The organism is Asticcacaulis taihuensis (assembly GCF_900100255.1).
Taxonomy (GTDB): Bacteria; Pseudomonadota; Alphaproteobacteria; order Caulobacterales; family Caulobacteraceae; genus Asticcacaulis; species Asticcacaulis taihuensis.
This window is the reverse complement of sequence record NZ_FMTS01000002.1, coordinates 250942-308612: the sequence shown is the minus strand read 5'-3', so window position 1 is coordinate 308612 and position 57671 is coordinate 250942. Positions and strand designations below refer to the sequence as shown.

Annotated in this window: 51 protein-coding genes (2 of these 51 only partly in view); 28 read left to right on the top strand and 23 right to left on the bottom strand. The window is 61.0% G+C overall.

Annotation, left to right across the window (positions count from 1 at the left end):
• The 5 genes in view from addB to BLO49_RS08200 are tightly spaced (each overlapping or abutting the next) and all read right to left on the bottom strand, a layout consistent with a single transcriptional unit that may run on beyond the window.
• A protein-coding gene (gene addB, locus BLO49_RS08220) for a double-strand break repair protein AddB (RefSeq protein ID WP_090646884.1) crosses the window boundary here: on the bottom strand, window positions 1–1462 show its beginning. The gene continues 1562 nt to the left of window position 1, outside the view; only the first 1462 of its 3024 coding nucleotides appear in the window; it begins with the start codon at window positions 1460–1462; its stop codon lies beyond the left edge, outside the window.
• Window positions 1459–2169 carry a nucleotidyltransferase family protein gene (locus BLO49_RS08215; protein ID WP_090646881.1) on the bottom strand — a complete coding sequence of 237 codons (711 nt, stop codon included), beginning with the start codon at window positions 2167–2169 and terminating at the stop codon, window positions 1459–1461. Before BLO49_RS08215 ends, addB begins: the two co-directional genes overlap by 4 nt.
• The gene (gene amgK, locus BLO49_RS08210; protein WP_090646879.1) at window positions 2166–3242 is read right to left on the bottom strand and encodes an N-acetylmuramate/N-acetylglucosamine kinase AmgK; all 1077 of its coding nucleotides are present in this window, start codon (window positions 3240–3242) and stop codon (window positions 2166–2168) included. Before amgK ends, BLO49_RS08215 begins: the two co-directional genes overlap by 4 nt.
• Entirely contained in the window at window positions 3239–3697 is a 459-nt protein-coding gene (tsaE, locus tag BLO49_RS08205; RefSeq protein WP_090646876.1) for a tRNA (adenosine(37)-N6)-threonylcarbamoyltransferase complex ATPase subunit type 1 TsaE, read from the bottom strand. The genes amgK and tsaE overlap by 4 nt, the downstream gene beginning before the upstream one ends.
• The gene (locus tag BLO49_RS08200) at window positions 3690–4511 is read right to left on the bottom strand and encodes a GNAT family N-acetyltransferase (protein ID WP_090646873.1); all 822 of its coding nucleotides are present in this window, start codon (window positions 4509–4511) and stop codon (window positions 3690–3692) included. Before BLO49_RS08200 ends, tsaE begins: the two co-directional genes overlap by 8 nt.
• Window positions 4512–4611: 100 nt before the next feature.
• Between BLO49_RS08200 and BLO49_RS18400 the strand changes: the two genes are divergently transcribed.
• Window positions 4612–4776 carry a hypothetical protein gene (locus BLO49_RS18400; protein ID WP_170828264.1) on the top strand — a complete coding sequence of 55 codons (165 nt, stop codon included), beginning with the start codon at window positions 4612–4614 and terminating at the stop codon, window positions 4774–4776.
• A gap of 142 nt (window positions 4777–4918) precedes the next feature.
• On the top strand, window positions 4919–5791 hold the full coding sequence (locus BLO49_RS08195) for a hypothetical protein (RefSeq protein ID WP_090646870.1): 873 nt from the start codon (window positions 4919–4921) through the stop codon (window positions 5789–5791).
• Between the two features lie 260 nt (window positions 5792–6051).
• Here the strand turns inward: BLO49_RS08195 and rplS are convergent, their stop codons facing one another.
• The 4 genes from rplS to BLO49_RS08175 all read right to left on the bottom strand — a co-directional run bounded on the left by rplS (window position 6052) and on the right by BLO49_RS08175 (window position 10106).
• Window positions 6052–6501 (bottom strand): 50S ribosomal protein L19, encoded by a 450-nt coding sequence (gene rplS / locus BLO49_RS08190; protein ID WP_090646868.1) that lies wholly within the window; start codon window positions 6499–6501, stop codon window positions 6052–6054.
• Between the two features lie 42 nt (window positions 6502–6543).
• A complete protein-coding gene (gene trmD, locus BLO49_RS08185; RefSeq protein WP_090646865.1) occupies window positions 6544–7269 on the bottom strand; it encodes a tRNA (guanosine(37)-N1)-methyltransferase TrmD in 726 nt (241 codons plus the stop codon).
• A 177-nt stretch (window positions 7270–7446) separates the two neighbouring features.
• Complete coding sequence (gene nrtS, locus BLO49_RS08180) at window positions 7447–7671, bottom strand: nitrate/nitrite transporter NrtS (protein WP_090646862.1); 225 nt, start codon at window positions 7669–7671, stop codon at window positions 7447–7449.
• Between the two features lie 86 nt (window positions 7672–7757).
• Entirely contained in the window at window positions 7758–10106 is a 2349-nt protein-coding gene (locus BLO49_RS08175; RefSeq protein WP_090646858.1) for a TonB-dependent receptor, read from the bottom strand.
• A gap of 279 nt (window positions 10107–10385) precedes the next feature.
• Between BLO49_RS08175 and BLO49_RS08170 the strand changes: the two genes are divergently transcribed.
• The 3 genes from BLO49_RS08170 (at window position 10386) to BLO49_RS08160 (ending at window position 13834) form a co-directional block, all read left to right on the top strand.
• A complete protein-coding gene (locus BLO49_RS08170; RefSeq protein ID WP_090646855.1) occupies window positions 10386–11528 on the top strand; it encodes a sterol desaturase family protein in 1143 nt (380 codons plus the stop codon).
• A gap of 102 nt (window positions 11529–11630) precedes the next feature.
• A complete protein-coding gene (gene mgrA, locus BLO49_RS08165) occupies window positions 11631–12671 on the top strand; it encodes an L-glyceraldehyde 3-phosphate reductase (RefSeq protein WP_090646852.1) in 1041 nt (346 codons plus the stop codon).
• Between the two features lie 23 nt (window positions 12672–12694).
• Window positions 12695–13834, top strand: coding sequence for an aminotransferase (locus BLO49_RS08160; RefSeq protein ID WP_090646849.1), 1140 nt, complete (start codon window positions 12695–12697; stop codon window positions 13832–13834).
• Between the two features lie 37 nt (window positions 13835–13871).
• Here BLO49_RS08160 and BLO49_RS08155 read toward each other — a convergent pair whose 3' ends face one another.
• Window positions 13872–14903 carry a cupin-like domain-containing protein gene (locus BLO49_RS08155; RefSeq protein ID WP_090646847.1) on the bottom strand — a complete coding sequence of 344 codons (1032 nt, stop codon included), beginning with the start codon at window positions 14901–14903 and terminating at the stop codon, window positions 13872–13874.
• A 680-nt stretch (window positions 14904–15583) separates the two neighbouring features.
• Between BLO49_RS08155 and BLO49_RS08150 the strand changes: the two genes are divergently transcribed.
• The 4 genes from BLO49_RS08150 (at window position 15584) to BLO49_RS08135 (ending at window position 23719) form a co-directional block, all read left to right on the top strand.
• Window positions 15584–18886, top strand: a complete 3303-nt coding sequence (locus BLO49_RS08150; protein WP_090646844.1) for a TonB-dependent receptor — start codon at window positions 15584–15586, stop codon at window positions 18884–18886.
• Between the two features lie 182 nt (window positions 18887–19068).
• Window positions 19069–20616, top strand: a complete 1548-nt coding sequence (locus tag BLO49_RS08145; protein ID WP_170828263.1) for a tryptophan halogenase family protein — start codon at window positions 19069–19071, stop codon at window positions 20614–20616.
• The gene (locus BLO49_RS08140) at window positions 20609–22111 is read left to right on the top strand and encodes a tryptophan halogenase family protein (RefSeq protein WP_090646842.1); all 1503 of its coding nucleotides are present in this window, start codon (window positions 20609–20611) and stop codon (window positions 22109–22111) included. Before BLO49_RS08145 ends, BLO49_RS08140 begins: the two co-directional genes overlap by 8 nt.
• A 75-nt stretch (window positions 22112–22186) precedes the next feature.
• Window positions 22187–23719 (top strand): tryptophan halogenase family protein, encoded by a 1533-nt coding sequence (locus tag BLO49_RS08135; protein ID WP_090646840.1) that lies wholly within the window; start codon window positions 22187–22189, stop codon window positions 23717–23719.
• On the opposite strand, the gene BLO49_RS08130 is transcribed toward BLO49_RS08135, so the two are convergent.
• Entirely contained in the window at window positions 23716–24432 is a 717-nt protein-coding gene (locus BLO49_RS08130; RefSeq protein WP_090646837.1) for a DUF6445 family protein, read from the bottom strand. The genes BLO49_RS08135 and BLO49_RS08130 overlap by 4 nt on opposite strands.
• Window positions 24433–24528: 96 nt before the next feature.
• Between BLO49_RS08130 and BLO49_RS08125 the strand changes: the two genes are divergently transcribed.
• Window positions 24529–25224, top strand: a complete 696-nt coding sequence (locus tag BLO49_RS08125; RefSeq protein WP_245678940.1) for a DUF6445 family protein — start codon at window positions 24529–24531, stop codon at window positions 25222–25224.
• On the opposite strand, the gene gabT is transcribed toward BLO49_RS08125, so the two are convergent.
• From gabT to secA, 7 genes are all read right to left on the bottom strand, one after another.
• Window positions 25221–26498, bottom strand: a complete 1278-nt coding sequence (gabT, locus tag BLO49_RS08120; RefSeq protein ID WP_090646832.1) for a 4-aminobutyrate--2-oxoglutarate transaminase — start codon at window positions 26496–26498, stop codon at window positions 25221–25223. The genes BLO49_RS08125 and gabT overlap by 4 nt on opposite strands.
• Window positions 26499–26565: 67 nt before the next feature.
• Complete coding sequence (locus BLO49_RS08115) at window positions 26566–28185, bottom strand: tetratricopeptide repeat-containing sulfotransferase family protein (RefSeq protein ID WP_090646829.1); 1620 nt, start codon at window positions 28183–28185, stop codon at window positions 26566–26568.
• Complete coding sequence (locus BLO49_RS08110) at window positions 28185–29318, bottom strand: succinylglutamate desuccinylase/aspartoacylase family protein (RefSeq protein WP_090646826.1); 1134 nt, start codon at window positions 29316–29318, stop codon at window positions 28185–28187. The genes BLO49_RS08115 and BLO49_RS08110 overlap by 1 nt, the downstream gene beginning before the upstream one ends.
• Window positions 29319–29384: 66 nt before the next feature.
• The gene (locus BLO49_RS08105) at window positions 29385–30368 is read right to left on the bottom strand and encodes a hypothetical protein (protein WP_090646824.1); all 984 of its coding nucleotides are present in this window, start codon (window positions 30366–30368) and stop codon (window positions 29385–29387) included.
• 42 nt (window positions 30369–30410) lie between these two features.
• Entirely contained in the window at window positions 30411–30956 is a 546-nt protein-coding gene (locus tag BLO49_RS08100; protein ID WP_245678939.1) for a hypothetical protein, read from the bottom strand.
• Between the two features lie 209 nt (window positions 30957–31165).
• Window positions 31166–31216 carry an SEC-C metal-binding domain-containing protein gene (locus BLO49_RS18720; protein ID WP_369682527.1) on the bottom strand — a complete coding sequence of 17 codons (51 nt, stop codon included), beginning with the start codon at window positions 31214–31216 and terminating at the stop codon, window positions 31166–31168.
• Between the two features lie 33 nt (window positions 31217–31249).
• Window positions 31250–34138 carry a preprotein translocase subunit SecA gene (secA, locus tag BLO49_RS08095; protein ID WP_090646820.1) on the bottom strand — a complete coding sequence of 963 codons (2889 nt, stop codon included), beginning with the start codon at window positions 34136–34138 and terminating at the stop codon, window positions 31250–31252.
• A 276-nt stretch (window positions 34139–34414) separates the two neighbouring features.
• On the opposite strand from secA, the gene BLO49_RS08090 reads away from it, so the two are divergent.
• The 7 genes from BLO49_RS08090 (at window position 34415) to BLO49_RS08060 (ending at window position 39350) form a co-directional block, all read left to right on the top strand.
• Complete coding sequence (locus tag BLO49_RS08090; RefSeq protein WP_090646817.1) at window positions 34415–35395, top strand: peptidylprolyl isomerase; 981 nt, start codon at window positions 34415–34417, stop codon at window positions 35393–35395.
• Between the two features lie 351 nt (window positions 35396–35746).
• Window positions 35747–37195 (top strand): bifunctional glutamate N-acetyltransferase/amino-acid acetyltransferase ArgJ, encoded by a 1449-nt coding sequence (argJ, locus tag BLO49_RS08085; protein WP_090646815.1) that lies wholly within the window; start codon window positions 35747–35749, stop codon window positions 37193–37195.
• 51 nt (window positions 37196–37246) lie between these two features.
• A complete protein-coding gene (locus tag BLO49_RS08080) occupies window positions 37247–37513 on the top strand; it encodes a type II toxin-antitoxin system Phd/YefM family antitoxin (RefSeq protein WP_170828262.1) in 267 nt (88 codons plus the stop codon).
• Entirely contained in the window at window positions 37510–37938 is a 429-nt protein-coding gene (locus BLO49_RS08075) for a type II toxin-antitoxin system PemK/MazF family toxin (RefSeq protein WP_090646809.1), read from the top strand. Before BLO49_RS08080 ends, BLO49_RS08075 begins: the two co-directional genes overlap by 4 nt.
• Window position 37939: 1 nt before the next feature.
• On the top strand, window positions 37940–38338 hold the full coding sequence (mutT, locus tag BLO49_RS08070) for an 8-oxo-dGTP diphosphatase MutT (RefSeq protein WP_090646807.1): 399 nt from the start codon (window positions 37940–37942) through the stop codon (window positions 38336–38338).
• A 69-nt stretch (window positions 38339–38407) separates the two neighbouring features.
• Window positions 38408–38743, top strand: a complete 336-nt coding sequence (locus BLO49_RS08065; protein ID WP_090646803.1) for an excalibur calcium-binding domain-containing protein — start codon at window positions 38408–38410, stop codon at window positions 38741–38743.
• Window positions 38744–38801: 58 nt separating this feature from the next.
• Window positions 38802–39350, top strand: a complete 549-nt coding sequence (locus BLO49_RS08060; RefSeq protein ID WP_090646800.1) for a DUF3828 domain-containing protein — start codon at window positions 38802–38804, stop codon at window positions 39348–39350.
• On the opposite strand, the gene BLO49_RS08055 is transcribed toward BLO49_RS08060, so the two are convergent.
• Window positions 39347–40246 (bottom strand): methyltransferase domain-containing protein, encoded by a 900-nt coding sequence (locus tag BLO49_RS08055; RefSeq protein ID WP_090646797.1) that lies wholly within the window; start codon window positions 40244–40246, stop codon window positions 39347–39349. The genes BLO49_RS08060 and BLO49_RS08055 overlap by 4 nt on opposite strands.
• A gap of 15 nt (window positions 40247–40261) precedes the next feature.
• Here BLO49_RS08055 and BLO49_RS08050 point away from each other — a divergent pair, with 15 nt between their 5' ends.
• The 4 genes from BLO49_RS08050 to BLO49_RS08035 all read left to right on the top strand — a co-directional run bounded on the left by BLO49_RS08050 (window position 40262) and on the right by BLO49_RS08035 (window position 42705).
• Window positions 40262–41077 carry a ComF family protein gene (locus BLO49_RS08050; protein WP_170828261.1) on the top strand — a complete coding sequence of 272 codons (816 nt, stop codon included), beginning with the start codon at window positions 40262–40264 and terminating at the stop codon, window positions 41075–41077.
• Window positions 41078–41142: 65 nt separating this feature from the next.
• Window positions 41143–41397 (top strand): glutaredoxin 3, encoded by a 255-nt coding sequence (grxC, locus tag BLO49_RS08045; RefSeq protein ID WP_090646792.1) that lies wholly within the window; start codon window positions 41143–41145, stop codon window positions 41395–41397.
• Window position 41398: 1 nt separating this feature from the next.
• The gene (locus tag BLO49_RS08040) at window positions 41399–42226 is read left to right on the top strand and encodes a carbon-nitrogen hydrolase family protein (RefSeq protein WP_090646789.1); all 828 of its coding nucleotides are present in this window, start codon (window positions 41399–41401) and stop codon (window positions 42224–42226) included.
• On the top strand, window positions 42223–42705 hold the full coding sequence (locus tag BLO49_RS08035) for a DUF1178 family protein (RefSeq protein WP_090646787.1): 483 nt from the start codon (window positions 42223–42225) through the stop codon (window positions 42703–42705). The genes BLO49_RS08040 and BLO49_RS08035 overlap by 4 nt, the downstream gene beginning before the upstream one ends.
• A gap of 170 nt (window positions 42706–42875) precedes the next feature.
• Here BLO49_RS08035 and BLO49_RS08030 read toward each other — a convergent pair whose 3' ends face one another.
• The 3 genes from BLO49_RS08030 to ubiG all read right to left on the bottom strand — a co-directional run bounded on the left by BLO49_RS08030 (window position 42876) and on the right by ubiG (window position 45999).
• Entirely contained in the window at window positions 42876–43880 is a 1005-nt protein-coding gene (locus BLO49_RS08030; RefSeq protein WP_090646784.1) for a DUF4167 domain-containing protein, read from the bottom strand.
• Window positions 43881–44167: 287 nt separating this feature from the next.
• On the bottom strand, window positions 44168–45028 hold the full coding sequence (gene prmC / locus BLO49_RS08025) for a peptide chain release factor N(5)-glutamine methyltransferase (protein WP_090646782.1): 861 nt from the start codon (window positions 45026–45028) through the stop codon (window positions 44168–44170).
• A 182-nt stretch (window positions 45029–45210) separates the two neighbouring features.
• Window positions 45211–45999, bottom strand: coding sequence for a bifunctional 2-polyprenyl-6-hydroxyphenol methylase/3-demethylubiquinol 3-O-methyltransferase UbiG (gene ubiG, locus BLO49_RS08020; RefSeq protein WP_090646779.1), 789 nt, complete (start codon window positions 45997–45999; stop codon window positions 45211–45213).
• 129 nt (window positions 46000–46128) lie between these two features.
• Here ubiG and BLO49_RS08015 point away from each other — a divergent pair, with 129 nt between their 5' ends.
• The 7 genes from BLO49_RS08015 to BLO49_RS07985 all read left to right on the top strand — a co-directional run bounded on the left by BLO49_RS08015 (window position 46129) and on the right by BLO49_RS07985 (window position 57367).
• Window positions 46129–47397, top strand: a complete 1269-nt coding sequence (locus BLO49_RS08015) for an aspartate kinase (protein ID WP_090647369.1) — start codon at window positions 46129–46131, stop codon at window positions 47395–47397.
• A 304-nt stretch (window positions 47398–47701) separates the two neighbouring features.
• Window positions 47702–49390 carry a methyl-accepting chemotaxis protein gene (locus BLO49_RS08010; protein WP_090647366.1) on the top strand — a complete coding sequence of 563 codons (1689 nt, stop codon included), beginning with the start codon at window positions 47702–47704 and terminating at the stop codon, window positions 49388–49390.
• Between the two features lie 167 nt (window positions 49391–49557).
• Entirely contained in the window at window positions 49558–51243 is a 1686-nt protein-coding gene (locus tag BLO49_RS08005; RefSeq protein ID WP_090647364.1) for a methyl-accepting chemotaxis protein, read from the top strand.
• A gap of 67 nt (window positions 51244–51310) precedes the next feature.
• Window positions 51311–51907, top strand: coding sequence for a hypothetical protein (locus BLO49_RS08000; protein ID WP_090646777.1), 597 nt, complete (start codon window positions 51311–51313; stop codon window positions 51905–51907).
• A gap of 200 nt (window positions 51908–52107) precedes the next feature.
• The gene (ptsP, locus tag BLO49_RS07995; protein WP_090647361.1) at window positions 52108–54357 is read left to right on the top strand and encodes a phosphoenolpyruvate--protein phosphotransferase; all 2250 of its coding nucleotides are present in this window, start codon (window positions 52108–52110) and stop codon (window positions 54355–54357) included.
• A gap of 80 nt (window positions 54358–54437) precedes the next feature.
• The gene (locus BLO49_RS07990; RefSeq protein ID WP_090647359.1) at window positions 54438–55112 is read left to right on the top strand and encodes a hypothetical protein; all 675 of its coding nucleotides are present in this window, start codon (window positions 54438–54440) and stop codon (window positions 55110–55112) included.
• A 179-nt stretch (window positions 55113–55291) separates the two neighbouring features.
• Window positions 55292–57367, top strand: a complete 2076-nt coding sequence (locus BLO49_RS07985) for a protein-disulfide reductase DsbD family protein (protein ID WP_090646774.1) — start codon at window positions 55292–55294, stop codon at window positions 57365–57367.
• Window positions 57368–57589: 222 nt separating this feature from the next.
• Here BLO49_RS07985 and BLO49_RS07980 read toward each other — a convergent pair whose 3' ends face one another.
• Window positions 57590–57671, bottom strand: partial view of a hypothetical protein gene (locus tag BLO49_RS07980; RefSeq protein WP_090646772.1) — the final stretch only. Its footprint extends 368 nt past the window's final position; only the last 82 of its 450 coding nucleotides appear in the window; the start codon falls outside the window, past its right edge; its stop codon occupies window positions 57590–57592.

Sequence of the window (57671 nt, the reverse complement as noted above, 5' to 3'; positions counted from 1 at the left end):
TGGCCGCCTCATCGACACGGCCCTCATGGTTTGGTGTCACCAGCCTGTGGGTAATACTGTCGATACTGGCCGGCGCCGCACCTCGCAAGGCGCCCTTTTCCAGCCCGTAACGGCCGAAATGATCGGCGAACCGGCACCACGGGTGACCCAACAGGCTGAGCAGGCGCACCGGATCGTGCGGCGTTTCCAGCAGGGCCAGCACATCGAGCAGAAACCGCCCGACCGGCGTATTGGCCAGCGGCTCGCCCGCCGAGGAATCCGGTTGCAGCCCCCAGCGCGACAGCCGCGCGGCCACCCGGCGTGATAGGGAAATATCCGGCGTGATCAGGGCCACGACCTTGCCGGGCGTTTCCAGGGCCTCGCGCATCAGCAGCGCAATGACCGAAGCCGCCTCTTCATCGCGCGCTGTCTTGATTTCGCTCAGGCCCTTCAGGCCCTCGGTGAGGGTATCGCCTTCCTCGGCCTTGAGCACGGCGATCTGGGCCAGCCAGTCCTTCGTGGCCTCGGCGGGGCGCAGGGCTTCATTGAGCAGGCGCCGGCGGGCATCACCCTTGCGGTCGGCCTCCATCGAAGCGGGCCAGGTCTGCACCTGATCGCGCGCAATTCCGTGGCGATCCAGTGTGCGCTTCATCGTGCCTTGCGGATGTGAGTCCTCGATCTGCGCCCAGACGGCTTCATCGAGATGCAGGTCGAGCCCCGGCAGCACCACGGCGCCTTGTTCGGCATTGGCCACGATATGCATCAGGTCGGCCATTGAAGGGGCGGAACCAGTGGTTCCCGCCACGATCAGCGGGGTGCGCGGCGGATGATCCGTCCACTGATCAACCAGGCGCCGGATCAGGGTGACCTGCCGCTGCGACGGGTCCATCAGCCCCAGTTCGGCCAGACGCTTCGGCCAGGCGCGCACGGCCACATTGAGGAATTTCGCCGATATCTGCCAATGCTCGGCCCAGCTTTCCAGCACATACTGGTCGCCACCCAGGCCGGAAACGAGGCTTTCCAGCCGGTCGGTGGCGTCTATCTCTTCCAGGGCGAGCGAATCGAAAAACCCGGCCAGGCTATCGGCCAGCTCGAGCGCCAGTTTGGTCGAAACATCGCGGCCTTCCAGTCCGTCATATTCTGCCGTGATCAGGCGCGCCAGTTCGAAGCGGCGGCGCAGGGGCGAAAGCGCCGGCGGCAGATCGAGCGCCAGGGCTTCAAGATCGAACGGCGGTTCGCCTTCATCGAGATCGCCGATAGCCCGTATCTGCGGCAGGAGCAGGGCGCCATTGCGCGCCTGTTGCGAGAAGGATCGCGCCATGGCCCGTGCGCCGCGTCGCGTCGGGGTCAGTATCTGCGCGGTCGAAAGCCGGTCGCCCAGGGCCTCGCAGATGCCGCGCGCCAGATCGTCCAGAAAACAGCGCCCGGACGGGACGGTGAACCAGCGCGGCCCCGGCTGGGCGAAGATGTCGGCCCCACTCATGCCTTGAGCCGTGCCTCGGCGAAATCGCGCGCCGCCGGATCGCCGACATGCATCCATTCACCGGTGAAAACCGTGCCGTGCAGCCGGCCTTCAGGCGCCAGGCGCCGCCAGATGCGCGACAGCGAAAACGCGCCGTCCGGTTCGGCATAGACGATCTGTGGCTTGGTGATATGCACGCCCATATAGTTCCACGGGGCCGAGGCTGCGTCATTGCGGAAGGCCAGCCGGCCATCGTTCAGAAAGAAATCGCCCGGTCCGTCGAAGCCGTGACTGGTTTCCATAGCCGTCACCAGAAGCGCGGCATCCATTTCATCCGTATTCCACTGATCGCACAGGGCCTTGAGCGCCGTACCGTCCGGATCACTTTCTATCCAGACGCTATCGATATTGGCCACCCAGATGGGGGCTTCACCCAGCAGAGGGCGCGCCTTTTTCAGCCCGCCGCCGGTTTCCAGCAGGGCGTCGCGTTCATCGGAGATAATGATGTCGAGATCGGTCCGCGCCTTCAGATGCGCCTCCAGCCGGTCGGCGAAATAGTGGACATTGATCACGAACCGCTTAGCCCCCGCCGCAACCAGGCGATCGAGCATATGATCGATCAGGCTGCGGCCGCCGACCTCGACCAGTGCCTTGGGACGGTTATCGGTCAACGGGCGCATACGGGTGCCAAGGCCGGCGGCCAGAATAAATGCGGTTTCGGGTATCATGTCAGCCGGTCTCCAAATCCATTGCGCAAAAACCAGCTTCGCAGGTCTTCCATGCCCTTGGTGGCGAGATTGCGTTTCAGATGGCCCCACGTGCGCGGGATAAAGGCTTCATATTTCGGCTTGTTATCGCGCGTCACCAGGCGGGAAAAAACGCCGAGAATGCGCGCGGCATTCAGCGTCGCCAAGGCGGTGTAGTCGCGCATGAAATCCGCCCGATCGACCTGCGGACGCAGGGCGAAATAATGATCGAGGCACTGGGCTTCCAGCGCCGGAGAGACATCGCGCCGGGCATCCTGCAACAATGACAACAGGTCCCAGGCGGGATGGGCGCGCAGGGCATCCTGGAAATCGATCAGACCGACACGGGCCACGCCCTCGCGTTCCGGCAGCCAGATCAGGTTTTCGGCATGGAAGTCACGATGGATAAACACGCTGGCCCCGGCCTCGGCCCGCTGGCGGCGCGGCGCCCAGAGGAATTCCCACTCGGTCAGGGCCTGCGCGGTCAACGCGATCGAACGATCATATTGCGGATACCATTCGGTAAAGACATCCGCGCCGGTTTTCAGCGCCAGATCGTCATAGACCAGCAGCGGCCAGCCACCCGCCAGAATATCGGGCGGGGCGGTCTCATGCAGCTTGGCCTGAACCTCGATGGCCGCGAGATAGAGCGGCGCCGCAGCCTCGCCCTTTTCGATCAGCGAGACAAACAGGCTGTCGCCCAGATCCTCGCTGATCAGCAGGCCATTGGCGGTATCGGCCGCAATGATTTCAGGCGCGGAAAGCCCTTGCGCCCGCAGATACTGCGCCACGGCTACAAAGGCTTCCAGACGCCCGCCCGACAGCCGGGCGAGAGCGAAATATCCCTTGGCGTACCGCTCATCCGGCGTATCTGCGGGCGCGCAAGGTAAGGCATCGTTCGGCGGCTGGTCCATCAGCATGAAGCGGCGGCCATCCGGGCAGGCCAGGCGTTCATAGCGACGCGTCGAGGCATCGCCCGGCAAGGCATGGCGCTCGGCATCAGCAAAGCCGTGGCTCGTCAGGAAGTTCTGTTTCAAGGCTTCGCGGTTGCTCATCGGAAACGCCCCCGCGGAGTCATGACAACCTGCCGGCCACCTGCCTCGCCCTCAGTCAGGTTAATATCGAAACGGTCATCAAAGCCCAAATGCCCCAGGCGCTGCGGCCATTCGATCAGCAGGACACTGTGCGGCACGGCGTCGTCGAGTGCCAGTTCGTAGGACTCTTCCGGCGATTTCAGACGGTAGAGATCGAGATGGGCGATTTCGAAACCGGGACCGTCATAGGTCTGCATCAGGGTAAAGGTGGGGGAGGGCACGTCCTGATCGGGATTTGTCAGGGCACGGACGATCGCGCGCGCCAGGGACGACTTGCCCATGCCGAGTTCGCCTTGCAGGTAGATGACATCACCGGCTTTCAGCAGCGGCGCGATGCGCGTCCCCAGTGCGGTCGTGGCGGCTTCATCGGGCAGGTACAGGGTATGCGGTCGGGAAAGGTCAATGGCTTCAGGCATGAAAAACCTTATCCGGCGTTTCCGGCAGTTGCAACTCGACATAGGCTTTCAGGCGCTCGGTTTCCAGTCCTTCCGCCTGCGGATCGATCAGCGGCCCGACAGTCAGGTCGAAGCGCTTGCCGGCCTTGTTCAGCAATTCGTGGAAGAGTGTGATGTCGCGCAGTTCCTGAGAAAAGCGGTTGAACAGGTGAAACCACACGCTGTCCGGTCCGGCCACATGCACCGGCACGATCGGCGCCGCATATTTCTGCGCCAACGAAACCGCCGTCGGCGCCCAGGGCGGATCGATCAACTGGCCCTTCGCGTTGCGCCGCGCCAGCCGTCCGGCCGGGAACATCACCACGCAGCGTTCACGTTCGAACGCGTCCTTCGCCCCTTGCAGGGTCAGGCGTGTCTTCTCGCGGGTGCGCTTGGCCTCGACCCATTCCACCGGGATCAGGGCCTCGGCAAAGCGCGGATTGACGCGCAGGGCGTCGGCATTGGCGAAGAAGATGGCATCCGGTCGCCGCCTCAGGATGGCGTCATAGACGGCGATGCCGTCGGCGATTCCGGTTGGGTGATTGCAGACCATGAGGCAGCGGCCGCTTGCAGGCAGCCGATCGAGATGAGGGGCTGCCACCTCAAGCGACAGCAGGTCGGAGACGTAATCGAGCGCCTCAGGCCCCGCCATGCCGGCAATGGCGTCGGCCATGCGCACGGCCTTGTTGCGCCCCAGAACCGTGTAGAGCACCGGCCTGACCACCGGCCAGGCCGGTGACCGCACCAGTTTCGGCGCGCGCTCATGGATCAGTTCATCGACAATATGCAGGGTCATGTGTGCTTTCCGTAACCCGCTTCGGTTCATTCCCGCAAGGCCGCGGTCGGTGCGCGTATAGCGCTTGGCAAACCGGGCGGGTCTCTGTATGACTCCCGCCATGCCCGACGCCTCGTCCCATTCGCTTCGTCAGGAAGCCGTATCTGCCGCGCCGGCCAGCGAAGACCGCCGGCGTCCAAAGGCCATTGTCCCCTATGCCGGCCTGTGGATCGCCACTGTTTTGTGTGTGGTTTTTGCACTCATCGCCATGTTCCTGCAGCGCTGACCCCTGTAAACCGCGCCCGCGGCGCGATTTTTAGCCCTTTTGCATGGATTTCTTATATTAACCATGATGGGTTTTCGGGACGTGCGTTAAGGATTATAGTCCATTCCGATCAAACGTCCTGGGGAGGCTTGCGGGGGTGATGATGAGCCGAAAAGTCCTGTTGTGGGCCATGGCCCTGGTGGTCATATTGCCGACTTTGTTCGGGCTGGGCTACTGGTTCTACTGGGACCAGTTCCAGCGCTATGCCCCCGTGACCATCACGGCGCCTGCCGATGTCGCTGCCATCCAGAGCCTGCTCGATCGCGCCGACTATGTCTCACCCGATTTTCAGAAGGCCGTCCTGACCACGGGACCGGCCTCCGGCGTCACCACCGCCGTCACCCAGCCGGTTTCAAAACGCTGGGTCTATCTCGTCACCTTCCGCAACTGCCAGCCGTGTCGCGCCTATGAGGAGATCGAGTTTCCGCGTCTTCAGGCCGGTGGTATAGAAACAAGGGTGGTCCCTTTCGCCCTGGCCGATAATGGCGCCACGAAACAATCGACGCCGGAAGAACGCTCCACCATCGCCGAACTGTGGCTGAACCGGAGCTGGCCGCTTTACCAGCAATGGCGCAATACGCCGGTCGAAAGCTGGAAGGCGGAAAATATTGACGTAGCCGATGACGACATGGCGCGGTCGGGCGTGGTGTGGGCGTCGCGTGAATTCATCACCGAACTGGCGCCGCTTTTGCGCAACAGCAAGGTCAATATCGCCTATCCGCTGATCATCTGGCGCAACAAGAACAATGAGCTGCGCGTCTGTAGCTGCACCAGCAACAAGGCGTATCATTTTATCCGCGAAGACCTGGGTCTGCCGGGCGATCTGGAAACCGATGTGCGTGACCTGCTCCACTTCCCCAAGCAGATCCTGCCTTCGGGCAGCGAAAGCTCGGCCTCATCCTCCAGCCTGGCGCCCGCGCCGGGATTGAATGCGGGTGGTAATTACGGACCGGATTCGGCACCGTCGAGTTTTTAGAACCACGAATGCACACGAATAGACATCAGATCGGCGCTCTAATTCTTTGCTTTGACGCACTTTTTAAACCGAAAAGTGCGTCACAATTTTCGGAAAGTGCTCTAAGTTTAAAACGTGCCGAACTGCAGTGATGGTTCTACCGTTTCCATTTCGTGTCTATTCGTGTGCATTCGTGGTTCTTCATTCACGACGGATATTCGAGCCAATAAAAAGCCCGCCCTGTTGCCAGGGCGGGCTTTCATTTTTCAGCTTAGCTAAACTTACGCTTCGGTACCGGCGTCGGCATTGCCCGACGATTCAGCGGCGGCCATAGCGGCGCGCAGTTCGGCGCCCTTGGAACCGCGCGTCGAGTTCATCGAACGCTCGACGATACGGGCCGACTTACCGCGGCGATCGCGCAGATAGTAGAGCTTGGCGCGACGGACGACACCGCGGCGCTTGACTTCGATGCCTTCGATCAGCGGCGACAGCAGCGGGAACTTGCGCTCGACGCCTTCGCCGAACGAGATCTTGCGGACCGTGAAGGTTTCGTTGATGCCGGCGCCGGCGCGGGCGATGCAGACGCCTTCGAAGGCCTGGACGCGCTCGCGCTCGCCTTCCTTGATCTTGACGCTGACGCGCAGGGTGTCGCCGGGCTGGAATTCGGGGAAGGTCTTGGAAGCGCGCATCTTTGCGACTTCTTCGGCCTCGATCTGTTGCAACAGGTTCATATGAACCCTCCATAATTATGGATGCTTAGCATCCGTTGAGGCTTATTTGCCCTTTAGCTGTGATTTGGAAAGATAAGCGGCCCAAAGATCAGGACGCCGTTCCTTCGTGGTTGCCTCTCGTTGTTCCTGTCGCCATTTGGCAGCCTTTTTATGGTCGCCATTCAACAACACTTCGGGAATGTCGAGGCCCTCGAACGTCCGCGGTCTTGTGAACTGCGGCTGCTCCAGGAGTCCATCCTCAAAGCTCTCATTATCAAGGCTTGCCTGTGCGCCGAGAACCCCCGGAATAAGCCGCACCACCGCCTCGATCGTCACCATCGCCGCCGCTTCCCCGCCCGCAAGGACAGCATCGCCGACGCTGATTTCCTCGAACCCGCGAGAGTCAAGCACCCGCTGGTCCACCCCTTCGAACCGGCCGCACAGGACAATCAGCCCTGGGCGGGTGGCCCATTCCTTGACCTTCGCCTGCGTCAGGGGCCTGCCGCGAGCGCTCATATAGACGAGAGGGCGATCATTAAGCTCCATCGAATCAAGAGCTTGCGCGATCACGTCCGCCTTGAGAACCTGTCCGGGGCCACCGCCCGCGGGGGTATCGTCAAGAAAGCCGCGCTTATCGCTTGAAAAATTGCGAATGTCCAGTGTTTCCAAGGCCCAGCGCTGAGATTCTTTCCACGCCGTGCCGATCAATGACACGCCAAGCGGCCCCGGAAAGGCTTCGGGGAACATGGTCAGGACGGTGACCTGGTAGGGATGCGGTGTATTGGACATATGGCAGCTTGCAAAAGGCCCCCCACCGTCAGCCCTCCGGGCTGCCACCTCCCCCACAGGCGGGGGAGTATAAGAAGGGAGCGAACCTCTCTTATACCTCCCCATTTATGGGGAGGGGGACCGCGCCGAAGGCGTGGTGGTGGGGGCCTTAGCACAATCATGACAAGGCGCAAAGCGTCACTTGTCTGTACGGCGGCTCAGTTCGTTTTTCGCAGCACTCCAGGTCGCCACGCAATAGGGCGTGAAATAGTTGAGAAAGACATGTGCCCAGGCGACGGGCAGGCCGTGCAGGATATTTTCACCCTGGTTGATAATGTTCAGTATGGTGCCGATCACCAGCGACACCTTCAGGGCATTGACCGCGATACGGCGGCTGAACGCCACCCGCCAGAATTCATGCATCCGTGTCCCCAAGCCAGAAGCCCCACCACCACGCCCTGCGGGCGCGGTCCCCCTCCCCGGCGTAGCCGGGGAGGTACAAAAAGGTATTACCGCTTCAGTCTCAAGGTCAAGCCCACCGTGCGCGGCTGGCCCATGAAGGCGTCGTAGGTGCCGCTCTGGAAGGGCGCCGCGAAGGCGACTTGGTAATAGGTCTCGTCCATCAAGTTCTGGCCCCAAATTTCCAGCGTCCAGCTCTCATTCGGCGCGCCGATGCTAAGGCGGCCGTTATAGAGGGTATAGGCCGGCTGCACCTTGATCGGCGACAGGTCTGATCCGGTATTATAGTCGCTGTTGTACTTGGCACTGAAAGTGGCGGCAAAGCGATAGCCGCCGATCTCGCGCGTATAGTCGAGGCCATAGATGCCCGACCAGCGCGGCGCGAAGGAGGCCGTACCATTGGCCAGCAGGGGCAGGCCGGGCACCGCTTCCGGGCCGAACTTCGCTTCGTCATAGGTGATGCCGCCATTGAACCGGAAATCGCCGATAGCATAACGGCTTTCGACCTCGATACCCTTTGAGCGCAGACGCGGCACAGAATCGACCACAAAGGTCGTGCCGAGGAAGGTGTTGAGCTGAAAGTTGCGGAAGGCTTCATCAAACGCCGCCACATCAACGGCCAGGCGCCTGTCGAGGAAACGGCCCTTGAGGCCGACCTCGTAAGACCGCGAGGTTTCCGCCTTGAAGGACGAATCCGTATCCACCGTGTAATCGGTCTTTTGTTCGCGGTCGAGATTGAAGCCCGCGCCCTTCCAGCCGGTGGCGTAGGTGGCGTAGGTCATGAGGTTCGGCGTCGCCTGCCATTTCAGCCGGAGCGAGCCGGTGGTGGCGTCTTCGGCATCCTTCTGCGACAGGGTCAGATCGTTGAAGGCCGGATTGGACCACGGCAGGCACAGAACCCCCAGCGAGCCGGTCGCGTTGGCGCAGGCAATGCCGCCGTCACTGTTGGTGAAAGCCGAGGTCAGGCTTTTGGTCTGGTGGTTATAGCGCAGGCCGCCCAGCAGGGAGACGGTGTCGCTGAGGAACCATTCGGCATGACCGAAGACCGCCAGGTTGCGTTCATGCTGGCGATAGGTGTCGTGATTGCCCTGGCCCGCCACGAAGGACTGACCCACGGGCAGGCCGGTCAGTTCCGATACGCGGTTGATATTGGCGCCGCCGCTGAGCAGCAGGCCGAGATAGGATTCATAATCAGCGCCATAGAGCGTTTCGTCATGGCGCGTCAGGTCTTCCGAATTGGCATAGAGGCCCGCCATCCACTCGAAGCGCGCGCTTTTGCCATTGAGGCGGAGTTCCTGCGACCAGGTGTCGATGCGGTTGCCGAAACCTCCGTTCGGATCACGATAATAGATATCGGCGCTGGAAAAATCGGCATCGTAGCCATTGGTGTGATCCCAGTGGCGATAGGCGGTAATGGAGGTAAGCTGGACGTTGTTGGCCAGACGCAGATCCCACTGGGCCGACAGCCCGGAATCGACCAGCTTCTGTGTGGTCGGGCGGTTTGACCAGGCTTCGCGGGCTTTGGGATCGACCGTCGAGGCCGTGCCGTCATCGGCGGCCAGTTGATCGACATAGGCGCGCGTGCCGCCAATGGCGATGGCGGTGCCGACGCAGCAGGATTCGTCGCGCTTTGTGTAATCCCCGATGATGCGCAGGCGCGACCAGCCGTCGCCATCATAAAGCAGTTGCCCACGGGCCGACCAGTAGTTCTGGTCGCCGTCATCTGTCCGGGTGCGCGGGCCATCGCCGGTATGGACCGTATACTGGCCATCGCGCTGGCGCTTCACCAGCGAGAGCGATCCGGCCCATTTGTCAGCCAGCTTACCCGTGGCGTAACCGGCAATCCCAAGCGTGCCCTGTCCGCCGGCGGTCAATTCAAGGGTTTGCGACGGCGTGAACGACGGCAGCTTGCTGACCACCTGGATCACGCCGGCCGAGGCGCCCTTGCCATAGATATCGGATTGCGGGCCTTTCAGCACTTCCACGCGATCGAGCACCCCTAAGTCGCTCATCGCTGTGGCGGTGCGGGCGCGCGACACGCCATCGATCACCACGCCAACGGATGAGTCGAGACCGGGATTATCCCCCACCGTACCAACCCCGCGCAGGCGCGCCGTGGTCTGGGCCTCATTGGCCGTCGAGGTGATCAGCAGCGAAGGCGTCAGGGTCTGCATGTCCTTCAGGTCATGCGCCCCGGCCTTCTCCATCTGGTCGCCGGAGACGACCGACATGGCGATCGGTGCCCGGCTCAGCGGCTCGGCCTTCTTTTGTGCGGTGACGATCACCTCGGTGGGTTCGGCTTCGGTGTCTTGCGAGAACGCAGGGGTATTCAGCCCCGCCAGCAGAACGCCGGCGAGCGCCGTGCCCGTCAGGAGACGGCACGAAAGGGTGGAAATCATATTTGGCCTCTTTTTTACAGCCCCATTTTCGGGGTCTATGCCCCGCCGCCCTAGGCCCTTTGCGACGCCTTCGCAAGCGCATAAAAAGTGTGGCAGCGCCATCTTTACGCTACGTAAGCCTGTAATGCCTTATCTACCAAGGAATCGGGCATTGGGCGAAAAACACGGTTTTCCGCCACTGTGATCCGGAAATGACAGTCCTCTTGATATACGGGCGCGGGCTGAAACCTTACGTTAAGTTATGCTGCCTAGGGTTGCGGCAGCAACAGGGGGTATCACATGATCAACAAGCTGCGTCTGGCCATCCGCAACGACCTGGAGGCGGCCGAAGAGGCCCGCGCCTTTGGCTCCGGCTGGATCAGCGGCGTGCTGGGCCTGGCGCTCGGCGGCTCAGCCCTGCTGCTGCTGCTCAGCCAGCAATATCCGGCGTGGTTCTCGGTTGATGAACTCGATGCGGTACACAAACACCCTTTTTATATGGTGGCCGTGCAGATCATGACGTTTCTGGGCTTCGGGCTGGCCTGCCTGAATCTGATCCTGCGGCGCAACAAGATCATCGGCTTCACAGCCATTGTGCTCGTCCTAGCCACGCTGTCACTCGGCGCGCTCGGCAGCCGCCAGCCGGGCACCGCCGCCGCGCTCAATCTCGGCATCGACTGGTTCGTGCTCAACCTGCTGCTCAAGGGCCTGTTGTTCGTGCCGCTGGAAAAGCTGTTCAGCGGCGTGCACAGACAGCCCCTTTTCCGCACCGAATGGCGCGAAGACCTGTTCTATTTCCTGATCTCCAGCCTGTTCGTGCAGTCCATGGCCTTCATTTCGCTGGCGCCGACCCTGGCCCTCATGGAGCAGACGGGAAGCTGGGGCGGTTTCCGCGCCATGGTGGCCGGCCAGCCCTTCCTCATTCAGATCATCGAACTGATGATCGTCTCCGATTTCATGCAGTATGCCTTCCACAGATCCTTCCACGCCGTACCGTTCCTGTGGCGCTTTCACGCCGTCCATCATTCGGCGCAGGCCATGGACTGGATGGCCGGTTCGCGGATGCACCTGATCGAAATCCTGCTGCTGCGCGGCTTCACCATTATCCCCATGTACCTCCTCGGTTTCAGCCAGGGCGCGCTCTATTCCTATATCTTCTTCGTCTATCTCGTTTCGGCCTATGTTCATGCTAATCTGCGCTTTAATGACAAGTGGCTTTCGCCCTTCGTGGTGACGCCGCGTTTCCATCACTGGCATCACGGCATCGAAAAGGAAGCGATCGACGTGAATTTCGCCGTCCATTTCCCGTGGATCGACAGGCTTTTCGGCACGTATTACCTGCCAAAGGACGGGAAGTGGCCTTCCGGCTATGGCATTGGCGGCCATCCGGTGCCGAAAGGCTACTGGAAGCAATTCTGGTATCCGTTCAGGCGGGAAAACTGACGCAGTAAAATAACGGCCGACGAACAAAAAAGCTTACACGCGCCGGCAAAGCCATTTAAGAGACGGGACCAGAAAATCATATCCAGAGAAGAGGCGTCCCAAATGGCTTTCCCGGTTCCCTATGTTGCCGCTCATGACCGCTATAGCTCCATGCCCTACCGCCGCTGCGGCCGGTCGGGGTTGAAGCTGCCGGCCATTTCGCTTGGCCTGTGGCAGAATTTCGGCGGCGCCGATGTCTTCGAGACCGGTCGCGCCATCCTGCAATATGCCTTCGACAAGGGTATTACCCATTTCGACCTGGCCAACAATTACGGCCCGCCCTATGGGTCTGCGGAAGAAAACTTCGGCCGCGTCATGGCCAGCGATTTCAAGACGTACCGCGATGAACTGGTGATCTCGACCAAGGCCGGCTGGGATATGTGGCCGGGGCCCTATGGCGATGTCGGCGGCTCGCGCAAGTACCTGATCGCCTCGTGCGACCAGAGCCTGAAGCGCATGGGCCTCGACTATGTCGATATCTTCTATTCGCACCGCGTCGATCCGGAAACCCCGCTGGAAGAAACCATGGGCGCGCTGGCCACACTGCATCGCCAGGGCAAGGCGCTCTATGTCGGCATCTCGTCCTACTCGCCGGAACTGACCCGCAAGGCCGCCGAAATCCTGAAAGGCGAAGGCGTGCCGCTGCTCATTCATCAGCCGTCCTATTCGATGCTCAATCGCTGGATCGAGGATGAACTGCTCGATACCCTGGCCGAACTGGGCACGGGCTGCATCGCCTTCTCGCCGCTGGCTCAAGGGTTGCTATCGAACAAATATGTCAACGGCGTGCCGGCCGATGCCCGCGCCGCCAAGGCAGGCTCGTTCAATCAGGCCATGATATCGGACGACAATATTCGCCGCATCAAGGCGCTGAACGCCATCGCGCAAAAGCGCGGCCAAAGCCTGGCCCAAATGGCCATCGCCTGGGTGCTACGTGACAGCCGGGTGACCTCGGCCCTTGTTGGCGCCCGCACGGTCGAACAACTTGCCGATACATTGAAATCGCTCGATAATCTGGGTTTCACCGACCAGGAACTGGCCGATATCGACACCTACGCCACCGAAGGCGGCATCGACCTGTGGAAGGTGTCGTCGACGCTTTAAACTGGCCGATACTGTAACGCCCCATGAACCCCGTTTTTGCCGATCTGCCCGTCAGTATCTTCGAGACCATGTCGTTGGAGGCAAAAGCGCGTGGCGCGGTCAATCTGGGGCAGGGCTTCCCGGAGACAGACGGCTTTCCCGACGTGCGCGAAGCCGCCGCCCGCGCCTTGATGGATCAGTCCAACCAGTACGCGCCCATGCGCGGACTGCCGGTCCTGCGTCAGGCCGTGGCGGATTTCTATCGGCGTCGGCAGGGGCTGGAACTCGACCCGGAGACGCAGGTGCTGATCACTTCGGGCGCCACCGAAGCCATCTGCGCGACGATTTTTTCCATGATCACGTCGGGCGACGAGGTGGTGGTGTTCGAGCCGATGTATGACGCCTATGTGCCGCTGATCCGGCGCGCCGGCGGCATTCCGCGCATCGTCCAGCTCGATCCGCCGCACTGGCAGTTCAGCGACGACGATCTGAAAAGCGCATTCAATGACCGGACCAAACTGGTCCTGATCACCACGCCGAACAACCCGACCACGCATTGCTTCACATTCGAACAACTGACCCTGCTGGGCGACTATTGCGAGCGGTTCGGCGCTTATGTGATGAGCGATGAGGTATGGGAAGAGGTGGTTTTCGATCGCTCCCATGTCAGCGTACGGCATATTCCGGGCCTGGCGCGGCGGTCGATCAAGATCGGCTCGGCGGGCAAGATATTCTCGCTCACCGGCTGGAAGGTCGGTTTTGTGGTGGCCGAAAAGGCGTTGATCGACCAGATTGCGCGGGCGCACCAGTTCATCACCTTCGCCACGCCGCCGGCCCTGCAACATGCGGTGGCTTTCGGCCTGGGTCTGCCTCAGGCGCGCTTCGATACAGCCCTGGCGGAACTGAAGGACCAGCGGGATTATCTCAGCGCACGGCTGACGGGCGCCGGCTTCAAACTCCTGCCGGCCGAGGGCACCTATTTTCTCAATATCGACTTGCGGGCTTCCGGCATCCAAGGCTCCGGCCTTGAGTTCGCCTATGACCTGGTGCGACATCACGGCCTGGCCACCATTCCGCTCCAGGCATTTTGCGAAAGCGGGCGTGACCTGCCTGTGTTGCGCCTGTGCTTCGCCAAGTCCCGCGACAGTCTGGAGCGGGGTGCAGCCGCTTTAATCAACTATTGATTTTCATAAATTAGTTAACAGAAACAACGGTTGAATATTAACCACGTCCGTCGACCAGCGCCTTCAGGGCGGCGAGAATTTCCGCGCGCGTCTTCACGGTCGGCTTGCCAAGTCCGCCTTGGTGCGCCGGCGGGATATGCGCCACCGGATCGCCCTCGGTCTGGAAAATGTAGTGGTCGAACATGGCCTTCCAGTAGTGCTTGTCGGCCGGTGAAATGTCCTTCAGCGCCAGCAGTGCAGCCAGGAAAGCCGCCATCGGGTTCTCGGCCGTGGGGGCGCTGTTGCCCCACCAGTAATTGATCAGCACATTGAAGGTGTCGAGCGACTGGACATGGTGCCACCAGTATTTCGGCACATAAAGCGCGTCGCCTGGCTCCAGTTCGGCCACGACCGCCGTTTTCAGGGCCTCGGCAAACCGGGGGAAGCGCTCGAAATCGGGCTCTTCAAGACTGGCCAGGGAAATGGCGCGCCCCGAAGGCGTATGGTCCATCGGCCCGATATAAAGATTGGCCACCTGCTCGGGCGGAAAGAGGGTAAAGCGGCGGCGCCCGGCCGCCACGCAGGCAATATTGTGATCATTGTCATTATGCGTCTGCGCGCGTGTCGCATTGCTGATCCAGATGCGCGGCTGGACGGCCGGCGGCAGGATGGGGCAGGGATTTTCGGCCACGAACCGCGGCAGGTGCAGCCGGGTTTCGGTTGACTGGATATAGATCCAGGGGGGATTCGGGTGCGCCGCGGCGGCCAGGATCTGGTCTATCCCGGCCGAGACGGGCTTGAGACGGCGATGAAAGTTGAAGTCGCTCATGTCCGGACCATAGGCGAAGCGGCCCTTGATGGCGTTATTTGCCTCCAACACGCTGGCCGGATGACCGTTATCCAGCCCCTTCAGATAGGCGGCAACTGCTTGTGTCCCGTCCTGTCCAGCCTTGACCGCCGGCCAGTGCGCAACAAGCCCCTTCATCAGAACGGGTCTGCCATCGGTCACCAGAGTCGAAAGACGCTCTGGTGAAGGACGCACTAGAGTTTCGACACCGGGAAATGGGGGCAGGGCGACTGTTTTTGACATAAGGTTAAACTTTGAGCTGACGAGTTGAGGCGCATCCACAGGCGATCGGCCACGATCATATTTTCCGGTAAAAGCAGGGCTGCGCAATGAAAACTTGCCTGAAAAATCAATTATATTGACCTGTCTACAGGATTTGGAGTGTCATATTTCATTAACGTGTGTCGCCGCGTGTCTCTGCCGACAGCGAGCGGCGCGTGTCCCGAAGTGCCGGTTTGCATTTCGCGGAAATTTTGAAAAAGACAAGCGAAAACAGATATTTGAAAATTCGGTGCAGTTGTGATTTTTTGGTTTTGGGAAGGCGGCGGGGCTGGATTGATGTTTCAAAGTGTTAGGTCGAGTGTGACATTCGCGCCATTGTCGGCGTGGATTATGGCGGAAATGTCATAATGTGGCTGGATATTCGGTCAACAGTTCGGTAAAAAAATAAATACGAAATAATAAATCAGGTTGAGACGCATCCAGGGGTCATTTTCGGTATTTATAATGACACGCGGCCTTAGATAACATTGATATTTGACGCTAAAGTCAAAAAGTGGAATCAAGGCAATAATTTCAAGCGTGCAGTAGTGCCAAATCCGTCAGGCTCAGATCGCATAACCTCAATCAGATTGTTTTTTGTACAGCGGTCTCACCGGCAGAATCTCGGGTCTGCCGGCAATGACAATTAGGGAGAAGAAAGTATGAGAAGTTTTGGAGTTAAGGCCCGGACCGGGCTGACTCTTCTGAAGGGCGGCGTGTCCATGGTTGCGCTAACGGCCCTGGCCGCCACTCTGGTGGCTCCGGCTTACGCGCAGGATACCACAGAGCCTGCCGCTTCTGATGATACGGCGCAGGAAGTCGTCGTCGTCGGTGTCCGCAAGGCCCTGAAATCGGCCCAGGATATCAAGAAGAACGCCGACACGGTCGTCGATTCGATCACGGCGAACGACATCGGTTCGTTCCCGGACAAGTCGGTCGCCGAAGCGCTTCAGCGCGTCGCCGGCATCACGGTCAACCGCTTCGCCGCCACCGGCGATACCGCGCACTTCTCGGCCGAACCGTCGGGCGTTGTCGTCCGCGGCCTACAGCAGGTCCGTTCGGAATTCAACGGCCGTGACATCTTCACCGCCGACTCGTCGCGTGGCCTCTCCTGGTCCGACGTGTCGCCGGAACTGATGGGCGGCGTCGATGTCTACAAGAACCAGACCGCGGATCTGATCGAAGGCGGCATCGCCGGCACGATCTCCCTGCGCACACGTCTGCCGTTCGATCAGAAGGGCCGTGTCCTGGCCGCCACCGCCGAATATACCTACGGCGACCTGGTCAAGAAGGGCGCCGGCACGGTTTCGGGCATCTATGCCGACCGCTGGGATACCTCGGCCGGTGAATTCGGCTTCATGATCAATGGCGCCCACTCCGAAATCTACACCAATTCCGAAGGCGTCGCCCTGGGCCGCATGGTCCCGGTCGTCAATTCGTACTGGGGTGATACCAACCGCCGCTATATGCCGATGACCACGGCCCTGCGCGACAATACTTATTATCGCGTCCGTGACGGCATCTCGCTGGCCGGCCAATGGCAGAACCACGACCACACCATGGTCGCCACCCTGCAATACAACCAGTCGAAGAAGCGTGAGCAGTGGGAAGAATACGTCGCCACCTCCTCGACCGGCGTCGACGCCTGGGCGCAGCCGATTAACTATGTCTACACATCGGATAACGTCCAGTGCCTGGGCGGTGTCTCCAACTGTACGTTTGACGACAACGGCTTTATCCAGTCGGGTACGCTCGTCAACGGCAACGGTGCCTGGTACGGCTCGTGGACGGCTCCGGATGGCGCCACCTCGCCGAACGGCCTGATGCGCACCTGCTATTCGTGGGAGGCTTCGGCCACCTGCCCGGCTTCGCAGCGCGCCGGCGGCTATGCCAACGACACGCGCTGGAGCGACAGCCTGAACGACACCAAGGACATCTCGTTCAACTTCAAGTGGGATGTATCGGAACGTCTGAAGACCAATTTCGACATCCAGTATGTCGATGCCGTCCAGACCAATTATGACATCTCGACTGAACTGGCGACCTATGCCGATGTCGCGCTCGATTTCACCGGCGACGTGCCGAAGTTCACGATCGACAACGCTCACACCGAGGGCTGGTATCTGGCGCCGGGCGGCATCGCCAATCCGGCCAACTACCGTCAGCACTTCATCATGGACCACGTGACGGATTCGGACGGTCATGAATTCGCCACCCGCGCCGATCTGGCCTACAGCTTCGATTCGCCGTGGCTGAACACCCTGAAGGCCGGCGTTCGTTATGCCGATCGCGAACAGACCGTTCGCTGGACCACCTATAACTGGGCCAGTGTCGTCAACAACTGGTCGAATTACGATGCCGACAACTACTACATTACCGGCTCGGCATTCCCGGATCAGAATGCCTACGGCATCCATACCTTCGACAGCCACTTCTACGGCGGCGATGTCACCAATATCACCGACGGCGTGTTCTTCAATATCAACAACCTGAAGGACCGTACCGGCCTGGCGAATACCTTCGATGCCACGCACTATCAGCCGCGTTACACCGATGGTACCCTGTCGAACCAGTGGACGCCCATCTGCCACCGTGCGGGTGAGGACAGCCGCTGCTTCCTGCCGGCGGAAATCGCCGATGTGTCTGAAAAGACCAAGGCGGCCTATGTCCAGTTGAAGTTTGGCGGCCCTGATGCCACCATCTTCAATGGCGTGACCGTGGTTGGTAATATCGGTGTCCGCTATGTCGAAACCGATAATGCGAGCGCCGGTGGCGTGAACTATCACAACACCACGGTTTACGACACAGATCCGATCGTTCCGGCTGATCCGGTAACGGGCGCGCCAGCGCACCCCAGCCTGAGCTACTATGTGTCGGCTGAAGATCGCGCGTTTGCCGGCACGGTGGATACCAACACCTATACGGTGGACGTGACTCATAAGAACTGGCTGCCCAGCTTCAACGTGCGTTTCGGCCTGACTCCTGAGTGGTTCGTGCGTTTCGCGGCCTCGAAGGCCATGTCGCGTCCGGATATCGGCAACCTGAAGTACTATACCAGCGTCAGCATGGCTCTGCCGAGCACGTCGTCCCTGTCGTTCTCTGATTACAATTGTACCTCGGCCAATTCGCCGTTCAATTGCGACAGTTCGGGCAATATCGTCAGCACCAAAACCCGCTTCACGGCCAACGCCAACAACCCGTATCTGAAGCCGATCACGGCCGACCAGTTCGACCTCTCGATCGAGAACTACTTCTCGCAGACCGGTTCGTTCACCTTTACCGGCTTCTACAAGCAGTTCCACGACTACATCACCTACGGCAAGTACGTGCAGAACTTCACCAATTCCGGCGTTACCCGCCCGGTTGAGGTCAGCGGTCCTGTCAATGCCAGCGGTGGCGCGATCAAGGGCTTCGAAGTGGCCTATCAGACCTTCTTCGACAACCTGCCCTCGCCGTGGAATGGCCTAGGCATCCAGGCCAACTTCACCAAGCTGAAGAATGACGGCATCGAAAGCACAGGCGTTGTCACCAATTCCGGTGACGGCTCCTCCGGCCAGGCCGGCGGCGGCACCTCGGTGGCGGCCCTGGGCTTCACCAAGCTGCCTCTGGAAGGTCTGTCGGATACCACGTACAACCTGATCGGCATGTTCGAAAAGGGCAAGTGGTCTGCGCGTCTGGCCTATAACTGGCGCTCCAAGTACCTCGTGACCCGTCAGGACTGCTGCGTGGCTCTGCCGATTTGGCAGCGTGCCGCGGGCTTCCTCGATGGCCGCGTGGCCTACCGCATCAACGACAATGTCGAAATGTCGCTGGAAGGCACCAATTTGCTCAGCACCGAAACAGTCCTGATGCAGCAGGTCGATGGTCCGATGAGCGACGGTACGGATCGTCCTCTGCTCCTCCTGCCGAACGCCTGGTTTAAGAACGACCGGCGTATCCAGGCTCAGATCCGTCTGAAGTACTAATCCTTCGGAAGGCATTTGATGAGACGCGCTGCCCCGTGGCGGCGCGTCTTTTTTTGTTAGCAATTATGTCGCGCCCAAGCCCTTTGAACGCGCTTGACCCTTGCGGAAAATGACCGCACATTCGCGGGAAAACCCGGTTATGCTGAGCCGGAAACAAGAGAATAAAGTGGAGGCGTAGCATCATGCAGAAAGACCCCATCCGAATTGTTATCCTGGGCGGCGGCACTGCTGGATGGATGACCGCGGCGGGCTTCATCAAGGGCTTCAAACCGGAATTCGCCTCCGTGCGCCTGATTGAATCGGATGAGATCGGCACGGTCGGCGTGGGTGAGGCCACCCTGCCGCAATTGAAAAGCTTCAATGATTTCCTGGGCCTGAACGAGCCCGAATTTATGCGCGACACCAATGCCACCTTCAAGCTGGGTATCGATTTCCGAAACTGGGGCCGTGAGGGCGACAGCTATATCCACCCCTTCGGCATCCACGGCCAGGCCATTAATGGCGTGCCCCTGTTCCAGTACTGGCTGAAGGCGCGCGCCAATGGCCATGACAGTGACCTGGAATCTTATTCCTTCCCGATTATGGCCTGCCGGAACCTGAAGTTCGATTTTCCGTCCGAAGACGATCGGTCTGTGCGCTCCACCTTCGCCTATGCCTATCAGTTTGATGCGGTCCTCTATGCCCGCTATCTGCGGCGCTGGGCGGAAAGCAAGGGATTGCAGCGAACCGAGGGCAAGGTTGTCGAAGTTAACCTGCGTCCGGAGGACGGCTTCATCCGGTCGCTGACCCTGGCTTCAGGCGAAGTGGTCGAGGGTGATCTCTTCATCGATTGCTCCGGTTTCCGCAGCCTGCTGCTGGGACAGACCCTGAAGGTGCCATGGGAAGACTGGACGCCCTGGCTGCCTTGCGATCGCGCCCTGGCCGTGCCCTGCGACCGGGCAGGCGACTTCACGCCCTATACCCGCGCCACGGCGCGCGAGGCTGGCTGGACCTGGCGCATTCCGCTCCAGCACCGCACCGGCAATGGATACGTGTTTTCCAGTCGCTTCACTACCGAGGACCGAGCCGCCGAAGTCCTGCTCGCGGGGCTGGATGGCAAGGCGCAGGCCGAGCCGCGTCTGATAAAATTCGCCGCCGGTCGCCGCAAGCAGTCCTGGTACAAGAACTGCATCGCCATCGGCCTGGCCAGCGGTTTCCTCGAACCGCTTGAATCGACCAGCATCTACCTGGCGCAGATGGCGTCCGATTTTGTCATGCGCCTCTTTCCGGGCAAGGACATCGATCCGAAACTGGTGGCCGAATTCAACCGCACCATCGATATCGAATATGACCGGGTCCGCGATTTCCTGATCCTGCACTATCACGCCAATCAGAAGCCGGCCGAGGAAGACCCGACCGGCCTGTGGCGGTATGTCCGCGAAATGACGGTGCCCGATACGCTGATCGAGAAGATGGAGACCTTCAAACACCGCGGCCATATCCATCGCTATCGGGATGGTTTGTTTGCGCCTCCGAGCTGGATAGCGGTTTATACGGGCCAGAACATCCTGCCGCGCAACTATGATCGCCAGGTCGATAATATGAGCACTGAAGCCATGCTGGAAAAAATGCGGGAGATGCAGGAACGGGTAGCCGTCAATGTCGAGGTCCTGCCGACGCACGCCGATTTCCTGCGCGACTACTGCTTCGATCCTTCCGCGAAAATGATGCAGGAGGCCGGCAATGTCTGATCATCCGGTCAAAAAGGTCGTCATCGTCGGGCGCGACGACGCCCTTTGGCTGAGCGCCAATGTGCTGTGGCGGGCCCTGGGGCAGTCAGGACTTGACATTACCGTGGTCGAATTGCCGTCTTTGCTGCGGCCGGGTGATGTCTACCCCACGCTGAAACAGCAGGAAGCCTATCATAACCTTATCGGCATCAATGAAGGGCCGATGATGAAGGCGTCGCACGCCACCTATACGCTTGGCCAGCGCTTCAATAACTGGTCGAAAACCAAGCCGCCCTTCATTCACGGCTATTCGACCTACGGGCGCCCGCTCAATCGCGTGTCCTTCCACCATTATTGGGTCAAGGCGCGCGCGCAGGGGTTGAAGGCCGAGTTCGAGGACTTTTCCCTCAATGCCGTGGCGGCAAAATATGGCCGTTTCTTCCTGCCAGGTGAAGCGGTCGACGGCTTCGCCATCTGTGACTACGCCTATCATCTTGAGGCCCAGGGCTATTGCCATGTGCTGAAGACGGTGGCGCTGGACAGAAAAATCAAACATGTAAGCGGTCGCCTGGCCGAGGTTGCGCGTGATACGCTGAGCGGCGATATCACCGGGGTCACCCTGACCGACGGCCAGGCCATCGAAGGTGATTTCTTCATCGATGCGTCGGGCGCCGAAAGCGCCCTGCTTGGCGAGGGGCTGGATGTCGGCTTCGATTCGTGGCGCCAGTGGTTCCCCTGCGACCGGCTGATGACCACCTATGCCGCGCCCCTGGCACCCCTGCCGCCGTTCAGCCAGGTCTCGGCCTTCCGGTCCGGCTGGGTCGGGCTTTATCCGTTGCGTAACTGCACGGCGGTGCAGCAGGTCTATACCAGCCACGACCTGACCGATGAGGCAGCGTATGAGGCGGCGGGCATTTTTACCTCCCTGAAGCTCAACCCCGATGCCGTGGTCACCCCCTTCACCGCCGGCACGCGCCGCCGGTTCTGGGAGAAGAACTGCGTCGCCATCGGCGAGGCGGCGGCGGTTCTCGATCCGATCGACAGCGTGCGTATGCACGTCAACCTGCTGGGCCTGTCGCACCTGATCTCGCTGTTTCCGATCGATCGGGACTGTGGCATCGAAAGCACCGAATACAACCGCAATGTCCATTCATCACTGGAGCGTATCCGCGATTACCAGCTCTGCCATTATGTGCTGAACCAGCGTTTCGATCAGCCGTTCTGGGATCACTGCCGCAATATCGAGGTGCCGGACGCCCTGCGTTACAAGCTGGACCTGTTCGAGGCGCGCGGCAACCTGGTGGTCTATGATGACGAAACCTTCGAGGAGGACGACTGGCTGTCCATGCTGCTGGGGCATGGACTGATTCCGAAAGCCTATGATCCGCTCGCCGACCAGGTCAGCGACGCGGAGGCCATCCAGCACTTCCAGAAAATGCTCGGCTTTATCAAGGCGGCGGTGGAGCCGATGAAGCCGATGGAGGAGACGTTGGGCATCGTGCCCATACGCGCCTGACTATGGCGCTTTCGATCCGACGGCGTGACGGATCAGGACCACTGAGTTTAAAGTATCTAAGTCCGGGAAAAATCAATGCAAACAGCGGTCAGGAAGATCGTTATTGTCGGCGGCGGCACCGCCGGCTGGATGGCGGCGGCGGCGCTGATAAAGGCGCTGGGCAGTCATGCCTATGATATCACACTTATCGAATCCGAGGACATCGGCACGGTCGGTGTGGGGGAGGCGACGATCCCGCCGATCCTGGAATATAATTATTTCCTCGGCCTCGATGAGGATGAATTCATCCGCGAAACCAATGCCACTTTCAAGCTGGGCATCCAGTTCCAGGATTGGCGGCATCTGGGGCACAGCTATTTCCACCCCTTCGGTCTTTTCGGCACTGAAATCGACGGCTTCAGCTTCCCGCATTACTATTTCCGCCATTACCACAAGGCGGGCCTGAGCGCGGTCGATATCGGCAAATACAATGCTGAAACCGAGGCCGCACTCCAGGGACGCTTTGGCCGTGTCCGGCGCGAACCCGGTAAGCCGCCCGTGAACTATGCCTTCCAGTTCGATGCTGCGCTCTATGCCCGGTATTTGCGCAAATATGCCGAAAAGCGCGGAGTCGTCCGTCAGGAAGGCAAGATCGTCACGGTCAACCAGCATCCGGAAACCGGCTTCATTACCTCGGTCCAGATGGAAAAAGGCCGGGTGATCGAAGGGGATTTGTTCATCGATTGCTCCGGCTTCCGGGGGCTGCTGATCGAGCAGACCCTGAAGACCGGCTACACCGACTGGAGTCACTGGCTGCCGATGAACCGTGCCGTCGCCGTACCTTGCGAACGTGCTGGTGAACTGCTGCCCTATACGCGGGCCACGGCGCGTGAGGCCGGCTGGCAGTGGCGTATCCCGTTGCAGCACCGCACCGGCAATGGCTATGTTTTCTGTGATGAATTCATCAGCGAAGACGCGGCCTGTGAAACCCTGCTGGGCCGCCTGGACGGCAAGGCTCTGGCCGATCCGAAAATCCTGCGTTTCGTGACAGGTCGCCGCAACCTGGCCTGGAACAAGAACGTCGTGGCCCTGGGGCTGGCCAGCGGTTTCCTGGAGCCGCTGGAATCGACCAGCATCCATCTGGTTCAGTCGGGCGTGTTCCGCTTCCTGGCGCTGTTCCCGCGCCACGGTTTCAATCCGCATATCGTCAATGAATATAACCGCGAGGTCGAATTGTCCTATAACAATATCAAGGACTTCATTATCGCCCACTACAAGGTGACCGAACGCGACGACACACCTTTCTGGCGGCACGTCCGGCAGATGGCGATCCCGGAAAGCCTGCAGAACCGGCTGGATGTCTTCCGTGCCAGTTGCCAGACCCTGTGGCGCGATTCCGAACTTTTCCGCGAAGTCAGTTGGGTGGCTATCCTCACCGGTCAGGGGCTGGTGCCGGAAGACTACCATCCCGCAGCCGACGCTATGGACGATGACGACCTGCGCCTGCATCTGGGGCGCTGGCGATCGGCGGTCCTCGATCGGGTCAAGGGTTTGCCGACCCATGAGGACTTTATCCGCCGCAATTGCGCCTCCGAGGCCTTCAAGCGTCTGGAAGCGGCGGGCGGCTAAAAACCCTCGGTATTGAAGAAGAGGTTGGCGGTCAGGCGCCCATCAGCCGGCGACTCGCCTAAAGGGGCATCCGGGTCCAGCTTCGCCGAATGCAGTTGCCCCGCCCGGTAAAGAATCAGCCGGTTGAAGCGGGGCTCAATGCTCAGAATCTCATCATAGAAGGCGTCGCGGACCGGTTGGTCGTCTGCGCCGGCCAGTTCCTGCCGGCGCAGATAGCTGAACTTGTCGCTGCGGATTGGTGTGATCAGTTCGAGACCACTCGCCTTGTGGCGGTAGAAGGCGGTGCCGCCCTGCGGGCGCGGGCTGAGGTAATGGACGGTGGCGAAACTGTTCAGCCGATGGGCGTCGGTATGGGGGGCGGCCTGCGCCCTGGCCATCTGGTCCAGGCCCAGCGTGGCCAGTCCGAAAAAGCCGTAGGTTTTCAGCGGCAAATCCGGATGCATCCCGAAGACCTGAACCATGGATTGCCTCAGGACATCGGCGAGCAGGGTGATATAGGCGGGCGGCACCGGCGCCATGAGGCCGGGATATTTCGAGCCGGCCGGCGGTGTGCCGAAACGTGACCGCGCCGCGTAACTGAGCAGCGCTTCCGGATCGAGCAGCACATCATCGGCAACCAGGACAGACTGGCCTTCCTCTCCGAACCGGATGACCTCGATCTGTGCCTGCGGATTGAGCGCCAATATGGGTTCGGCGTTACTGATATCCGGCATGGTATCTCCCCGTTGTTTGCCGCAGCCTAAACGGACAGCCGAGAATTGCAACCGGCCTTAAAGTGTTGCAGAACGGTTGGATAGATGGAGGATAAAGTGTCGGTAAATGTGTTCAAGGTCGGTTTGGAAGAGACGCCTGTCGTGGTGATCGATAATTTCGTCCAGGAGCCGGAACGCATCATCGATCTGGCCGTGGATATGGCGCCCTTCCCAAGTCAGAGCGGCCATTATTATCCCGGACGTCGCCGGCGCATCACGCCGCAGGATGGCGAAACCTTCGACTATGTCAGCTCCGTCTGCCAGTCGCTGGCCCCGGTCATGGCATCGGTCTACGGAATTACCAAATACGATATTCTCGATGCCGGTTTTTCACTCGTGACGACAAAGCCGGAAGACTTGCAACCGCTCCAGACCGTGCCGCATTTCGACCATCACGATTCCAACGGCTTCGCCATCCTGCACTATCTGTCGCGACGGCCGGGCGGCGGCACGGCCTTTTACCGCCACCTCGGTTCCGGCTTTGAAACCTTGTCGGACGAACGCAAGGATGCTTACAGCGCGGCACGAATGAAAGATGCCGAGCTTTACGGCGTGACCCAGGCCTATCACAAGGGCGACCGGGACGGCTTTGTTGAACTGGCGTCGGTCGAGGCGCGTTTCAACCGTGCCGTCATCTATCCGGGCAAATTGCTGCATTCCGCCGTTTTGCCCGACGATTTCAATTTCAGCCCCGATCCGCGGACCGGCCGACTGACGGGTAATGTCTTTGTGCGGGCGACGGCCTGGCGTTAAATCGTCAGCGCCGCTTCCAGCTTCGCCAAGCCCTCATCGAGGATCTCATCTGAGGCGGTCAGTGGTGCCAGCAGCCGGATGGTATTGGCATAGACCCCGCAGGACAGCAGGATCAGGCCATTGGCCTGCGCCTTCGTGGTCACGGCTTTAGTGGTGGCCGCATCCGGCGTGAAGCTGCCGCGTTCGGTGACGATATCGAAGGCGATCATCGCGCCCAGACCGCGAATGGCGGTGATCGGCACGATATCATTACGCTGGGCCAGGGCTTCAAGCCGGGCCTTCAGCTTCGCGCCCTGACGGTTGGCGGCGTCCAGCAGCTTTTCCTCTTCGATCACTTCCAGCACGGCCAAGGCGGCGGCGCAGGCCACCGGATTGCCGCCATAGGTGCCGCCGAGGCCCCCGACGATCGGCGCGTCCATGACCTCGGCGCGGCCGACCACGCCGGAGAGCGGGTAGCCGCCGGCCAGCGACTTGGCCATGGTCATCAGATCAGGCTTCACGTCGTAGTTTTCCATGGCGAACAGCTTGCCGGTGCGGCCAAAGCCCGTTTGGACCTCGTCGGCGATCAGCAGAATACCGTGTTCGTCGCACTTTTTCCGTAAGGCTCGCATCAGTTCCGGTGGGGTGATCAGGAAGCCGCCTTCGCCCTGCACCGGCTCGATGATTATGGCCGCCACGGCATCGGGCGCGATATCGGCCTTGAACAGGTAGTCGAGCATTTTCAGGGTATCGTCGGTATCTATACCGTGCGCCTCCACCGGGAAGGGCAGGTGATAGATGCCGGGCTGCTGCGGACCTAAGTCCTTCTTGTAGGGCACCACCTTGCCGGTCAGGGCCGAGGTCAGGGCGGTGCGGCCGTGGAAGCCACCGGTAAAGGCGATGACGCCGTCGCGCTTTGTGTGGCAGCGGGCGATCTTGACGGCATTTTCCACCGCCTCGGACCCTGTAGTGAAGAAGGCGCACTTGGCCGGGCCGTCGATCGGCGCCAGGGCATTAATTTTCTCCGCCAGGGCGATATAGCTTTCATAGGGCACCACCTGGAAGGCGGTGTGGGTGAAGGCGTCCATCTGTTTCAGCGCGGCGGCCTGGACCTTCGGGTGACGGTGGCCGGTATTGAGCACGGCAATACCGCCGGCGAAATCGATGAAGCGGTTGCCGTCGGCATCCCACAACTCGGCGTTTTCGGCGCGGCCGGCATAGAGCGTGGTGGCGTGCCCAATGCCGCGGGCGACAGCGGTGGCGCGGCGGGCGGCGAGATCGGCATTGTGAGACATGTGCGGGCTCCGGCAATCAGGTTGCGCGGAGATTACATATTGTGATCACAATTTGCCAGTGACTTTTTCAGGACAAAGTGTCGCCATTGGAATCGATCGCGCCCATTGCCTGCAGGCGGGTGCGCAAGGGGATCAGGCCAGACGCGTAACGCCGCCAGGCGCCGACCCCTTCGCTGTTGATCGGCTGACGCACCTGGCTTGAACTGGCGGAGGCTACCGCGCCTGCGGCTTCATGCGGGCTGAGACAGACCGCTTCGAAGGGCAGGCCGCAAGCCGCCAGAACCCGCCGTATATGGCTTTCCGGATCGCTGATCAATGCTTCCAGTGAGACCTCGACGATGTCCTTGCCAAAGCAGGCTTGCCAGTGATCCATCAGGTCGCGGTAATAACCGTAGTGGTCGGCCAGGTCATTCTGGTCGAAGGACCAGCGTGCGGCAAAATGCAGCTTATAGGCGCCGAAGAGCGAATCCAGTGGATTGCGACGCATGTGGATGAACAGGGCGTCCGGGAAGGCGAGCCTGATCAGGCCGAGATAATCGGTATTGTTCGGCAGCTTGTCGATCATATAGGGGCGGCCGTTATCAAGATAGGCCGTTTCCCGTTCATAGAAATCGGCATACGCCTGCGGATCGGTTTTTGCGGCCGTAGCGATCATGTCTGCATCGAGCAGGGTCTGGGTCTGCGAGTTCGACACCATCTTCATGGCGGCGGGGAAAGCCTGTAATTCGCCGGGCGCCTGCACCTGCGAATGGGCCGCCAGGATGCGTTCCATCAAGGTGGTGCCTGATCGGGGCAGGCCGATAATGAAGATGCGGCGAGGGCCGGTGCGTGTGGCCGTCGCAGGATTGGTAAAGCTATTGGCGGGGAACCAGGTTCGCCACGCGGCGACAATCTCGCTTTCCAGGCGCGATGACCATGCCGGGTTGCGCGGGGTTTCGGGTTCCGCCTTGGCAAATTCCGCGCCTTTTTGAAGCCACTCCCAGGCATTGGCCCGGTCATCGATATCATCATATTCCTTGAACAGGGCGTAGGCATGGCTGGCCTGATGCAACGCCGATTCACCCGGTGAAGCGGCAAGCAGCCGTTCGATATGATTGTTTTGCAGCGTCCAGCGTTTCAGCCGCGCCAGGGCGAGATGGGCACCCATATGGGGCGCAAGCGCTACGGCCTTCTCAAAGCTGGCCTCGGCGGCATCAAGTTCGCCCAGAAACGCTTCGGTTTCACCGCGGCTGAACCAGTATGCCGCTGCGTCCGGTTGCAGGGCCGTGGCGCGTTGCAATAGAGGCAGGGCCTCGGCTTCGCGGGAAGCGCGTGACAGATGCGTGGCCAGAAGATGCAGGGTCTCGGCGTCTTCAACCCCCATCGCTAGAGCCTGTCTGGCCGCTTCGCAGGCTTCGGCATATCGGCCAAGCGGCGTCAGGGCGCGAACACGCTGGGCGAGAAAGCGTACCCGCGCCGGGTGGGCGGCGGGCAGCCGGTTCATCCCTTCGGCCATGACCGTCTCCGCTTCCTGATAGAGGTAGCTGTCTAGTGCCGCCATGCCCCACAGCCACCAAGCCTGAAGCTTTTGCGGATCGAGTTCGATGACGCGCCGGGCGGCGTTAATGACGGCGGCATGGTCGCCGCGACCGGCGGCCTGCATGGCTTCTTCCAGGGCGGTATCGGCGGGGTGAAGAATGTAAGTCATTACTGGCTCTTGACCACCGGGGCGGTTTCCGGGCAGCCGGTCTGGGCGCAGACCCCCTGGTCAGACCAGGCGATCAGCCGCACCACCATGTCGCCGGGCTCGGTGCGCGGATCGGTGGCGATGGAAAGCACATGGCCGTCAGACGGCGCCGTGACGGTGGCGATGGTCTCGCCGAAGGGATTGCTGACCGTGGCCACCACATCGCCCTTTTTCACGTCGTCTTTCAGTTTCACCTTTACCGTGGTCCAGCCGCCGCGCGGGCTGTCGATATCGGTGACCACATTGCCAACATAAGGCGCCGGGTCGCTCAGGTCGGGCTGGCCGGTCAGCATCCCTTTGCCGATCATGACATTGCGGACGCCACGCAGGGCGCGGGTGATTATCGCCTCATTGAAGGTTTCCGGCCCGCCCAGTTCGTAGGTCACCGCCGGAATGCCGGCCGGATTGAGCATGTTCTCGACCGTGCCCTCGACGCCGGCATCCATGCCGATGACGTCCGGCCGCAGGAGATCGGCGATCTGCCGCGCCGCGCCCGTCTGGGCGAAAACATAGCCGGGATAGGCGCCGCCGCGCGACTGGGTATGCAGGTCGATGGCGAAATCGGCATTGCCGATGAATAGCTGGTGCCACAGCCTGCCGGCATAGCGCGACGCCGGCCCGCCTTCGGTATTGCCGGGCATGGCGCGGTTGAGGTTGTCGCCATTGGTGCCGATCTCATCAGCGGTAAAGCCGCGTGTCGAATGCAGCAGGCCCGGCGTATTCAGACCGGGCACGGCGACAAGCGTACCCGAAAGTATCTTGGGATCGATTGATTGCGCCAGATGCTGGAGGACGGAAATACCGTTCAACTCATCGCCATGGATGCCGGCGGTGATCAGCAGCTTCGGACCGGGTTTCGCCCCTTTGACCACGACTACCGGCACGTACCAGCCCTGGCCGATGGAGGTGTCAGTTACGCGGAAATAGAGCTTCGTCACCTGGCCGGACGGCAGGTCCGCCACAGCCAGTTTGTCGATCACCGCCGCGCCATCGATCTTGTCGCCGGTATAGACGGTCTGCGCCATTACCGAGGTGAACAGGGCCGGCGTGGACAGGGCAATGCAGGCGGCGGCAACAGCGGTCAGGCGTTTCATGTGGGGTCTTTCAAACGGTCCAGACTATAGTCTTAGCCGTTTTCAGGCGCGCCGCAAGGTATGGCTTTAGTGGGTGTCCTCAAAAGCCTTGACGATCTGGAACTGCGCCAGGCGGATATCCAGTTCGGCGGCGCGATCGACCTTGCCGTCATCATGCAGGCGCATATCGGTCAGCTTGCGCTGGGCGTCGTTATCGTAGGCGGCCAGCAGTTGCAGCAGTTCCGGCTTGGTCAGGGTCTGCGCCTGGACCAGCGCATTCATACGGATGACCTTTTCCTCAAGCTCGGTCTGGGCCACGGCGGCGATGGCGGCCAGGCGGTACTTGTCGCTGTCCGACAGCTTAGAGAAGTCGATATGGTTGGCGACCTCGCCGATGATCAGCTTCATATGCTGGGTGGCGATGAAATGGCGGACCAGCGCGTCCGTGCCATCGATGCGGTAGACGGCGCGGGCCAGGTCGACGCGTTCCTCCAGTGCGGGATCGAGTACGGGGGCGGCGGCGAAGCTTGCCGCACTTTCGGCGGTCGGGTTCGGTGTCTGGCCGGCGGGCGCCTTGAAGGACGCCAGCACGGCGGTGGCGGTTTCATGGTCGAAATTGGCCGAGGCCGGCACAACCGGCGCCGCACCTTGTCCGGTAGCCAGGCCATAGGTGATGCTGGGCGTGCCTGCATCCGGCGCGCCGAGATCGAGAATGGCCAGCATTCCTCTGGTCTTGGTTTTCTTTATGGGCGCCGTTTCGTCGGTCGCGCCGGCGTCGGCGGCGTCACGGACAAGTTCCACCTTCTTGCGGACCGGGGTGACCGGGGCGGCGGTAGATTCGGCCAGTTGTTCGGGCGTCAGGCTGTTCATCGACTGCATGACGGCGCGGTTAATCTCGTCCTGAGTGTCACTGGGGGTGCGCACCGGCTGGCCTATGCCCTGGTTGAGATAGGCTTGCAACTGCGTCGATTGATTGACGGTCAGGGCCGTTTGCGCATGGGCCGATAATGCCGGTATGGCGAGCCAGACAAACGCACTGATGCATAACCGTTTAAAAGATACCGACGCCAAAACCCACCCCCAAAAAAGTTCCCTGTTATTGGTCGCCGTGACCTAGCTTGCCTGCGATTCCGTAAAGGTTTTGATGATCTTGATCACCGCATCGACCATGTAGGTCTGGACCTCGCTGGCTGATGCATCGGCCTGCATGAACTTGGCGGCATTGTATTTGGCGGCCGCAATCGATGAATTGGCGGTGATGAGCTGCTGGATTTCATCAGAGCTGAAGGCCGGGGCCTGGGCTTCGGCGATATTTTCGATCAGGCTGTTCTGCGTCTCGAGCAGGATCTTGTCGGCGATCTGGTTGTAGCGCGCGTCCTGTTCGGGCGTCAGTGTTGTCAGTCCGGCGCGGTCAATCACGATCAGGCGGGTGGCGGTTTTGGTGGCGTTGATGACCTCGCGCACATTGCGCGCCACGCCGTTCAGCTCCATCAACTGCTTGTAAAGCTCTATCTTTTCCTGGACGTGCGCGGTTTCGGCGGCGTCATTGAGTTGGGCCACGGCGCTGACCGCGACATCGCCGGCGGCAAGGGCGTACTGGTTGGACGGCGCGGCGGCGACAATCTCCTGCGCGGCGCAGGGGAGGGCTACGGCGCTCACGGCACCCGCCAGTATCAATACCTTGAACCTAAGCCCGAACACGGCACCCCTCCGCTTAATCAAAGATTAAGATTAAAGACTAGCCCTATCCACAGGCTCTGGCAATGGGGGAATGCCGGCAGGCGAACCGGAAAGCGCCCGGTGTGTCTTTTGAACGCGGGCGGAATCAAAAAGCCCTCCGTCTGAAACAGATGGAGGGCTTTTTGATTTTAGACCAGCGTGCCGTGGCAGTGCTTGAACTTGGCACCTGAGCCGCCCAAAGGGCGAAGCCCGTCTTGCTAAAAACCTGCGGCTCAGACGAGCGTACCGTGGCAGTGCTTGAACTTGGCACCTGAGCCGCAAGGACACAGGCCGTTGCGCGAGGTATTCTCCCAGCCGGCAGGCAGGGCCTGGGGCGGCAGGGCGGCGCGTTGTTCCGGCGTCAGGTCGTCGGTCAGTTTGGGGCCGCGTTCATTGAGGCCGGTGTGCGGATCGAGATGCACTTCCTCGAACGCACGGCGCTGTTGTGGCAAAGACGGCGCGAACGGCATCGGTTCGGCTTCAGCCAACTGTTCCGGAGGCGCCTCGAAGCGGATTTCCATCGTCATCAGCCAGCGCGTGACCGAGTGGCGCAGATTGGTCAGCAGGGTCTCGAACAGGGTGAAGGCTTCGGTCTTGTATTCGTTCAGCGGGTCGCGCTGGCCGTAGCCGCGCAGGCCGATGACGGCGCGCAGGTGATCGAGGTGCATCAGGTGCTCACGCCAGTGCATGTCGATCATCTGGAGCAGGAACTGCTTTTCCAGAGCCTTCATCTGGTCGTCGCCAAGCAGACGCAGGCGCTCTTCCATCTTTTCTTCGGCCAGTTTCTGGATGCGCTCTTCGAATTCCTCGTTGGCGATGCCTTCTTCCTGGGCCCACTCTTCCAGAGGCAGGTCAAGGCCGGTCAGGTTGAGGATGGCTTCCTTGAGTTCCGGAATTTCCCACTTTTCGGCATAGGCCTTGGGCGGCATGTGGCGCTCGACCAGGTCATGGATCGTATCGGTGCGGAATTCGCCGATCAGTTCGCTGAGATCGTCGGAATCCATGAAGTCCTGGCGCTGCTCGAAGACGGCCTTGCGCTGGTCATTGACCACGTCATCGTACTTCAGCAGGTTCTTGCGGATTTCGTAGTTGCGTTGTTCCACGCGCTTTTGCGCGGTGGCGATGGCGCCGTTCAGCAGCTTGTGGGTGATGGCTTCGCCTTCTTCGACGCCTAAGCTCTTCATCATCGCATTCAGGCGGTCGCCGGCGAAGATGCGCATCAGGTCGTCTTCGCAGGAGAGGAAGAATTTCGAGCGGCCGGGGTCGCCCTGACGGCCGGTACGGCCGCGAAGCTGATTATCGATGCGGCGGCTCTCATGGCGTTCGGTGCCGAGCACGAACAGGCCGCCGGCGGCCAGTGCCTTCTGCTTCAGGTCGCCGACCTGGGCCTCGATCTCGGTCTTCTTGGCCAGGATCTGCTCGGCCGAGACGGCATTGCCTGCGGCGTCCTGTTCGGCCAGCCACTTCTGCACACGCATGTCGACATTGCCGCCCAACTGAATATCGGTGCCGCGGCCGGCCATGTTGGTGGCGATGGTGACGGCGCCCGGTACGCCGGCGTCGGCGATGATATCGCCTTCCTGCTCGTGGAAGCGCGCGTTCAGGACGTTGTGGGGAATGCCCTTGCCGGACTTGTAGACGATGTCATAGGCGTCCTCGCCGGCTTTCAGGATATCCTTCTTGTCGGCATTGGCGAAGTTTGCGCGCAGGGTGCGCGACTGTTCGACCTTGTAGCTGTAATTATTGAGGAACTTCGACAGGTCGTCGGATTTCTCGATCGAGGCGGTGCCGACGAGGATCGGCTGGCCCTTGACGTAGCAATAGGCGACCTGGGCGGCGATGGCGTTGAACTTCTCGGCTTCGGTGCGGTAGACCTCGTCATCGTCATCGACACGCATGATCGGGCGGTTGGTCGGGATTTCAAGCACGTCCATTTTATAGATATCACCGAATTCCTGCGCTTCGGTGGCGGCGGTGCCGGTCATGCCCGAAAGCTTTTCGTACATGCGGAAATAGTTCTGGATCGTCACCGAGGCCAGGGTCTGGTTTTCCGGTTGGATATCGACGCCTTCCTTGGCCTCGATCGCCTGGTGCAGACCTTCCGAGAGTCTGCGGCCGGTCATCATGCGGCCGGTGAACTCGTCGATCAGGATGATCTCGCCGTCCTTGACGATATAGTCCTTGTTCAGCGTGTAGAGCGTGTTGGCGCGGAGGGCCTGGTTGGAGTGGTGGACCAGCGAGATATTGACCGGATCATAGAGGCCGGCCGAATCTTCCGCCAGATGGCCGCCGGCCTCCAGCATTTCTTCCAGGCGCTCGGAGCCCAGTTCGGAGAGCAGAACCTGGCGCTGCTTTTCATCGAGCTCGAACGTATCCGGATCCTTGATCAGTTCCAGGGTGATGGCGTTGAGAATCTTGTAAAGCTCGGATCGGTCCTCGGTCGGGCCGGAGATGATCAGCGGCGTGCGGGCTTCGTCGATCAGGATCGAGTCGACTTCATCGACGATGGCGAAGTTGTGGCCGCGCTGGACCATTTCGTTGCGGCTGTAGGCGAGGTTGTCGCGCAGATAGTCGAAGCCGAATTCGTTATTGGTGCCATAGGTGACATCCGAACCATAGGCCTGCTTGCGCTGGCCCTGCGAAAGCCCCTGGACGATGACGCCGGTCGAAAGGCCGAGGAAACGGTAGACGCGGCCCATGAAATCGGCGTCGCGCTTGGCCAGATAGTCATTGACCGTGATCAGGTGGACGCCCTTGCCGGAGAGGGCGTTGAGATAGACCGGCGCCGTGGCCACCAGGGTCTTGCCTTCACCGGTGCGCATTTCGGCGATGCCGCCCTTGTGCAGGATCATGCCGCCGACGAGCTGGACATCATAATGGCGCTGGCCGATCGAGCGCCAGGCGGCTTCGCGCACCACGGCGAAGGCTTCGTCCATCAGCGAATCGAGCGAGGCGCCCTTGGCGATGCGTTCCTTGAAGACCTGGGTCTGGCCGCGCAGTTCCTCATCGCTCATCGCCTTCATTTTGGGCTCAAGCGCGCTGATCTTCTGCGCGCGGGCCATGTAGCCGCGAACCTTGCGATCATTTGAGGAGCCGAAAAGCATTTTGGCGATGGCCAGCATGAGAAACCTTAACTATGAATTTCGTATCAGTCTGAAATAGCCTCAAATCGGGCCAGATTAGCCTGTCAGATGTAGAGAATTGTGAAGTCGGCGCGAAAACGTCTTATTTATCTGTAGTGTTCGTAACGAGACTGAAACGACTTACAGGTCAAATAGGTCCGGAATTGCGCTTTTCAAGCACGGGCACTGACTTAAGCGGCGGAATGATGTATGTCAATCTTCGCTTGGGCTCAGCTTGGGGGACGGGACTGTCGTAAGACCGCTTTGGGGAAATTCATGGCTAAACCATCTGTTTTGCGTCTCATATATCTGCCGGCAATGCTGGCCCTGAGTTTAAGCGTCGCTGCCTGTAACAAGACGACCGTCAGCAACGAAGCGCCGCCGGAAGCCGGTGATGTCGCCGTGGCGCGGATCGACGGCGAAACCATCTGGACTTCGGATGTCCGTGCCGAGGCGATCGCGCAAGGGCAGATTGGCCCCGGCGAGCCGCTCGATGTCACCTCCGATCTGTTCTCGCGTACCCTGGAAGAAGTGATCGATCAGCGCCTGCTGGCCAAGGCGGCCATGGCCAAGGGGCTGGAAAAATCGACCACCGCCCAGCGCCGTCTGCGCGCCGCGCATGACCGCATTCTGGGCGATATGCTGGTCGAGACCAGCATCGACCGTGATATCGACGACAAGGCGGTCAAGGATCATTATGACGAGCAGGTCAAGCTGTCGAAACAGTCCGAGGAAATCCGCACCCGGCTGATCCTGCTGCGGACCAAGGCCGAGGCCGACGCGGCCCTGAAGCAACTCCAGGGGGGCGCCCTGTTCGAAGCCATGGCGATGGAAAAATCGATCGACCAGGGCACGCGCTTCAATGGCGGCGACATGGGCTATTTCACCACGGACATCATGCCGCAGGCCTATAAGGGCGTGCTGGCGACCGCCAAGACCGGCGATACGGTCGGCCCGGTTCAGGTCGATGGCGGCTGGGCCCTGCTGCGGGTCGAGGATCGCCGGCCCGAGCAATTGCCGACGCTGGAGGAGGAGCGCCCGATCATCATGCGCTACCTGATCTATAACCAGGTGGCCGGCATGTTGAACAGCTTGCGCAAGAAGGCGAAGGTCGAACTGCTGGTCAAGCCGTCCCAGACGGGGTCCGGCCAGGAACCGGATTCCGCACCGGCCTCGATGGAAGCGGATGACGCATCGGCGGATAGCGCCTCCGCATCGAGTGCCGTGCCCGTGAAAAAGGCAGGGCAAAAGACGTAAACGTCACCCGGCCTTCAAAAAGGGAGATCGCCGTCAGCGATCAGAATTTCGTTGTTCCGGCCTTTTAGTCGGCGACAGGCAGGCGGTGCGCGCGGGCCCAACCGATGACGAGGTTCACAAAAATGCTGGCGATGGACTTCATGATACTTAATTCCTGCGGGTAATGGCCCGTCTCAAATTTACTGACAGCGCTGTCATAACATATTTCGCACCTGCGAAAAAGCCCTCTCTTCATCACATTTGGCAAAACCTGCCGTAACAGTGCGTGTATCGGTATTGCCTATGGCGTCCTTACGGTGTCTCTGTTAAGGGGCAAGACCCGTATTACGTAAGTCCAAAGGAACCGCGCCAGTGACGAAGACGCCCCCTTCAAAGACCCCATCCGCCAGCCGCATTACCCAGCGCGCCGCTGAGGGCTTGGCTGGGGGGTTGGCCGGAGGGCTGGAACGCGCGCTTGATCCCTTTACCAGCGCGGTGAAGCGCGCGGTCCAGACCGGCGCCGATGCGGTCGCCAACCTGACGCATTCTGAATCCGAGTCGCCCAAGGCGGCGCCGGGAAAACCCGGCCTGGCCGTATCGCCCCTGGCCGTGCCTCTGCCGGACATGCCGCCGGTGGGTGGCGTGCAGCTTTCGACCGCCCGTTCCGGCTTCTATAAGCACGACCGGAAAGACACCCTGCTGATGAAGTTCGCCGAAGGCACGACCTGCGCCGGCGTCTTCACCCGCCATACGGTCGGCTCCGCGCCGGTGGACTGGTGCAAGAAGCAGCTCGACGCCAATGAGGGCGGCGATGTCCGCGCCCTGATCTGTAATGCCGGCTGCGCCAATGCCTTTACCGGCAAGCCCGGCGCCGACGCCGCCCGCCGCACGGCCTCCGCGCTTTCCCGCCGCATCGATTGCCGCCAGCGCGACATCATGCTGGCCAGCACGGGCGTGATCGGCGTGGTGCTTGACGATTCCAAGATCGCCGCCCGCCTGTTCGACCTCGAAAAAGACCTGCGCGCCGATGCCTGGGCCGATGCCGCCGCCACCATCATGACCACCGATACCTTCCCCAAGGGCGCCTCGGAAACCGCGGTGATCGAGGGCGTGACGGTGCGCATCAACGGCATCGCCAAGGGCTCGGGCATGATCGCGCCGGACATGGCCACCATGCTGGCCTTTATCGCTACTGATGCCACGCTGTCGCCCGGCGTTCTGCAAAGCCTGCTGGCCCTCTATACCCGCACCACCTTCAACTCGGTGACGGTCGATGGCGATACCTCGACCAACGACACCTGCCTGCTGTTCGCCACGGGGGCTGCCGGGGCGCCGAAGATTTCCCGCGCCGGCGACAAGCGCCTAGCCGATTTCAAGGCCAAGCTGGAAAAGGTTATGCACTCCCTGGCCACCCAACTGATCCGTGACGGCGAGGGCGCTACCAAGTTCGTCAAGGTCAATGTCACCGGTGCGTCCAGCCCGGCCTCGGCGCGGAAAATCGCCAAGTCGATCGCCGAAAGCCCGCTGGTCAAGACGGCCCTGGCCGGCGAAGACGCCAACTGGGGCCGCATCGTCATGGCCGTCGGCAAGACCGAGGAGCCGGTGGACCGCGACCGCATCGCCATCCGCTTTGGCGACCTGGTGGCGGCCGAGCATGGCGCCGTATCACGCACCTATGACGAAGCGGCGATGTCGGCCTATATGAAAAACGCCGAACTGGAAATCAGCGTCGATGTCGGTGTCGGCCGGGCGCTGGCGCACGTCTATACCTGCGACCTGACGCATGGGTATATCAGCATTAATGGTGACTATAGAAGCTAAGTCTTGCAAAATTCCGTAATTTGTGCATAATGCACAATATGGAGGCTGCCAATGGTTACGGTTACCGCTACTGAATTTGCCAAGAATTTTGGACGCTACCGCGAAGCCGTCCACCGGGAGCCGGTGGCGGTGACGTCGCATGAACGCATAGCCGGTTATTTCCTGTCCAGCGAGGACTACGAGACCTATCAGCGCCTGAAAGCCATGTTACCCAGAGCCTATGCCGCCCATGAAGTGCCCGCCGAGACCTTGCAGGCACTGCACAATGCCCGGATGGATGACCGGCACGACCACCTGAATGCGCTTCTGGACGAATGAGCCTGCCAAAGCCTGAACCGGGCCTGGTCATTTCCTATGCCTATGTCTGGCGGTATGAAGATCGCGCCGGTCAGCAGGAAGGGCGAAAAGACAGGCCGTGCGTTATCATACTGGCCGTCGAACAGGCAGATGATCGCACCCTGGTGAGCCTGGCGCCCGTTACACACAGTAGGCCGGCATTCGACGCAGCCGTCGAACTGCCGCCACGGGTGAAGACGCATTTGGGGCTGGATGACCAGCCGTCCTGGATCATCACGGATGAGCTCAATCAATTCGTCTGGCCAGGCTTCGACCTGCGCCCTGTCAAAGGCGGCACAAATGGTTTTGCCTATGGCTTCTTGCCGCCAAACCTGTTTGAAAAGGTCCGGCAGTCGGTCTTGTCAGCCGCACAACAGCATCGGACCCGTATCGTAAAGCGTGATTGATATGAAAACCATCCTCGTTGTTGCCGCTGCCCTTGTGGATTCCGATGGCCGGGTGCTGATCGCCCAGCGGCCGGAAGGCAAGCAACTGGCCGGTCTGTGGGAATTTCCAGGCGGCAAGGTCGAGCCCGGAGAGACGCCGGAAACCGCCCTGATCCGCGAACTGGAGGAAGAGCTTGGCATCGTCGTCAAACAGGCGTGCCTGGCGCCGTTCGTCTTCGCCTCCCATACCTATGAAACCTTTCACCTGTTGATGCCGCTTTACCTGATCCGTCGCTGGGAAGGCGAGCCGGAATCGAAGGAACACAAGGCGCTAAAATGGGTGCGCCCCAATGATATGGGCCAGTATCCCATGCCGCCGGCCGATGATCCGCTGGTCGCCTGGCTGCGCGATTTTATCTGATCGTTAAGTGTTTTTGAAAACCCACTGTTAGAGCCTTCGGTGTAACCTGGTTATCCGGAGGGCCGGGCAATGACGCATGGACCAAGTTACGGAAGACAGTCTGAAACACACGACGCCCAATTCCTGCGGCAACGCCTGGGCGCAAACTCGAAACGCCTGAGCGCGCAGAGCGAGATTTCCGATCGCCTGAAACTGATCAGTACGTTCGTTCTGATCGGCCTGGGCCTTTATCTGGCTCTGACCCAGTTCAGTCCGTGGGATGTGCCGACCACCCTGCGCCATCTGGCGGCCAGCGGCGGCTGTGATATCGCCCGCGTGGTCCATCTGGCGCCGGCGCGTCGCGGCGAGCCCGGCTACTGGTCTTATCTTGATCCGCGACACAAGGGCATTGCCTGCGCCGTCTGAGCAGCATGGCCAAAAAGCCGGAATATGTTAACGCCCCTTCAAATCTGAGGAGGGGCGTATGAAATCAATTCCTGTCGGAATAGTATTGGCTGTGATGTGCAGTCTTTCAGCGTGCGATAAAGTACCGGCTGGAACTTCGTCCACTGCCATTTCATCGTCAGTTGCGGCTCCGGCACCGGAAGCCTTTCTGGCCCGACTTTATTCCCATTATAACGGTGATGCGACTAATACTTCCTTTTCACCGACGGGCGATCAGGCGTCGCAATGGTTTGACAAGGAAATGGTCGCGCTCATGGCTGAAGACAGCCGTCTGGCCAATGGCGAGGTTGGCGCCTTGGATGGTGATCCGGTTTGCGGTTGTCAGGACTTCGGCAAGCTGTCAGCCGATATCAAAATTGAAAAAATATCAGCCGCAGCGGCCAGGGCAAATATCATCGTCACGGAAACTGATGCTGCCTTTAGTGCGGAAGCCCGAAAGCCCCGCAAATTTACCTATGATCTGGTGAAGGAGGGCGATGATTGGCGTATTCACGATATCGCCACCAAGGACATGCCCAGCCTGCATGACTGGCTTGTCAAATCGAACGCCGAGGCCAGTTCGCTTTAAAGCTTGCCTTCCTTGACGCCCAAAGCGTCCGCCAGGCGCATCTTCGCCGAGCCCGGCCGCAGCGGCTTTTGCTGGCTGTCATGTGCTTTCCAGCCGGAAAGCGTGATGATCTCGAAGGTGGCGGTAATGCGTCCCTCAGCATCGGCATGGCGGCCGAAATAAAGCGCGGAGGCTTTTTCCAGAATGGCGCGGTTCAGGCCCTTGCGCGGCCGCTTGAGCAGGATATTGCTCTCGCCCATCAGCCGCAGGTCGGCCATCAGGCGCAAGGGATGCTCATAGCTGACGCTTACGCGGTCTGAGTCGACCACCGGCATGGAAAAGCCGGTGCGTTTCAGCAGGTCGATCAGATCCGGGCTTTCGGCGAAGGGGGCAATGCGCGGGCCATAGCCACCGCGCACCTCAAGCTCGGCCTCCATCAGGCAGGCGCGCAGTTCGGTCAGGGTTTCGCCGCCGAATAGGGAGCCGATAAACAGGCCATCCGGCTTCAACGCCCGCCTGACCTGCACCAATACGCCCGGCAGATCATTGACCGTATGCAGCCCCAGGGCGTTGACCACCAGGTTCAGGCTATCGTCGCCAAAGGGCAGGGCTTCCTCATCCATCACCAGCCGTGCCGAACCTGACTGCTGCGCGGAAAGCCGTTCCGACAACTCCCCTTCAATCAGCATGTCGATCTTGTCGGCGACCGGTGTGCCGGCAATCGCCCGACCAAAGGCGCCGTCGCGCGCGGCCATGTCGAGCGCCACATCGAATTGCCGGTTGATGGCGGAGAGCGTCTCGATCAGGTCTTCCACCGCCCGTTCGCGCAGAAAATGCGCTTGCGTAAAGCCGCCGGCCGCGCGATCAAGTCGGTGGGCCAGAAGCGAACGATCGAAAAGGCGGGGAGGCAGCGACATGGTGGGGGACTCTATATGCGACTAGCCTCCCGTTTAGGCCAAATCCGCTCAGAGGTTAAGGCTTTTGTCGATGACCGCCTGACCGCCGCTCATATCCGCGCCTCCCTGGCCCACGCGCTTGATACGGTTTTCCCGCCGCACCGCTTTGACAGCGTGGAAGACGCGCCACCGGAGGCCCTGATGGGCGCTGGACTGGCCGCCGCCGGCTGGTCGCGTATCCGCTTCCTCGATCATGATGGCTGCGATATGTGCGCCCGGCCGTTTGAGGGCGGCCTGTTTCTGGGCGCGGGTTCACACTGCGATGACTGTACCGAAAAGCCCTTCCCGTTTCGCCGTGCCCGCGCCGCCTGTATCTATGATGAAGCGGTCAGTGGCCTGATCCTCGGCTTCAAGAATGGCGACCGGCTCGATCTCGCCCCCATGCTGACCCGCTGGCTGGAACGCGCGGGTGCCAATATCATCGCTGAGGCCGATATCGTCATGCCGGTGCCGCTGCACCCCTTGCGGCTGCTGCATCGCCGCTTCAACCAGGCCGCCGAACTGGCCCGGCCAGTGGCGCGGCGTCTTGGCCGGACCTATCTTGGCAATACCCTGAAACGCACCCGCCAGACTCATCAGCGCGGCAAGGGCGCCCAGGCGCGCTGGGAAAATGTGCGCGGCGCCTTCGCGGTGAGTGCGCGCGATCAGAAACGCATCAGGGATAAGCGGATCGTCTTGATCGATGACGTGTTCACCACCGGCGCCACGCTTCGTGCCTGTGCCGCCACCCTGCTGAAAGCCGGCGCGGCGTCAGTGGATGTGTGCGTGCTGGCAAGGGCGGTAAAACATTAACCGCTTTAAATTCTTACACGTTTTCCTATATTCTCGATTCAGTTTCATTTTGTACCGAGTGCCTCATGTCAAAGATCGATATCTATACCAAGCCCTATTGCCCCTATTGCGAGCGCGCCAAGGCGTTGCTTCAAGAAAAGGGCGCCGAATATAACGAGATCGTCGCCTCGCACGATCCCGCCCTGCGCGCCGAAATGAACGAACGTTCCGGGCGCTATACCTATCCGCAGATCTTCATCAACGGCACCCATGTCGGTGGCTGCGATGACCTGATGGCGCTGAATGCCCGCGGCGGTCTCGATCCGCTGCTGGCGGCATAGCATGACCGACATCCTCAACCTCGCCCTGATCCAGACGCGCACCCCGGCCACGCCGGCGGCGGCTCTGGATCATGCGCGTCCGCTGATCCTGCAAGCCGCCACCAATGGCGCGCAGCTTATCCTGCTGCCCGAATGCGCCAATCTGATGGAGGCGCGCAAGGAGCATAAGGCGCAGGTGGTGACGACCGAGGCTGAGGATGTTTTTATCCAGGGCGTGCGCGAGCTGGCGCAGTCATTGCGTGTTGAAATCCTGATTGGTTCGGCCATTGTAAAGTCGGAGATTGACGAAAGGGCCGCCAATCGCAGCCTGCTGATCAATGCCAGCGGCGAGATCGTCGCCCGTTATGACAAGATCCATCTCTTCGATGCTGATACGCCCGATGGCCGGTCCTACCGCGAAAGCGCCACCATGCGGCCGGGGGAGGCGGCGGCCGTCGCCGTCACGCCGTGGGGCGGTCTGGGCCTCACCATCTGCTACGATGTGCGTTTCCCGCACCTTCATCGCACACTGGCGCGGCAGGGCGCCAACATGATCGCCGTCTGCGCCGCCTTTACGGTGCCGACCGGCCGGGCGCACTGGGAGGTGCTGCTGCGGGCCCGCGCCATCGAGACCGGCTGTTTCGTGCTAGCCCCGGCGCAGGGCGGTCTGCACGAGGACGGCCGCACCACCTATGGCCATTCCATGGTGATCTCGCCCTGGGGCGAGGTTATCGCCCGGCTGGACCATGACCGCCCGGCGGTTCTGGAGGCCAGTATCGATTTCACTGAAGTGACCCGTGCGCGGCAGGCCCTGCCGAGCTTGCAGCACGACAGAGAGTTCCGAGTATGATCCGTTACGCGTTGAAGTGTATTGTCGAACACGAGTTCGAAGCCTGGTTTTCGTCATCCGATGGCTTTGACGAGCAGGTGGCCAAGGGACTGGTCGAATGCCCGATGTGCGGCTCGAAAGCGGTGACCAAGGCGATCATGGCGCCGATGGTGCGCACCACCAAGGGCAGGGAGGCGCCGCAATCGCTGGCGGAAGCGCAGCAGGCCGTGGCCGAGGCCCTGCATCGCCTGCGTCGCCATGTCGAGACGACGCATGATTATGTCGGCAAGGCATTTGCCAGCGAGGCGCGCGACATGCACGAGGGGTTGACGCCGGAACGGCCGATCTATGGCGAGGCGACGCCGGACGAGGTCAAGGGGCTGGTTGAGGATGGCGTGCCCGTGGCGGCTGTGCCGGTTTTTTCGCCGGCAACAGACGGGGAGGCGAAAATTCCGCCAGTGATGCCTGTTGCATCGATTATTGATAAGAAGCTGAATTAAATAATCTCCCCCTCTTGGAGGGGGAGCTTGGAAATTGCGAGTAGCAATTTTCAAGAGGGGGTAAGGTAACAGGTTCTGGCATTTACCCCCTCCGGCACTACGTGCCACCTCCCCCTCCAAGAGGGGGAGATTAAGTAAAAAAGCCTCCGATTTTCATCGGAGGCTTTTTTTTAGGCTTCTTCGGACGCGCTGGCGTCTTCTTTTTTCTTCCGGGTGCGCTTCGGCTTGGCTTCCGGTTCCGGCGCAGGCGCGTCACCGGCCACTGGGGCGCCGGTGACCGGTGCGGGCCGATGCAGGAAGGCCGGCAATTGCGACACATCATCCGAAGCCTCGGCGCGCGGCTTGCGTTCCGGGCGTTCGCGCTTTTGCTTCGGCGGCGCTTCGGCGGCTGGCGCCTCAAAACCGAGATCGGCTTGCGCCGCCGGCCTGGCGCCCAAGGGCTGAGTAGAGGCGATAAAGGCCGGCGCGGTATATTCAGCGGCGGGCGCCGAAACATTTACGGGCGCGTTCATATTGGCTTCCTGCTCGGCAAAACGCTGCTGGCGGCGGCGCTCATAGCGCTCACGGCGGGTTTCGCGGCGGTTACCGTTCTCGTCATATTGCGGTTCGGAATCACGCGGCTGATTATTATTGCGCGGCTCGAAACTGCGCTGTTCGTTATTGCGTTCTCCGCGGTCGCGGTCCTTGAAGTTACGGTCGCCGCGGTCGCGGTCCCGGTTGTTACGGTCACGATTGCGGTCGCCATTGTCTCGGTTATTGCGATTGTCGCGCTCGCGGTTTTCATAACGGGGCTCGTCCGAGGGCTGCTCGTCGCCGGAGGCGTCGGATTCCGTGTCGGTGGCCTCTACTTCCACATCCTCGTAATCGTCGTCGAAGCCGCTGGAGAACGGATCGCGCTGTACGAATTCTGAGACCGGCCGCGTCGGCTGCATCTGGCGGATCATGCGGAAATAGTGTTCGGCGTGCTGCAGGTGGTTTTCAGCCAGTACGCGGTCGCCGGCGGAATTGGCGTCGCGCGCCAGTTGCTGGTATTTTTCGTAAATGGTCTGGGCGTTGCCGCGCGCCTTGGTGCCTTCCGGCCCGTTCGATTCGTAGGCGCGATTGGGATTGTTTGAATTGCCGGCGGGTTTGCGGTTACGGCTGCGTTGCCGTTTCATGCCCCTGAAGTCTTTCATCGGTAATTTCGTCTCTCTTACGCTCCGCCCGGTCTGTTCCTGGGGCGGCGAAATATGTGCATAAATGTCAGGTCGGACCGTTGGCTATCGTCGTGTCGAGCGGTCCTGAACCTTGCAATTGTCCTGGCTTTAAGGGGCGCGGGGGCCTTTTATGACCCGAAGAAACCTCGCGCTCTCACAGTCCTCCGCCGCGTTCATACCGTCTGTTTTAGGCCGGGCCTGCTGCGATGTGAGGAAGACGATTATGTCTAGCCTTTCCGAAGCTTTCTGCCAAGCGGAATTTTATGTCAGCCCTGATGCGGTTTCTGACCTGTCACCACGCGCGGCAGGTTGGAGAGATCGAGATAGGTTGTGACGTCATCAAAACCCGCTGATCTCATTAGGTTTTCCACATCCATCGCCTGGTCGAACCCGATTTCGAGATAGGCCATGCCGCCCGGTTTCAACAGGCGGAAAATCTCCGGCGCCAGCTCGATATAGGCGTCCAGCCCCGATGCGCCGCCATCGAGTGCGAGAATCGGATCATGCTCCTTGACTTCGGGCTCCAGGGTCGGAATCACGTCGGAACGGATATAGGGCGGGTTCGAGGCCACGATATCGAAGGTGCCGTCATGCAGGCCCGAGCCCCACGAGGTGCGCAGGAAGGCGGTCTGGTGCGACAGGCCGAGATTGGCGGCATTGTCGCGCGCCACGGCCAGGGCGTCCTCGCTGATATCGGTGCCGAGACCTTTCGCCGCAGGGCGCTCGGACAGCACCGACAGCAGGATGGCGCCGGAGCCGGTGCCGAGATCGGCCAACTGGAAGGCGTCGCCCGGCTGGCTGCGCTTGAGGATCATGTCGACGATCACCTCGGTTTCCGGCCGCGGGATCAGCACATGTTCGGAGAGGTTGAGCAACAGTTTCCAGAAGCCCTTGCGGCCCAGAATTCGCGCCACCGGCACGCGCTTTTCACGGCGGGCCAGGAACTCCTCCAGCGTATTGACCTGGTCGTCGGTCAGTTCACGGTAGGGATCGGTCAGGATATCGGCGCGGGTGGCGCCGGTGGCTGCCTCCAGCAACAGGCGCGCATCTATGGCCGGCGAGTCGATAAAGGCGGCCTTGAGGCGTTGCTGCGCGCCGGTCCAGGCTTTGACGAGAGTAAGGGGCATGAGATTCTTCAGATTTCTAAAGCAAGAAACCCCACCACCATTTCGCTTTGCTCATGGTCCCCCTCCCCAACAAGTTGGGGAGGTACAAGAATAAAGTCATTCTTTTATACCTCCCCGGCTTTGCCGGGGAGGGGGACCGCGCCGCTTCAGCGGCGGGGTGGTGGGGTATCTTGCTTGCTTGGTTAAAGAACGGCCGTAACCGGATATTTCGCGACCACCATGTAGTTCACATCGGTATCGTCCGACAAGGCCCATTCCTGCGTCAGCGGGTTATAACTGACCCCAACCGGGGGCTCCGGCATCAGTTCCGTGCCATCGAGGAAGCTGCGGATCTCTTCCGGCATCAGGAACTTCTTCCAGTCGTGCGTACCCTTGGGCACCCATTGCAGGACATATTCGGCGCCGACGATCGCCAGCCCATAGGCCTTGGCAGTGCGGTTGAGCGTGGCCACGAACAGCAGGCCACCCGGCTTGACCAGAGAGGCGCAGGTTCTGAGGAAGGCTTCCGGATCGCTGACGTGTTCGATGACCTCCATGGTCAGGACCACGTGGTACAGAACCTCGTCAGATTCAGCCAGTTGCTCGACCGTCTGGTTGAGGTAGCGGATATCGAGGCCCCCTTGCGCCGCATGGGCGCTGGCCGTACCGATATTCTTTTCCGAGGCATCGAGCCCCGTAACGGTGAAACCCATCCGGCGCATCGGCTCACTGAGCAAACCGCCGCCGCAGCCGACATCGAGCAGTTGCAGGCCCTCGAACGGCGCGCGTTTGCGGTAATCAAGCGCGAAATGGTCCAGGCAGGTCTCGCGGATGAATTTCACGCGTGTCGGGTTGAATTTGTGCAGCGGTGCGAATTCACCCTTCACATCCCACCACTTGGCGGCCAGGGCCGAAAAGCGCGAGACTTCGCCTTCGTCGATGCTGAAACCGGCGGCGGAACCTGAATCCAAACTGTTTAGTGTTTCGGTCATTTTGGCTGCCCATTTCTCATCTTTTGTCGCCGGAATCGGCCTTGCGGCACAGGGGCTTAACCGCTAATTAGGCCGCGCAACAAGTCCGGACAAGGATAGATGCCTGTCCGTCAGAAAGAAAGTGGCGAAATGACGCGTTTAGTGATGAAGTTCGGCGGCACCTCGATGGCCGACCTCGAACGCATCCGCAGGGCGGCACGGCTGGTCGCGGCCGAGGTTGACGCCGGTCACAAGGTAGCGGTGGTGGTCTCGGCCATGGCCGGCAAGACCAATGAACTGGTCGCCTGGACAGACGGCGCCGGCCAGCCCACCGGCAAGGCCGCCGAAGTTCACGCCAACAGTGATGATGAATATGACGTGGTCGTGGCCTCCGGTGAACAGGTGACCGCAGGCCTTCTGGCTATGACCCTGCGCAATCTCGGCTATCCGGCGCGCTCCATGATGGGCTGGCAGTTGCCGATCAAGACCTCCAACCTGCACGGCAAGGCGCGCATCGGCGATTTCGAGGCCGACAACCTGATCAATGTGCTCAATTCCGGCCAGATCGTCGTGGTCCCTGGCTTCCAGGGTGTGACGGATGATGACCGCATTACAACGCTCGGCCGTGGCGGTTCCGATACCTCGGCGGTTGCGGTGGCCATCGCCGCCAAGGCCATCCGTTGCGACATCTATACCGACGTCGACGGTGTCTACACCACCGATCCGCGCATCGAGGCCAAGGCCAAGCGCCTGCCGAAGATTTCCTTCGAGGAAATGCTGGAAATGGCCTCGCTCGGCGCCAAGGTGCTCCAGACCCGTTCGGTCGAGCTGGCCATGGCCTACCGGATGCCTGTGCGCGTTCTGTCATCCTTCGTCGAACCCGGCGAAAACCTAGATCAAGGCACCCTGGTGTGCGACGAGGAAGAAATCGTGGAAAAACATATCGTTTCCGGCGTGGCCTACAGCCGTGATGAGGCCAAGATCACCCTGCTGGGCCTGCCCAACAAGATCGGCGTCTCCGCCGCCGTCTTCGGCCGCCTGGCCGCCGCCAATATTAATGTCGACATGATCGTCCAGTCGGAAAAGCGCTCTGGCGAATACGCCAACCAGCTCTTCACCGTCGGCCGCCGCGATGCCCAGCGCGCCGCCGAGATCATGACGGCCGCGAAAGAGGAACTCGGCTTCGACGACATCAAGGTCGACGAAGGCGTGTCGAAAATCTCGATCGTCGGCGTCGGGATGCGCTCGCACACCGGTGTGGCCGAGACCATGTTCCGCGCGTTGTCGGAAAAAGGCATCAATATCCAGGTCATCTCGACCTCGGAAATCAAGATCAGCGTCCTGATCGACGAAGCCTATACCGAGCTGGCAGTCCGCGCGCTCCACGCGGCCTATGGCCTCGACAAAATCGGCGCCTGATCTAAGTCTACTGCGATGGCCTGCGAAGCGCCGTCGTCCTGCGCGCCCTTGCTCGTGTACAAGTGTACACGTCGCAGCAGGTGCTCGGACGCCAATGCTTCTCGGCTCATCGCAGCGACGTATACACGACAGTAAACTCCAAAAAAGAATGACCAATCTCACGCCTTACAACCTTAAGGTGCTGTTAACCGTGTCGCTCTACCTTTCGCCGGGACATCCACGAAGATCGTCTCTGTAAGCGTACCCGGGGCCTGCTTTCTCTGACATCTGCGCGAATGCCGTCCTTGTTTTCATGAGGTTTCCGGTGTCGTTCAAGAATATACCCATGCTCGGCAAGGCCCTGGCCATGCTGTTGTCGCTTGCCGTCGTCGTCATTGCCGCCGTCGCATTCACCACAACCAAGATGGCGAAGATCGGCGCCGATTACAGCGCGGTCATCTCCGGGCCAGGCGTCGCCTCAGTCGATATGGAACGCGCGAGTCGCCAGATCGAACGCTCCGAATCCGCCTTTTACAAACTGGCCGTCGCCATGAGTCCGCAGGACCGGGCCAAGGCCGAGGCCGACCTCAAAAAGGCCCAGGCCGCCTTTACCCAGGAAACCGGCGAGGCCATGAAAGCCTTGCCCGCTGAAACGAAACGCATATCCGACATGCAGGCCAGCTATGTGGCCGCCATAGATGACGCCTGCGCGCCCACCCGCGAACTGGCCGATGCCGATAATGACGCCGGCGCGGTCAGGCAACTTCAGGATGTCTGCGACCCGGCCATTGGCCAACTGACCAGCACCATGTCGAAGGTCGTCGATGACACCCTGGCCGATAATGCCGCGGCCTCGGCGGCTGCCGGCGCTGAAACCCGCCAGACCATCGGCCTGTCATGGACGGGCGTCATCGCCGGGCTGGGAATCGTTCTGGCCCTGGCGGTCTGGATGACCCTGATGTTTATCGTCCGGCCGCTGAAAAGCCTGACCGGCACCATGACGGCCATGACCGGCGGTGACCTGGCGGTCGAGGTGCCGGGGCAGGACCGCAAGGATGAGATCGGCGCCATGGCGCGCGCCTCCGATATTTTCCGCAGGGGTTTGCAGGAAACCGAAGCCCTGCGTGCCCAGGCCGCCGATGCCGAGCGGCTCAATGCCGAGAAGATGCAGGCCGAACGCGAACGCATCGCCGACAGCTTTCAGTCGAAAATGGGCGTGTTGGCGGAGTCATTCGTCCGCTCGTCGCGCGAAGTTTCCGAGGCTGCGCAAAGCCTGGCCGCCACGGCCGAGGAAACCAGCCGCCAGGCCCAGGTGGTTTCCGGCGCGGCGGAAGAGGCCGCGGTCAATGTCCAGACGGTCGCTGCCGCCACCGAGGAAATGACCGTCTCGATCCGCGAGATCGACAGCCAGGTGACCGCTGCCGCCGGTGTCACGGTCGAAGCCGCGAACGAGGCTGCACGCTCGGAAACCGATATCCGCGAACTGTCTGAGGCGGCGGAGGAAATCGGCGCCGTGCTGAGTCTGATCAGCGATATCGCGTCACAGACCAACCTGCTGGCGCTCAATGCTACCATCGAAGCCGCCCGCGCGGGCGAGGCCGGCAAGGGGTTTGCGGTCGTGGCTTCTGAGGTCAAGCAACTGGCCACCCAGACGGCGAAGGCGACTGGCGATATCGGCGCCAAGGTCGCACAAATTCAGGACGCGACAGAGCGCACGGTCGCCTCCATTGGCCGGATCGTCGCCACCATCGGCGATGTTCGTTCAATCTCCACCGCCATTGCTTCGGCGGTCGGGCAGCAGGGCGCGGCGACGCACGAAATCGCCGGCAATACCGCCCGTGCCTCGACGGGTGCGCTACAGGTGACCGAGAACATTTTCGGTGTTGGCCGGGCAGCGGAAATGACGGGCGCGGCCTCCACCCAGCTGATGGGCCTCTCCGGCACTCTGTCCGCCCAGGCCGACGATCTGCAACGCGAGGTCGATGCGTTCGTCAGCCAACTCCGCACGGCCTGAAACCGAGATATTATAAGGTCTGGCCGTTACCACAATTAAACCGGCATTAACTACAGTTCGTTACATAATACATCACCTGACATGCACGAAGATCGACGGTCCGGACGAATCCGGGGGCGTTCCGTTCGAGATCCAAGCGTATGCGTCCTTCGCTTCTGAGGTTGTCCGTGTCGTTCAAAAACATGCCCATGCTGGGCAAGATCTTAAGTCTGCTGGGTTTTCTGTCGCTCATCGTTATTGCGGCGGTCTTTTTCACGACCTCGCGCATGAGCGCCATCAGCGCCGATTACGGCCGGGTGATTTCCGGACCGGGCACGGCTGCGGTCGATATGGAGCGCGCCAGCAAGAATATTCAGCGCGTCCAGACGGCCTTCTACAAACTGGTCTCCTTCAATGATCCCCAGGATATAGCCGACGCCACCAGCGAACTGAAACTGGCCCAAAGCTCCTTCTCCAAGGAAACCAACGAGGCCCTGAAGGCGCTGCCTTCCGAAACCAAACGCATCCAGGGCATCCAGGCCAGCTATAATGCCGCCATCGACGAGACCTGTGCCGAGACCCGCCGCCTGGCCGAGAGCGGCGATGATGCCGATGCCCTGCGTTTGATGCGCACCACCTGCGATCCGGCCATATCGCAACTGGAAAAGACCATGGCGCAGGTGGTCGATGACACCATCGCCGACAATGTCGCCGCCTCCGCCGCTGCCGGTGCCGATACGCAGCATACCATCGGCATCACCTGGGCGGGGCTTGGTTTTGGCCTGGTGATCGTCATGGTGGGGGCCATAATGGTGACGCGCATGGGTATCGTGCAGCCGTTGTCGGCGCTGAATGCCACCATGAGCGAGATGGACAAGGGCGCGCTTGATATCACCGTCCCCGGCCAGGACCGCAGGGATGAACTGGGCGGCATGGCCCGCAGCCTCGAAACCTTCCGCCAGGGGCTTGCGGAGGGCGTAAAACTGCGCCAAGCCGCCGAGGCCGCCAAGGCCGCCGAACTGGCGCGCCTCCAGCGTGAGCGCCAGGTGGTCGAAACCTTCCAGGGCAAGATGGTCGATCTTGCCGATTCCTTTGTACGATCGTCGTCTGAAGTCTCGGATGCGGCGCAGAGCCTCTCTGCTACGGCCGAGGAGACCAGCCGCCAGGCGATGGTGGTTTCGGGCGCCGCCGAGGAAGCCGCCGTCAATGTCCAGACGGTTGCCGCCGCTACCGAGGAAATGTCAGCCTCCGTCTCCGAAATCAACGGCCAGGTTTTGCGCGCCGCCCAGGTAGCCAGCGAAGCCGCCAGTGAGATCGGCAGCACGGAGCATGAAATCCGCGCCCTCTCTGAAGCGGCGTCCGGTATCGGCGCCGTGGTCAGCCTGATCAACGATATCGCCGCCCAGACCAATCTGCTGGCGCTGAATGCCACCATCGAAGCGGCGCGCGCCGGCGAGTCCGGCAAGGGCTTCGCCGTCGTGGCCTCCGAGGTCAAGACCCTGGCCAGCCAGACGGCGCGCGCCACCCAGGATATCGGCGACCGTGTGTCGCAGATTCAGGAGGCCACCCAGCGCACGGTCGCCTCGATCGAGAAGATCGTCGCCACCATTACCGACATGCGCAATATCTCGGCCAATATCGCCTCGGCGGTTGAGCAGCAGGGCGCGGCCACGCACGAAATCGCCGGCAATACGGTGAAAGCGTCGGACGGCACGCAACAGGTGACCGAGAACATCTTCGGCGTCGGCCGGGCGGCGGAAATGACCGGCGCGGCGTCCACCCAACTGATGGGCCTCTCCGGTAATCTCAGCGAACAGGCCGGCGACTTGCAAAAGGAAGTTCAGAACTTCGTGAAGCAGTTGCAGGCGGCTTAGCTCGATTGGCTGCTTTTGATTTGACAATACCGCAGCATTGTCCTCCTCTGGTTGTGCGGAGGGGGAGATGCAGCAGCGCAAATCAGAAATGGCGGCCTGGCTTTTGGGGGCTGTGGTGCTAAGCGGATGTCCTGTCTCCAGCCAGGCGGCGGGCGACAGGACATTTCACAATGACGAATTCGGTATGCGCGTGACCTTTCCGGCGGGCGGTAAAGTCTGTCCTGCGCTGTCTGGCGATCATGCGCATGGCTTCTATGCCTGGTATCATGCGCAATCCACACTCTGCGGTTCGACGCATGTCGATCCGGCTGCCAGTTCGCTTAGCCTGTACGCAAGCTACAATTCTGCATTCTGGAAAACACCATGGGAAGAGTTGCAGCCCTCGTGTCAAACAGCCAAGCCTATGGCAGCCCAGAGAAATTTATCGTTCAAAGGGTATAGATCTGTAAGCTGCATTAGTAGAAAAGCGGATGGCGTGATTGAGGTCGATGTCGTTGCCTTTACGGGCAGGTGGAAGGGGGCAGATACCAGTTCCGACCCGGATTTACAGACGCCGTACCTGAGTTATCGGGCGTCGTTGACGACCACTTCTGGCCGATTTGAAAGGGATATGGTGTTGTTCCGTATTTTTTTGGCCAAGATAGATATCCGTCCGCCGCAATGAATGCCGGGCCAATTGTATCAGACTGTTAAATCAATGTGATTATAACCCCTTCGTGACTTGCGCTGCGACGACGGGTGCCGCTAGACAGCGCGCGAAAAGGGTTTCAGAATAAGCGCCTGTCGCGTATCGGCGCCCCAAGGGCCGGAAGGAATATTAGGGTGGTAAAACTGGGTCCGTTTGAAGGTATTCCGAAACCCTTCATGGCTGTTCGCGGCCAGCGCGGCCTGCTGCGCCAGATCCGCGAGACGATGGAGGAGGGGCAGTCCGCCCAGGCGCGCCTCGATACGGTGGTGCGCATCATCGCCTCCAGCATGGTGGCCGAGGTCTGCTCGATCTATCTGCGTCGTACTTCCGAAGAACTGGAACTGTTTGCCACCGAGGGCCTGAACGCCGCCGCCGTCCACAAGACGCGGATGCGGCTGTCCGAAGGTCTGGTCGGCGAGGTGGCGCGCGCCGGCGTGCCGCTCAACCTGATGGACGCGACCTCGCACCCCAGCTTCTCCTACCGTCCGGAAACCGGTGAAGACCCTTACAAGTCCTTCCTCGGCGTGCCCCTGCTGCGCGGCGGCCGCACCATCGGCGTGCTGGTCGTGCAGAACATGGCGGCGCGCAAGTACGAGGAAGAAGAGGTCGAGGATCTGCAGATCATCGCCATGGTGCTGTCCGAGATCGTGACGGCGGGCGAACTGGTCGGCCTGGAAGAACTGAAGGACATCGAACTGGCGCCGTCGCGCCCGGAGCGCCTGAAGGGCTCGATCTTCGCCGACGGCATCAGCTTGGGCGTCGTCATCCTGCACGAGGTGCCGGTGACCTCCGAGCACCTGCTGAGCGACGATTCGGTGGCCGAAGAAGCGCGCCTGCTGGCCGCCATCGATACCCTGCGCGAACAGATCGACGCCATGTTCGAGGGCACGCATGGTCTGGCGGGGCCCACCTTCGACGTGTTGGAAACCTACCGCATGTTCGCCCACTCGACGAGCTGGGTGCGCAACCTGACCGAGGCCGTGCGCAACGGACTGACGGCCGAGGCGGCGGTTGACCGCGTGCGTAATGAGCAGCGGGCGAAGCTGAACAATGCCCGCGACGCCTATATGCGCGAGCGGCTGCACGATCTCGAAGACCTGGCCAACCGCCTGCTGCGCGTCCTGGCCGGCAAGAACACCACGGTCCGGGAAATTCCCGAAAATTCGATCCTCGTCGCCCGCGATCTCGGTCCGGCCGACCTGCTCGAATATGACCGCACCCGCCTGAAGGGGATACTGCTCGAAGAAGGCTCGGCCTCGAATCACGCCGCCATCGTGGCGCGCGCGCTGCAAATCCCCTGCGTCGGCCGGCTGCAAGGCTTGCGCGACAAGGTCAGCCAGGGCGACCCGGTCATTGTCGATGGCGAGACCGGCGAAGCTTACCTGCGGCCGCGTCCGGATATCATCGAGGCGGCGACGATGCGGATCGAGGTCCGTGCTGCCCAGCGCGCCGAATTCAGCAAGATCAAGGACGTCGAGGCGGTCACGCGCGACGGCCAGCGCGTCACCCTGCTGATGAATGCCGGCCTGGAATTCGATATCGATATTCTGAACGAGACGGGGGCAGAAGGCATTGGCCTGTTCCGTACCGAATTCCAGTTCATGGTGTCCGACGACCTGCCGCGCCTGAAACGCCAGACCGAGCTTTACGAGCGCATCATGGATGGCGCCGGCGAACGGCCGGTAACCTTCCGTACGCTCGATCTCGGCGGCGACAAGATCCTGCCCTACATGGAGATGGAGCGCGAGGAAAACCCGGCGCTTGGCTGGCGCGCCATCCGCATGGGGCTGGATCGTCCGGCACTGCTGCGGATGCAGCTTCGCGCCCTGATCACGGCGGCGCGTGGCCGCGAACTGCGCATCATGTTCCCGATGGTGGCCTCGATCGATGAATTCCGCCAGGCGCGCGAAATGGTCGATATCGAATGCGCCTGGGCCAAGCGCCGCGGTCGTGCCCTGCCGGCGCTACTGCGCGTGGGCGTGATGATCGAGTGTCCGTCCCTGCTGTTCCACCTCGATGCCCTGCTGCCGCTGGTCGATTTTGCCTCGGTCGGCACCAATGACCTGATGCAGTATATTTTCGCGGCCGACCGCACCAATCCGAAGATGTCGGATCGCTACGATCCGCTGTCGCCGCCCTTCCTGACCGCCCTGTCGATGATCCAGAAGGCGGCAAAGGAGTCGGGCACGCCGGTATCGGTGTGCGGTGAGATCGCCGGCCGGCCGCTGGAAGCCTTCGTGCTGATCGCCCTGGGTTTCGAGCGTCTCTCCATGCCGCCGGCCGGTCTTGGTCAGGTCAAGCGCATGATCCTGTCATGCGACCGCGAGGCCGCCGCCAAGGCGATTACCAAGCTGATGACCAGCTCCAATGGCAGCGTGCGCAACGAAATCCTCTCCCTGGCGCGCAAGCTCGATCTGGATATGTAGGCCGCTTGCCTCAAGGATATATTAAGGCCATAATTTGGTTGCAGACCGGGTACAGTATGGCCCGGTTGGAGGGTTTGGTCATGGTTGCATCCCGTATTGCTCTCGCTTTGGCGCTGGCGGCCGGTTCCTTGATGGCGTCTTACGCTTTTGCTGCCGATGAAGAGGTGGTCGCCGCCTCGCGTCCGGCGCCGCTGCCGACCGAGGCCGAGCAAACCAAGGCCAAGGCGGACTTGCAGGCCAAGGCATCGCAGGCGTCGCGCCCCCTGACCACCGAGGAACAGGTGGCCGCCTGGACCGCCCGTTCCCCGAAAATCAGCCGCTCCGACGATCAGGACGCCCTGTGGCCCGCCGATAATGATGATGGGGCCAGGCGCCAGGTGCATGGCGTGGCCAGCGTGACCGTCGGCACCGGCGGTTACCGCAGCGCCTATGTCTCGTCGCTCATTCCACTTGGCGAAAGCGGCACTTTGGGCATAGCTGTCAGCCAGACCGATTACGGCAAGAATGGCGGCTTTGGCTATTACGGCGATCCTTATGGCTATGACGGTTACGGTTACGGGCGTGGCTGGGGCCGTCGCGGCGGCACGTCGCAGTCCGTGGGCCTGTCGCTTGACATGACCGGCCAGAACCGCAGCGGCAAAAGCACCCCCGAAGGCTGCGCGCCGGGGTTCCGTGATGGCGACCGCTATGTCGAGCCGGTCTGGGTGACGCGGATGAACGGCAACCGTGACTGCGAAACCTCCGTCGAGCCCTGACCCTTCTTATACCTCCCCGACTTGCCGGGGAGGCGGGCGGCCGGGGCCGGGGACCGACGCTCTCTTGCGCGTTGATGGTGGGGCTTCTTACTTTCCAATATGCCGTCGCCAAAAATTTTCTGTCACCAAAACGCGGTCTTCGACGTATAGATAGGCGAAACCAATTCATCGGGTGGCGCGTGTCTTCAATTCTGCGGTTTGTTGTCTGTCTCTTCGTGCTTGCTTTTGCCCTGCCGGCCAATGCCCAGGATGGCACCATCGAAGGGAAGTCCCCCCATATCACCGCCCGCCTGATCGCCGAGTCCGCCACGGTTGCGCCGAATGGCAACATCATCCTGGCGCTCGATTATACCCCGGCTCCCGGCTGGCATACCTATTGGATCAATCCGGGCGATACCGGCCTGCCGCCCAAATTCAAATGGAACCTGCCGGACGGCGTGACCACATCGGACGCGCAGTTCCCGGCACCGGAATTGCTGCCGGCCTTTGGCCTGATGAACTATGGCTTTACCGGCCGCACGGTCCTGCTGATCCCGGCGCATAACGGTTCCAGCCTCTCGGCGGGAGACACCCTGCCCATCAAGGCTCATGTCGATTTCCTCGTCTGTGCCGATGTCTGTATCCCCGAAAGCCTCGATGTCAGCCTCGATCTTAAGGTGGGTGCGCCCAAACCGGGCAGCGAGGCCGTTGTTATAGACAAGGCCCGCAAAGCCCTGCCTATCGCCAATTCTGCCGCCGCCACCATCGACCTGCGCAATGGTCAAATCGAACTCGGCTTCCCTATGGCGGATGTAACCGCGCAAGGGGCTTATTTCTTTCCCGCACAGGGTGGCATGACCAGCGCACCGGTGCCGCAGGCGCTCGATATGGGCGCGAAGGGCTTTACCTTGCGCACAAAAGCGGCGGGAACGGCCCTGCCGGAAGGTGATCTCTCAGGCGTGCTGAAACTGGCGGATGGCACAGCCTATGCCATCAATCTGAACCGCGCTCCGCTTGATCCGTCGGTCCATGGTCTTGGCGCCGTGTCCCAGGCCAAGGCGGTTGCTTCCTTATCCGGCATCCTGATCGCCATCGTCGGTGCCTTTATCGGCGGGCTGATCCTCAACCTGATGCCGTGCGTCTTCCCGGTCCTCTCCATGAAACTGCTCAGCCTGGCGCGCTCCGGCCATGACAAGGGGCTGGCGCAACAGGAAGCCCTGTTCTATGGCGCTGGCACCATCATTACCTTTGTCAGCCTGGCCCTGATCCTCATGGCGGCGCGCGCCTTCGGGCAGTCGATCGGCTGGGGCTTCCAGCTTCAATCCCCCTATGTCACCGCCGGATTGAGCCTCGTCATGCTGCTGGTGGCGCTCAATATGTCCGGCGTTTTCGAGATCGGTTCGTCCCTGCAGGCGGTGGGCGGCATCCAGGTATCATCGAAACGCCCGCGGCTCAGCGCCCTCCTGACTGGTGTGCTGGCTGTGGTCGTGGCCGCGCCCTGCACCGCACCCTTCATGGCCACCGCCATCGGCGTTGCCCTGGCGCAAGGGGGACTGGTGTCCTTCGCCGTGTTCGTGAGCTTAGGTGTCGGTTTCGCCCTGCCGTTCGTTGTCCTGACCTTCCTGATTACCCTGGTGCCGGGTTTCGCCCGCGTCTTGCCGAAGCCCGGCAAGTGGATGGATGTCCTCAAGCACGTTCTGTCTCTCTTGATGTATGCCGCCTGCCTGTGGCTGGTCTGGGTGTTCGCGCAACAGGTCGAGCCGTATGGCCTGATCCTGCTGATCTTCGCCCTGGCGCTGGTCGTTATCGCCGTGCTGAAAAGTCCGCTGCCGAAGTTCGTCAAGCCGCTGGTGCTGGCGGGCGGGCTTGTGTTGTGCGGGCTGTCAGCTTCCCTGCCGCACGCCGAAAAGATCCAGTCTTTGCCGTCTGGGCTTTTGCCGCACAGGGATTTCAGCGTCGAGACACTGGCGAGTTTGCGCGCCGAGGGCAAGCCGGTCTTCGTCGACCTGACCGCCGCCTGGTGCGTCACCTGCAAGGTCAATGAGCGGCTGGTCCTGACCACCGGGGATTTTGAAAAGGCCGTGGCCGATACCGACACCATCTATATGGTGGGCGACTGGACCAATCAGGATGCCGCCATCGCCCGTTACCTGACCCTGTTTGGCCGCTCCGGCGTGCCGCTCTATGTCTATTATGGCCCCAATAACGCCGAACCGGTGGTCCTGCCGCAATTGCTCAAGACCGCCGATGTAGTGAAGGTGATCCGGGGAAAGTAACTTGTGGCATTCCACGCCTCCCTTTCCATAGAAGGGAAGGGGTATCCACAGATTGCACAGATTGCACAGATTGTTCAGCCTCTTATGGATAGGGGCCAGCTTAGCCTGGGCGCAAAGCACCGATTTTTGTGCCGCCTATGCGCACCAAGCCAGTCAGGCGCTAAAAAATCTGGCACTAAAAAATCTGTGTAATCTGTGTAATCTGTGGATCACTCTATCTTTTTAACTCTTAAGACCGGTCAGATGCACGCCGAACGGGCCGCGATAATAGAGGCAGTCGGCATCGTTATTGGCGTGGGTGAAC

Coding starts and splice junctions, on each gene's coding strand:
- BLO49_RS08215 (WP_090646881.1), bottom strand. CDS start 2,169: ATGATACCCGAAACCGCATTTATTCTGGCCGCCGGCCTTGGCACCCGT.
- amgK (WP_090646879.1), bottom strand. CDS start 3,242: ATGAGCAACCGCGAAGCCTTGAAACAGAACTTCCTGACGAGCCACGGC.
- tsaE (WP_090646876.1), bottom strand. CDS start 3,697: ATGCCTGAAGCCATTGACCTTTCCCGACCGCATACCCTGTACCTGCCC.
- BLO49_RS08200 (WP_090646873.1), bottom strand. CDS start 4,511: ATGACCCTGCATATTGTCGATGAACTGATCCATGAGCGCGCGCCGAAA.
- BLO49_RS18400 (WP_170828264.1), top strand. CDS start 4,612: ATGCCCGACGCCTCGTCCCATTCGCTTCGTCAGGAAGCCGTATCTGCC.
- BLO49_RS08195 (WP_090646870.1), top strand. CDS start 4,919: ATGAGCCGAAAAGTCCTGTTGTGGGCCATGGCCCTGGTGGTCATATTG.
- rplS (WP_090646868.1), bottom strand. CDS start 6,501: ATGAACCTGTTGCAACAGATCGAGGCCGAAGAAGTCGCAAAGATGCGC.
- trmD (WP_090646865.1), bottom strand. CDS start 7,269: ATGTCCAATACACCGCATCCCTACCAGGTCACCGTCCTGACCATGTTC.
- nrtS (WP_090646862.1), bottom strand. CDS start 7,671: ATGCATGAATTCTGGCGGGTGGCGTTCAGCCGCCGTATCGCGGTCAAT.
- BLO49_RS08175 (WP_090646858.1), bottom strand. CDS start 10,106: ATGATTTCCACCCTTTCGTGCCGTCTCCTGACGGGCACGGCGCTCGCC.
- BLO49_RS08170 (WP_090646855.1), top strand. CDS start 10,386: ATGATCAACAAGCTGCGTCTGGCCATCCGCAACGACCTGGAGGCGGCC.
- mgrA (WP_090646852.1), top strand. CDS start 11,631: ATGGCTTTCCCGGTTCCCTATGTTGCCGCTCATGACCGCTATAGCTCC.
- BLO49_RS08160 (WP_090646849.1), top strand. CDS start 12,695: ATGAACCCCGTTTTTGCCGATCTGCCCGTCAGTATCTTCGAGACCATG.
- BLO49_RS08155 (WP_090646847.1), bottom strand. CDS start 14,903: ATGTCAAAAACAGTCGCCCTGCCCCCATTTCCCGGTGTCGAAACTCTA.
- BLO49_RS08150 (WP_090646844.1), top strand. CDS start 15,584: ATGAGAAGTTTTGGAGTTAAGGCCCGGACCGGGCTGACTCTTCTGAAG.
- BLO49_RS08145 (WP_170828263.1), top strand. CDS start 19,069: ATGCAGAAAGACCCCATCCGAATTGTTATCCTGGGCGGCGGCACTGCT.
- BLO49_RS08140 (WP_090646842.1), top strand. CDS start 20,609: ATGTCTGATCATCCGGTCAAAAAGGTCGTCATCGTCGGGCGCGACGAC.
- BLO49_RS08135 (WP_090646840.1), top strand. CDS start 22,187: ATGCAAACAGCGGTCAGGAAGATCGTTATTGTCGGCGGCGGCACCGCC.
- BLO49_RS08130 (WP_090646837.1), bottom strand. CDS start 24,432: ATGCCGGATATCAGTAACGCCGAACCCATATTGGCGCTCAATCCGCAG.
- gabT (WP_090646832.1), bottom strand. CDS start 26,498: ATGTCTCACAATGCCGATCTCGCCGCCCGCCGCGCCACCGCTGTCGCC.
- BLO49_RS08115 (WP_090646829.1), bottom strand. CDS start 28,185: ATGACTTACATTCTTCACCCCGCCGATACCGCCCTGGAAGAAGCCATG.
- BLO49_RS08110 (WP_090646826.1), bottom strand. CDS start 29,318: ATGAAACGCCTGACCGCTGTTGCCGCCGCCTGCATTGCCCTGTCCACG.
- secA (WP_090646820.1), bottom strand. CDS start 34,138: ATGCTGGCCATCGCCAAAATGCTTTTCGGCTCCTCAAATGATCGCAAG.
- BLO49_RS08090 (WP_090646817.1), top strand. CDS start 34,415: ATGGCTAAACCATCTGTTTTGCGTCTCATATATCTGCCGGCAATGCTG.
- BLO49_RS08080 (WP_170828262.1), top strand. CDS start 37,247: ATGGTTACGGTTACCGCTACTGAATTTGCCAAGAATTTTGGACGCTAC.
- BLO49_RS08075 (WP_090646809.1), top strand. CDS start 37,510: ATGAGCCTGCCAAAGCCTGAACCGGGCCTGGTCATTTCCTATGCCTAT.
- mutT (WP_090646807.1), top strand. CDS start 37,940: ATGAAAACCATCCTCGTTGTTGCCGCTGCCCTTGTGGATTCCGATGGC.
- BLO49_RS08065 (WP_090646803.1), top strand. CDS start 38,408: ATGACGCATGGACCAAGTTACGGAAGACAGTCTGAAACACACGACGCC.
- BLO49_RS08060 (WP_090646800.1), top strand. CDS start 38,802: ATGAAATCAATTCCTGTCGGAATAGTATTGGCTGTGATGTGCAGTCTT.
- BLO49_RS08055 (WP_090646797.1), bottom strand. CDS start 40,246: ATGTCGCTGCCTCCCCGCCTTTTCGATCGTTCGCTTCTGGCCCACCGA.
- BLO49_RS08050 (WP_170828261.1), top strand. CDS start 40,262: ATGCGACTAGCCTCCCGTTTAGGCCAAATCCGCTCAGAGGTTAAGGCT.
- grxC (WP_090646792.1), top strand. CDS start 41,143: ATGTCAAAGATCGATATCTATACCAAGCCCTATTGCCCCTATTGCGAG.
- BLO49_RS08040 (WP_090646789.1), top strand. CDS start 41,399: ATGACCGACATCCTCAACCTCGCCCTGATCCAGACGCGCACCCCGGCC.
- BLO49_RS08035 (WP_090646787.1), top strand. CDS start 42,223: ATGATCCGTTACGCGTTGAAGTGTATTGTCGAACACGAGTTCGAAGCC.
- BLO49_RS08030 (WP_090646784.1), bottom strand. CDS start 43,880: ATGAAAGACTTCAGGGGCATGAAACGGCAACGCAGCCGTAACCGCAAA.
- prmC (WP_090646782.1), bottom strand. CDS start 45,028: ATGCCCCTTACTCTCGTCAAAGCCTGGACCGGCGCGCAGCAACGCCTC.
- ubiG (WP_090646779.1), bottom strand. CDS start 45,999: ATGACCGAAACACTAAACAGTTTGGATTCAGGTTCCGCCGCCGGTTTC.
- BLO49_RS08015 (WP_090647369.1), top strand. CDS start 46,129: ATGACGCGTTTAGTGATGAAGTTCGGCGGCACCTCGATGGCCGACCTC.
- BLO49_RS08000 (WP_090646777.1), top strand. CDS start 51,311: ATGCAGCAGCGCAAATCAGAAATGGCGGCCTGGCTTTTGGGGGCTGTG.
- ptsP (WP_090647361.1), top strand. CDS start 52,108: ATGGCTGTTCGCGGCCAGCGCGGCCTGCTGCGCCAGATCCGCGAGACG.
- BLO49_RS07990 (WP_090647359.1), top strand. CDS start 54,438: ATGGTTGCATCCCGTATTGCTCTCGCTTTGGCGCTGGCGGCCGGTTCC.